Here is a 55,291-nt window from a genome sequence, read left to right as displayed (position 1 = left end):
GCCTGGCCCCGGTCTACGTGATCAGCGGTGACGAACCACTGCTGTGCCAGGAAGCCGCCGACGCCATCCGCGCCGCCACCCGCGCCCAGGGTTTCAGCGAGCGCGAGGTGTTCCACGCCGAAGCCAACTTCGACTGGGGCCTGCTCTACGAAGCCGGCGCCAGCCTGTCGCTGTTCGCCGAGAAGCGCGTGATCGAGCTGCGCATCGCCAACGGCAAGCCCGGCGACAAGGGCACCGCGGCCATCCTCGAATACCTCGGCCGGCCGCCGGAAGACACCCTGTTGCTGATCAGCCTGCCCAAACTCGACGGCAGCACGCAGAAGACCAAGTGGGCCAAGGCCCTGATCGAGGGGCCCAACAGCCAGTTCCTGCAGATCTGGCCGGTGGAGGCCAGTCAGCTGCCGCAGTGGATTCGCCAGCGCCTGGCCCAGGCCGGCATGAGTGCCACCCAGGAAGCCCTGGAACTGATCGCCGCGCGGGTGGAAGGCAACCTGCTGGCCGCCGCCCAGGAAATCGAGAAACTCAAGCTGCTCGCCGACGGCAACCAGATCGACATCGCCACCGTGCAGGCCGCAGTGGCCGACAGCGCCCGCTACGACGTGTTCGGCCTGATCGAGGCGGTGCTCGGCGGCGATGCCGCCCATGCCCTGCGCATGCTCGAAGGGCTGCGCGGCGAGGGCCAGGAAGCGCTGTTCATCCTGGTCATGCTGGCCCGCGAACTGCGCCAGCTGGCCGGCCTGGCCCAGCAGATCGGCCAGGGCGTGCCTCAGGACAAAGCCTTCGCCGCCGCCCGCCCGCCGATCTGGGACAAGCGCCGCCCGCTGGTCAGCAAGGCCCTGCAACGCCACTCGGCGGCGCGCTGGAACCAACTGCTGATCGATGCCCAGCGCATCGACGCCCAGGTCAAGGGCCAGGCCCCCGGCGACGCCTGGAGCAGCCTGGGCCGCCTGGTGCTGCTGATGGCCGGCCAGCGCCTGCCCCTCAGCGAATAAGCCGGGCCTTTCTCGGCCACGCAACATCAGCCACCTACTGGACATTTTTTGACCAACGGCGCATCCTCCGCGCGCTCGCATCCCGCGGGCCTCAACGAGGACATGCCATGGCCAAGAATGCCAAGCGGCCGAACAAGGCCAAATCCCTAGTCGCCCAACCCCTGTTCCGCTGCCGCCAGGAACAGGCGAAGAAAGGCAAAGGCAGCTACCGCCGCGAAGCCTCCCAGCAAAACTGGGAGGCTTCGTGCTTTAGGGCGGCGTGAAATGTTAAGGTCGCGCCTTGTTCGCCAAGACCCGAGATTCGCGCAATGCCCCATGTCGCCAATGGCCGCCGGTACTTCCTGTTCATCGCCGCCACCCTCCTCGGCGCCTGCGCCGAAACCCCGCCCCAGGCCAGCCAGACACCGCTAGCCAGCCCAGCCTCCCAGGTTGCGAGCGCCCCCGCCGCGCCGGTCGCCACCGCAGTAGAACCGACCCCGGCGCTCAGCTTTGCCGACTGGCAGCAGAACTTTCGCGACAAGGCCCTGCGGGCCGGCATCCAGGCCGGGCTGTTCGACCAGGCCTTCAGCGGCATAAGCCCCGACATGAGCGTGGTCCGCGCCGACCGCAGCCAGCCCGAATTCACCCGCCCGGTGTGGGAATACATCGAAGGTGCCACCTCGCCGATCCGTCTGCGCAAGGGCCAGGCCCTGCTCGCCGAACGCGCAGACACCCTGGCCGCCATCGAGCAGCGCTATGGCGTCGATCGCGAGACCCTGGTGGCGATCTGGGGCATGGAAAGCAGCTTCGGCCAGTTCATGGGCGAGCAGTCGGTGATCCGCTCGCTGGCCACCCTGGCCTACGAGGGGCGGCGCCCGCAGTTCGCCGAAGAGCAACTGCTGGCGGCCCTGCAGATCCTGCAGAGCGGCGATATCCAGCCCGGGCGCATGCTCGGTTCCTGGGCCGGGGCCATGGGCCAGACCCAGTTCATCCCCACCACCTACCTGACCCACGCCGTGGACTTCGACGGCGACGGCCGCCGCGACATCTGGAACTCCAGCGCCGATGCCCTGGCCTCGGCCGCCCACTACCTGCAGGCCTCCGGCTGGCAGTTCGGCCAGCCCTGGGGCATGGAAGTCGCCCTGCCCAGTGGCTTCGACTATGCCCTGGCCGACGAAGCCGTGCGCATGCCGGTGAGCGCCTGGATCGAACGCGGCGCCAAGGTGCCCGCCGTGGCGGTGCGACCCGACGCCCAGGCCTACCTGCTGCTGCCCGCCGGCCATCGCGGCCCGGCCTTCCTGGTGCTGGAGAACTTCCGCGCCATCCTCAGGTACAACAACTCCTCGTCCTATGCCCTGGCCGTGGCTCTGCTCGGCCAGCGCTTCAATGGCAGAGGGCAGATCCTTGCCGACTGGCCGCGCAGCGACCGCCCGCTGGGCCGCAGCGAGCGTATCGAGCTGCAGGAAGGTCTTGCAGCCAAAGGCTACAACCCGGGACCGGCGGACGGCATCATCGGCGCCAACACGCGCAAGGCGATTCGCGCCTTCCAGCAGAGCCAGGGCCTGCCGGCCGACGGCTACCCGACGCCGGCGCTGCTGCAGCGCTTGCGCTAACCAGCGCGCCGAAATCCGCAGGGGGCGCCGCACCAGAATCCCGCACGGGCCCGTGGTGCGCGCAGCGCACCCTACGCCATCGGCATCCAGCCACAGGCCAGCTGGACAGCTCGCGCTGGCTAGTCAGCAGCCGGCATGGCCCACAGATGGGCCGCCACCAACGCACGCCAGGGCGAGAATGGCGCCAGCCAGTCGCGAGTGAAGGGCTGACTGAGTTTGTCCGCGCTGCCGAGCAGGCGCTGCAGCTGGCGACGCACTGCCGCGTCGCCATGCAGCGAGCCATCCAGGCGGGCGAAGCCACGCAGCAGGGCGTAATCCACCGTCCACGGACCGATGCCACGCAGAGCCAGCAAACGCTCGGCGATGGCCTCGGCCGGCTCATCGGCCAGCCACTCATCCAGCGGCAGATTGCCGGCCACTATCTGGCGGCTGAGCAGGAGCAGGGCCTGGGTCTTGGCCTGGGAGAAACCGGCGGCGCGCAACTGCGCTTCCTCCAGGCCGGCCACCGCCTGGGCATCCGGATAGCAGAGCAGGCCGCTGGAGTGGCGTCGGCCGGCCAGCTGGATCAGCTTTCGGCGCAGGGAAATCGCCACCGTCAGGCTGATCTGTTGGCCGCTGATGGCCCAGCTCAACGCCTCGAAGGGGGTGCTCGACTGCGGCACGCGCAGGCCCGGAGTGGCGGCGAGCAGCACACCTAGCTGCGGATGCCGGCGGTAGAGCCGCTCGAACTGCTCGACCGGCTGGGTCAGACCCAGCATATGCTCGACCAGGGCCCGCAGCTGCATGGAATCACCGAGCGCCGCCCCATCGACATCCAGCGTCACCCTGGCGCGCCCCTGCCGGAAGCGAATCGCCAGCAGGGCCGACCGCCCCTGCCAGAGGATGCCCTTGTCCAGGCCATCGTCCGCGACCCGTTCGGCCACGGCCTGCGTATCACGCCGATGAAAGGCCAGCAGATCGGCCTGGCGATAGTCGGCAGGCAGGGGCAGTTCGAGTACGGTTCGCGACATAGAGCGCTCGCAGAGGGCGTCAGGCCAGGCATTGGCCCGAGATTACACGGTGGAAACAGACCTGGCCTTGCGCCGACAGGCGCCGGCAGCCGCCTGAGGTCGTCTATGTTAGACTGCGCATCGGCCAAAAGCCCGCTACCGAAGCCTCCTACCGGAGCCGAGATCTCGATGTCCGACACAGCCCCGCCCAAGCCCGTATCCAGCGGCGAAAAATTCCGCAATTCCCAAGGGATCACTGCGATCAAGGATGGCCAGAAGCGTCGCGCTTCGGCCGAGCCGCAGACCGTCGAACCCAAGCCGAGCTGGCTGCGGGTCAAGGTGCCGAGCGGCAGCCGCTTCGAGGCGGTCAAGCGCAACGTCGGCGAGCATCGCCTGAGCACCGTCTGCCAGGAATCCCACTGCCCGAACATGGGCGAATGCTGGTCCAACGGCACCGCCACCATCATGCTGATGGGCTCGGTCTGCACCCGTGCCTGCCGCTTCTGTGCGGTCGACACCGGCAACCCGAATGGCTGGCTGGACCAGGAAGAGCCGCAGAACACCGCCAAGTCGGTGGAGCTGATGGCCCTGCGCTACATCGTCCTGACCTCGGTGGACCGCGATGATCTGCCCGATGGCGGCGCCGCTCACTACGCGGCCTGCGTGCAAGCGATCAAGGCCAATACGCCGCAGGTGGTGGTGGAGGCCCTGACGCCGGACTTCGATGGCGATCACGAGGCCATCGCCCGTGTGGTGGACTCCGGCCTGGAGGTCTTCGCGCAGAACGTCGAGACGGTCAAGCGCCTGACCCATGAGGTGCGTGATCCCCGCGCCGGTTACGAGAAGACCTTGGGCGTGCTGGAGCACGCCAAGCGCCACCGCCCCACGATCATTACCAAGACCAGCCTGATGCTGGGCCTGGGCGAGACCGACGAAGAAGTCCTGGAAACCATGGATGACCTGCGTGCCATCGGCGTGGACATCCTCACCCTCGGCCAATACCTGCAACCCACCCGCAACCACCTGCCGGTCAAGCGCTGGGTCAGCCCCGAGGAGTTCAACCGCTTGCGCGACATCGGTCTGGAAAAAGGCTTCATGGAAGTCGCCGCCGGCCCACTGGTACGCTCCAGCTACCGTGCCGACCGGGTGTTCGAGAAGAACAACCTGGGCCTGGCCGCACCTGTCCAGGTGCCCGGCCAGCCGCAGAACGACAGCCTGATTCCGACGCTCAACCTGAACTGATAGCGGACACCGGGAGGTCGCGGGCTATCGCCTCGACCTTCAGCACGCGTCAGGCAACGTACCCCAGGCGCTCGCGCAGGGCGCGCTCCAGACGTTGCGCCACCTCGTCGAGCGCGGGCGGGGTGTCGAGCAGGTCCCGGAGCTGAACCATCTGCAAGCCGGCATAACCGCAAGGGTTGATGCGCCGGAACGGCGACATGTCCATATCGACATTCAGTGCCAGGCCATGGAACGAGCAGCCATTGCGCACCCGCAGGCCCAGCGAAGCGATCTTCTCACCCTTGACGTAGACACCCGGGGCATCGGCCTTCGGCGCCGCCTCGACGCCATAGCTGGCCAGCACATCGACCAGCGCTCGCTCCATGGCGGTGACCAGCTCGCGCACCCCCAAGCCCTGGCGCCGCAGATTCAGCATCAGGTAGGCCACCAGTTGGCCGGGGCCGTGGTAAGTGACCTGACCACCGCGCTCGACCTGCACCACCGGAATATCGCCAGGGGCCAACAGATGCTCCGGCTTGCCGGCCTGCCCCTGGGTGAATACCTGCGGGTGCTGCAGCAGCCAGATTTCGTCGGGGGTCGACGCATCGCGCTCGGCGGTGAAGCTGCGCATGGCTTCCAGGGTCGGCAGGTACTCCACCAACCCCAGGTGACGCACGACGAGCGCTGCCACTAGAGCACCATGTGTACGCGGCCGGTGGCTTTGAGGTCGACGTGGATCGCCTGCAGCTGCTCCACCCCGGTGGCGGTGATCAGCACCTGCACGGAGAGGAAGCGGCCGTTGCGGCTGTCGCGCACCACCAGACTGGTGGCGTCGAAGCCCGGCGCATGGCGCTGCATCACTTCGATCACCAGGTCGGTGAAGCCGTCGCCCGCTTCGCCGATCACCTTGATCGGGTAGCGCTCGCAGGGGAATTCGATTTTCGGGGCTTGGATATCGGTATCGGTCATGGCTTCGGCAGGCTTTTGGCCTGTAGGCAAGAGCAGGCCCCAGGTACGGGGCCTTGCACGGATGGGGCACGCGACGGTGCATGCCCTCTTAATAAGCCCGGCCGAGGATTTTTCAAGGCCTGCTGGCAGTTTGCGGACGCCCGGTAGGGGCGTCCATGCGACCTCAGTTGAACAGGCCGTAGAAGAACAAGCGGATGCCATCCCACAGGCGGCGGAAGAAGCCACCCTCTTCGACCGCTTCGAGGGCGATCAGATTGGCGCTGTGTACCACCTTGTCACCCAGCTTGACCTCGACCTTGCCGATCACGTCGCCCTGCTTGAGCGGCGCCACCAGCTGCGGCTCGACGGTCATGCTGGCCTGCAGCTGCTTGATCTGGCCCTTGGGCAGGGTCATGGTCAGGTCTTCGGCCAGGCCGGCCTTGACCTGGCGCGTGGCGCCCTTCCAGACCTGGGCCTGGCTCAGCTCCTGGCCCTTCTTGTAGAAGGTCTGGGTCTCGAAGAAGCGGAAGCCGTAGGTCAGCAGCTTCTGGGTTTCCGCGGCGCGGGCCGACTCGCTGACGGTGCCGAACACCGCGGTGATCATCCGCGCGCCGTCACGCACGGCAGAAGCCACCAGGCAGTAGCCGGCTTCCTCGGTGTGGCCGGTTTTCAGGCCGTCGACGGTCTTGTCGCGGTACAGCAGCAGGTTGCGGTTGCCCTGCTTGATGTTGTTCCAGAAGAAGTCCTTCTGCGAGTAGATCGCGTAGTGCTCGGCGTCCTCGTTGATGATCGCGCGCGCCAGGATGGCCATGTCGTGGGCACTGGAGTAGTGCTCCGGGTGCGGCAGGCCGGTGGCGTTCATGAAGTGCGAGTTCTTCATGCCCAGGCGCTCGGCGGTCTCGTTCATCATGTCGGCGAAGGCATCCTCGCTGCCAGCGATGTACTCGGCCAGGGCGATGCTGGCGTCGTTGCCGGACTGGATGATGATGCCGTGCAGCAGGTCGTCCACCTTCACCTGGCTGTTCAGCGGCAGGAACATGGTGGAACCACCGGATGCCGCGCCACCGGTACGCCAGGCGTGCTCGCTGACGGGTACCAGGTCGTCCTCGCCGATCTTGCCCTTGCGGATCTCTAGGGTGGCGATGTAGGCGGTCATCAGCTTGGTCAGGCTGGCCGGCGGCAGGCGCTGGTCACTGTTGTTCTCCACCAGGACATTGCCGCTGGCGCCATCCATCAGCACATAGGACTTGGCCGCCAGCTGCGGCGGCGACGGGATCGCCTGGTCCTGGGCGGCCTGGGTGAGCGGCGCGCCGAGCAGCAGGGTGAACAGGGAAAGGCATCGGGCAAAGCGGGAGATATTCATCCGTCTCTCTGAAATAGCTATTCAACAATGGCACAGGCAACGCCAGGGCTGCCTGCATTCACCGCCTGCCCGCAACGGCGGGCGGCGGACGAAGAAGGTTCAGTCGGCCCGTACCAGGGTCGGCTGACCGAGGTTGGCCAGGCGCACGCTGTCCTGCAGCTGCTGCGCCTCACCCGGCGTTCCGATCGGCCCCAGGCGTACCCGGTGCAGAATCTGCTGGTTGCGCACCACCGAGCTGATAAAGGCCTTGGCAGGCACCGTCTCGCTCAGCTTCGCCTTGAGGAGCTCCGCAGCGTCCGGATTGGCGAAGGCGGCCACCTGGAGATACAGGCCAGAGGCTGCGACTGAATCGTTTTTTTTTGCGTCGATCTGCACCGGCAGCACGGCCGCGGCGTGCTGCTGGGCCGGTGGCGTGTACTGCTCGATCGGCTGGCTGACCGGCTGGGCCACGGCCACCGGCTGCGCGGCCGCGGGTTCGGCCATCTTCGGCTGGGCCAGCACCATCGGCACCGGGCGGCCCTGCTGGGCCCACCATTCGTGCGGATCGATACCCTCGACCTTGACCCGCGCGGTGCCGCTTTCGGCATAGCCGAGCTTCTTCGCCGCGGCGAAGGACAGGTCGATGATGCGGTCGGAGTAGAACGGGCCGCGGTCGTTGACCCGCAGGATCACCGTGCGGCCGTTGTCCAGGTTGGTCACCCGCACGTAGCTTGGCAGCGGCAGGGTCTTGTGCGCGGCGGTCATGCCGTACAGGTCATAGGCCTCGCCGTTGGCGGTGGCCTGCCCGTGGAACTTGGTGCCATACCACGACGCGGTACCGGTGGCGTGGTAGCGCCGGGCATCGTTGATCGGGTAGTAGGTCTTGCCCAGCACCGTGTAGGGGTTGGCCTTGAGGCGGCCGTAATGCGGCATCGGCACCGCATCGGGGATGCGCGACACGTCGACATCCCACCAGGGCGCGCCGTCGCGGTGCGGGCGGTTGTAGTCGCCCGGCCCCGACACCTGGCCGCCGGCGGGCACCGGCGGGGTCGGCTTGCTGGTGGTGCAGCTGGCCAGGGCCAGCCCCAGGACGGCGAAGGCCAGGCTGCGGCGGGCGAACGGCAGAACGCGCCTCATCGGCCGCTCCGCTTGGCCAGCAGCGCCTCGGACAGCTGATGCACGGCCATGGCATACATGCTGCTGCGGTTGTAGCGGGTGATCACGTAGAAGTTGGGCAGGCCCATCCAGTATTCCTCACCCTCGGCGCCGTCGAAGCGAAAGGCGGTGACCGGGATATCGTCGCGCAGCACGTCGGCGCTGGTCCAGCCGAGGGCACGCAGCTCGCCGACGTTCTTCAGCGGGTCGAGGCCGACGGTCAGGCCGCTGTCGGCCTGCTCGCCCTTGACCTGGGCGCGGCTGACCACCGGCTCGCCGCTGACCCAGCCATGGCGCTTGAAGTAACTGGCAACGCTGCCGATCGCATCCACCGGATTGCTCCAGATATTGATGTGGTTGTCGCCGTCGAAGTCCACCGCATAGGCGCGGAAGCTGCTCGGCATGAATTGCGGCAGGCCCATGGCCCCGGCGTAGGAGCCCTTCAGGGTCAGCGGGTCGACCTGCTCCTCGCGGCTCAGCAGCAGCAGCTCCTTGAGCTGCTGGCAGAAGAACTGCGCGCGCGGCGGATAATCGAAGCACAGTGTGGACAACGCATCGAGGCCGCGCCAGCTGCCGGTGTTGCCGCCGTAGAAGGTTTCCACGCCGATGATCGCCACGATCACCTGGGCCGGCACCCCGTACTCCTGCTCGGCGCGGGCCAGGGCCTCGGCGTTCTGGTTCCAGAAGTCCACGCCCTTGCTGATCCGCGCATCGGTGATGAAGATCGGCCGGTAGTCCTTCCACGGCTTGACCTTCTCCGCCGGGCGCGAGATGGCGTCGAGAATCGCCTGCTTGCGCTCGGCCTCGCGGAACAGGGCCACCAGCTGCTCGCCGGCAAAGCCGTGGTCGCGGGTCATCTCGGCGATGAACTCGGCCACCTGCGGCGAACCGTCGTAGTCGCCGGCCAGCGCCGTGCCGCTCAGACCGAAGGCTGCGGCCAGGCCGATCCAATGAGTGCTGCGCATCAGCCAGCCGCGCCATGCCTGTTTCAAATTATTCACTCTTATCAAACCTGTGCGATCCATTTGCGATGGGTCTGGATCGCCATCAAAACCCCAAAACCTGACAACAGCGTCACCAAATGGGTTCCGCCGTAACTGATGAAGGGCAGTGGCACCCCCACCACCGGCAGCAGCCCGCTGACCATGCCGATGTTAACGAATACGTAGACGAAGAAGGTCATCGTCAGGCTACCGGCCAGCAACTTGCCGAACAGAGTCTGCGCCTGCGCGGTGATCATCAGGCCGCGCCCGATCAGCAGCAGGTAGACCAGCAGCAGGATACACACTCCGACCAGGCCGAACTCTTCGCTCAGGACGGCAATGATAAAGTCCGTGTGGCTTTCCGGCAAAAAATCCAGATGCGACTGGGTGCCGAGCAGCCAGCCCTTGCCCAGCACGCCGCCGGAACCGATGGCCGCCTTGGACTGGATGATGTTCCAGCCGGTGCCCAGCGGGTCGCTTTCCGGGTCGAGGAAGGTCAGCACGCGCTGCTTCTGGTATTCGCGCAGGGCGAAGAACCACATGCCCACGGCGATCGGCACGATGGCCGCCAGCGCACCGAGAATCCAGCGCCACTGCAGGCCGGCCATGAACAGCACGAAGCCCCCGGAAGCCAGGATCAGCAGGCCGGTGCCGAGATCCGGCTGCTTCGCGATCAGCACGAAGGGGATGACGATCAGCGCCAGGCTGATGGCGATGTGCTTGAGCTTGGGCGGCAGGTTGTGCCGCGCCAGGTACCAGGCGATGGTCGCCGGCATGATGATCTTCATGAATTCCGAGGGCTGGAAGCGGATCACCCCGGGAATGTTGATCCAGCGCGTGGCCCCCATGGCCGTGTGGCCCATCACCTCCACCACCAGCAGCAGGCCGACCCCGACCACATAGGCCAGTGGCACCCAGCGCGCCATGAAGCGCGGCTCGAACTGGGCGATGACGATCATGCCGACCAGACCCAGGCCGAAGGAGCTGGCCTGCTTGATCAGCAGATCCCAGTTCTTGCCGCTGGCCGAATACAGCACGAACAGGCTGCCGGCGGCCAAGACCAGGAGGATCAGCAGCAGCCAGCCGTCGATATGCAGGCGCTGCAGCAGGGTGGCGCGGCGCTTGAACACGTCTTCCTGGGACAGGGTGCGGTCGAAGTTACTGTTCATCGGCTGACGCTCGCGGATTCGACGACCGGCTCCGGGGCACGGAACTCCGGCTTGAGCTGGCCGTCTTCGCCGAGCAGCCAGGCATCCATCACCTGCTTGACCACCGGTGCGGCCACGCCGGAGCCGGACTCGCCGTTCTCCACCATCACCGCCACGGCGATCTTCGGGTCGTTGGCCGGGGCGAAGGCGACGAACAGGGCGTGGTCGCGATGACGCTCGGCCACCTTGGAACGGTCGTATTTCTCGCCCTGCTTGATCGCCACCACCTGCGCCGTGCCGCTCTTGCCGGCGATCCGGTAGAGCGCCGAGTCGCCGACCTTGCGCGCGGTGCCGCGCGGACCGTGCATCACCTGCTCCATGCCGAAGCGGCCGTAGTCCCAGAACTTGGGGTCGCGCAGGACGATATCGGCCGGGGTCTCCACGGCATCGATGACCTCCTCGTCCATCAGCTGCTGCGAGGTCTTGCCCTCGGCCGTGCGCAACAGGTGCGGGCGAATCCACTTGCCGCGGGTGGCCATCAGGGTCACCGCCTGGGCCAGTTGCAGCGGTGTGGTCTGCATGTAGCCCTGGCCGATGCCGAGGATCAGCGTCTCGCCCGGGTACCAGGGCTGGCGGTAGCGCGCACGCTTCCACTCGCGCGACGGCATCAGCCCGGGCGCCTCTTCGAACATGTCCAGGGAGACCTTCTGCCCCAGGCCGAAGCGGCTCATGTAGTCGTGCATGCGGTCCACGCCCATCTTGTGCGCCAGGTCGTAAAAATAGGTGTCATTGGAGCGCATGATGGCGTATTCCAGGTTCACCGCACCGTCGCCGCTACGGTTCCAGTTGCGGTATTTGTGGCTGTGGCCGGGCAACTGGTAGAAGCCGGGGTCGTACACCCGGGTCTGCGGGGTGACCACGCCGGCATCCAGGCCGGATACCGCGACCATCGGCTTGATCGTCGACCCCGGCGGGTAGAGGCCACGCAGCACGCGGTTGTACAGCGGCCGGTCGATGGAGTCGCGCAGTTCGGCATAGGCCTTGAAGCCGATGCCGGTGACGAAGGGGTTGGGGTCGAAGCTCGGCTGACTGACCATCGCCAGCACCTCGCCGCTGCTCGGCTCGATCGCCACCACCGCGCCGCGGCGCCCGCCCAGGGCCTGCTCGGCGGCCTGCTGCAGCTTCACATCGAGGCTCAGCACCAGATCGGCGCCCGGCTTCGGGTCGGTGCGCTTGAGTACGCGCAACACCCGGCCACGGGCATTGGTCTCGACTTCTTCGTAGCCCACCTCGCCATGCAGCAGGTCCTCGTAGAACCGTTCGATGCCGGTCTTGCCGATATGGTGGGTGCCGCTGTAGTTGACCGGATCGAGCTCTTTCAGCTCTTTCTCGTTGATCCGCCCGACGTAGCCGACCGAGTGGGCGAAGTGCTCCTTCTGCGGGTAGTGACGCACCAGCTGGGCGACCACGTCGACGCCAGGCAGGCGGAACTGGTTGACCGCGATCCGCGCGATCTGCTCCTCGGACAGCTCGAACAGGATCGGTACCGGCTCGAACGGCCGGCGCCCCTGGCGCATGCGCTTCTCGAACAGGGCGCGATCATCCGCCGTCAGCTCCAGCGCCTCGACCACCACATCCAGCACCTGCTGCCAGTCGCCGGCCCGTTCGCGGGTCACGGTGAGACTGAAGCTGGGGCGGTTGTCGGCGATGATCACCCCGTTGCGGTCGAAGATCAGCCCGCGGGTCGGCGGAATCGGCTGCACGTGGATGCGGTTGTTCTCCGCCAGGGTGCTGTGGTGCTCGTACTGGATCACCTGCAGGTAATACAGACGTGCAATCAGCATGCAGGTCAGCAGCAACACGGCCACGGCACCGACCACCACGCGCCGGCGTACCAGACGGGCGTCCTTTTCGTGGTCCTTGAGGCGGATCGGTTGCGGCATCTGCGACTACTTGAGTGGGCGGCGTTTTATGGGGCGCTGGCTACTTGTGATACGGGTGGCCGGACAACAGGGTCCAGGCGCGGTAGATCTGCTCGCCGATCAGGATGCGCACCAGCGGGTGCGGCAGGGTCAGCGGCGACAGCGACCAGCGCTGCTCGCTGCGCGCGCAGACCTCCGGCGCCAGCCCCTCGGGGCCGCCGACCATCAGGTTGACGGTGCGCGCGTCCAGGCGCCAGCGTTCCAGCTCGGCGGCCAGCTGCTCGGTGCTCCATGGCTTGCCATGGACCTCCAGGGTGACGATGCGTTCCCCCGCCTGCACCTTGCCCAGCATGGCCTCGCCTTCCTGGCGGATCATCCGCGCCACGTCGGCATTCTTGCCGCGGGTGGTCAGCGGAATCTCGACCAGGTCGAGGGCCAGCTCCGGCGGCAGACGCTTGGCATATTCCTGCCAGCCATCCTCCACCCAGCGCGGCATGCGCGAACCGACGGCGATCAGCTTGATACGCACGTCAGCGGCTTATTCCGGCTGGTCCAGATGGTGGGCGCGGCTCTGCTCGGCACCCTGCCACAGACGTTCCAGATCATAGAACTGGCGGGTGGCGACCTGCATCACGTGCACCACCACGTCGCCGAGGTCGAGCAGGGCCCACTCGCCGCCGTCCAGGCCTTCGCTGCCGATCGGGCGCACGCCCTGCTCCTTGACCTTGTCCAGCACTTCGTTGGCCATCGACTTGACGTGACGGCTGGAGGTACCGCTGGCGATCACCATGAAGTCGGTGACGCTGGTCTTGCCGCGCACATCGATGGTGGTGATGTCCTGGGCCTTCATGTCTTCCAGGGCCGCGATGGCGACCTTGACCAGTTGTTCGTTTTGCATCGTTACCTCATGAATCGGTTTACCCGCGGTACAGCCCGTGGGTTTGGATATAGGCCAGCACGGCGTCGGGTACCAGAAACCGTACCGAACGCCCCTCTGCCAGCAAATGGCGAATCTGCGTGGCCGACACCGCCAGCGGTGTCTGCCAGACAAAAGCAATCTGTCCGCCCGGCCCGACCAGGCCCTGCGGATCACTCACACTGCGCGCCGCGAGCAAATCGCGCAGCGCTTCCGGCGCCTCGCTGTCGGCATCCGGCCGCTGCAGCACGAGGATATGGCAGTGCTGCAGCAGTTCCTGCCAGCGATGCCAGGTCGGCAACCCGCAGAAGGCATCCCAGCCCAGCAGGAGAAACAGTTGATCGTCCGCCGCCAGCTCACCCCGCAGCGACTCCAGGGTGTCGATCATGTAGGACGGCTTGGCCCGCCGCAGCTCGCGATCGTCCACCGTCAGCCGCGGCTCGCCGATCACCGCCAGCTCGACCATGGCCAGGCGCTGTTCGGCGCTGACCTGCGGCATCTCGCGGTGCGGCGGTCGGGCACTGGGGATCAGCCGCAGCTCGTCCAGCGCCAGCTGCTCGGCCACTTCCAGGGCGCCGCGCAGATGGGCGATGTGCACCGGGTTGAAGGTGCCGCCGAGCAAGCCGATCCGGCGCGCCATCAGGTGCGGATGTGCCCGTCGCCGAACACCACGTACTTCTCGCTGGTCAGGCCTTCCAGGCCGACCGGACCACGGGCGTGCAGCTTGTCGGTGGAGATGCCGATCTCCGCGCCCAGGCCGTACTCGAAGCCGTCGGCGAAACGGGTCGAGGCATTGACCATCACCGAGGCAGAATCCACCTCGGTGAGGAAGCGCCGGGCATCACTGAAGTTCTCGGTGATGATCGCGTCGGTGTGCTGCGAGCCGTACTTATTGATGTGCTCGATGGCCGCATCCAGCGAATCGACGATGCGAATGGCCAGGATCGGCGCGTTGTATTCGGCGAACCAGTCTTCCTCAGTCGCTTCCAGCACGTCGCCGCCGAGCAGGGCACGGGTCGCGGCGTCGCCGCGCAGCTCGACGCCCTTGCCGCGGTAGATGGCGGCCAGCGGCGGCAGCACCTGGTCGGCGATGGCCGCATGCACCAGCAGGGTCTCCATGGCATTGCACGGCGAGTAGCGCTGGGTCTTGGCGTTGTCGGCGACACGGATGGCCTTGTCCAGGTCGGCGGCGACGTCGATATAGACGTGGCAGACGCCGTCCAGGTGCTTGATCACCGGCACCTTGGCGTCGCGACTGATGCGTTCGATCAGGCCCTTGCCGCCGCGCGGCACGATGACATCGACGAACTCCGGCATGCTGATCAGCGCGCCGACGGCGGCGCGGTCGGTGGTTTCCACCACCTGCACGGCACTGGCCGGCAGGCCGGCTTCGCCCAGGCCGAGCTGAATGCAGCGGGCAATCGCCTGGTTGGAATGAATCGCCTCTGAGCCGCCGCGCAGGATGGTGGCGTTGCCCGACTTCAGGCACAGGCTGGCGGCGTCGATGGTCACGTTCGGCCGCGACTCGTAGATGATGCCGATCACGCCCAGCGGTACGCGCATCTTGCCCACCTGGATACCGGACGGCATGTAACGCATGCCCTGGATCTCGCCGATCGGGTCCGGCAGGGTGGCGACCTGGCGCAGGCCTTCGATCATGCTGTCGATCACGGCCGGGGTCAGCGCCAGGCGGTCGACCATGGCCGGCTCCAGGCCACTGGCACGGGCGGCGGCCAGGTCCAGTTCATTGGCGGAGGTCAGTTCGCCGCGCGCGGCGTCGAGGGCATTGGCGGCGGCCTGCAGGGCGCGATTCTTCTGCGCGGTGCTGGCGCGGGCGAGCACCCGCGAGGCATCGCGCGCGGCGCGGCCCAGGCGGGTCATGTAGTCGAGCACGGACTCGGTCATGGTCTCGGAATGTCTGGCAGTTGGAAAAAGGGGCTGATTATAGCGATAGCGCGACCCCAAGCCCAGCGGCGTCGGGCGGATGGTCACTGGAGCCGGCAGTCGAAGGCGGAACTTGTTGTTATGATCGCGCCCGCATTCCACCTGCAAGCGCCGCCCATGTCCGCTATCGACTCGCCACTGCCCTGGCCGGAAGCCCGCCCGCTGCCCGCCGCGTTCTTCGACCGCGACGCGCAGACCGTCGCCTGCGACCTGCTGGGCAAGGTCATCCGCCATTGCCACCAGGGCCACTGGCTGGCCGCGCGAATCATCGAGACCGAGGCCTACTACGCCGCCGAGAAGGGCAGCCATGCCTCGCTCGGCTACACCGAGAAGCGCCGCGCGCTGTTTCTCGATGGTGGGCACATCTACATGTACTACGCCCGCGGCGGCGACTCGCTGAACTTCAGCGCCCAGGGCCCGGGCAATGCCGTACTGATCAAGTCCGCCGCACCCTGGCTCGACCCGCGCTGCGCGCCCGACGCCCTGGCGCGCATGCAGGCCAACAACCCCGCCGCCGACGGCAGCCCGCGCCCGGCACACAAGCTGTGCGCCGGGCAGACCCTGCTGTGCCGCAGCCTCGGCCTGAAAGTGCCGGACTGGGACGCCCGCTGCTTCGACCCGCTGCGCCTGTTCGTCGAGGATGTCGGCGAAATGCCCGGCCAGATCATTCAGACTACCCGCCTGGGCATCCCCAGCGGGCGCGACGAACACCTGCTCTACCGCTTCGTCGACGCCGCCTTCGCCCGCCAGTGCACACGCAACCCGCTGCGCCGCGGCCAGCGCGAAGGCCAGGATTATCACGTGCTACCACCACAGGAGCTGTACCCATGAGCCAATGGTTCGACACCATGACTCTCTGGCTGGAGACCAACCCGGAATGGTTGGGCCTGACCATCTTCATCATCGCCTGCCTGGAGTGCCTGGCCGTGGCCGGCATCCTGATTCCCGGCACCGTGGTGCTGTTCACCCTGGCCATGCTCGCCGGCAGCGGCGCCCTGAGCCTGTGGGAGACCCTGCTGCTGGCCTACACCGGCGGCCTGCTCGGCGACGCGATTTCCTATGGCCTGGGCCGGCGCTTCCACCAGGGCATCCGCCGCCTGCCGGTGCTGCGCGACCACCCCGAATGGCTGGGCGGCGCGGAGAACTACTTCAAGCGCTATGGCGTCGCCAGCCTGCTGGTCGGCCGCTACATCGGCCCGCTGCGGCCGATGCTGCCGCTGGTGGCCGGCATGCTCGACATGCCGTTCGTGCGTTTCGTCCTGGTCAGCATGCTGGCCGCCGCCGGCTGGGCGGTGGCCTACATGCTGCCGGGCTGGGCCACCGGCGCCGCCCTGCGCCTGCCGCTGCCGGAGGGTTTCTGGAGCGCCGCCGGCATCGTCGCCGCGGCCATCGCCCTGATGCTGCTGGTGGTGATGCAGAGCAGCCTGCGCGAACAGCGCTGGGCCACTGGCGTGGCGGCCGGCTGCAGCGGCGCCCTGCTGGCTGCCCTGCTACTGGGCGTGCCGTACCTGAGCACCCTGGACCAGGGCCTGATGGCTCTGGTTCAGGAGCAGCGCAGCAGCACCCTGGACAGCCTCGCCCTGCTGATCACCGGCCTCGGCAACTTCGCCACCCAGGCCGCGGCCGGCGCGCTGCTGACCGCCCTGCTGCTGCTCAGCCGGCGCTTCGACGCCGCCTTGCTGGTGGCCGGCTGCATGCTGTTCACCGCCCTGGCCAACACCGGCCTCAAGTACCTGTTCGCCCGTGCCCGCCCGGATGTGCTGCTGCAGCCGCTGGACACCTTCAGCCTGCCCAGCGGGCACAGCTCGGCGGCCTTCGCCTTCTTCCTCGCCCTGGGCCTCCTCGCCGGGCGCGGCACCCCGGCGCGCACGCGCCTGACCTGGCTGCTGCTGGCCAGCCTGCCGGCCCTGGCGATCGCCCTGTCGCGGGTCTACCTGGGGGTGCACTGGCCCACTGACATCCTCGCCGGCGCCCTGCTGGCCGGCAGCGTCTGCGCCGCCTGGCTGGCCTTCCTGCAGCGGCGCCAGACCCTGGCGCCGCTGAGCCCGCGCGTGTGGCTGCTGATCCTGCCGGCGAGCCTGGCCCTGCTCGGCGCCGTCAGCGCCTGGGCCCTGCCGGAAGCGCTGCAGCAGTATCGCTATTGAGGCGCCTCTGGCGGAGCCTGCACACCTAGACTGAGTTGCGCACAGCGAAGCCCAAGTCAAGCCGATCTCGTTGGGCTTCGGCACTACGCACCTCAACCCAACCTACGCGATCATCTCGCCCTGCAGGCGGTCGAGCAGGTGCTGGATCTGCGCCAGGCGCTGCGCCGGATCGGCCTCGCGCAGCGCCTGCAGCTTCTCCTCGACGCTGAACGGCAGCAGGTAGGCCAGCTGATTGGCCAGGGCCTGCTGCCCGGCGACCGCGCCGCCCATGCCCAGCCCGGCAACCAGCGGGTGCTCGACCAGAGCATTGAGCAGCGCGGCCAGGTCGGCATGCTCGGCCCGCAGCGGCGCGTCCGCCTGCTCATCCTGCCAGCGCACCTCGGCCAGGGTCAGCTGGTCGGCCTGCACCATGCTGCGCTCGACCAGGAAACGCCGGCCACCCTCGACCCGGATGCCCAGCAGGCCGTTGGGGCGCTGCTGAAAATCGCGAATCAGCGCCTCGCAGCCGACCTCGGCATGCCGCCCGGCGGCCGCGCCGACCTCCTGCCCCTCCAGGATGCCGACCACGCCGAAGCCTTCGCCGCGGCGCATGCAGGCGCTGACCATATCCAGGTAGCGCGCCTCGAAAATCTGCAGATCGAGCAGGCAACCGGGAAACAGCACGGTGTTGAGCGGGAACAGCGGGAAGTTCATGCAACCCTCCTCAGGCGATCAGGGCGACAACCAGCGGCAGGGCAATGGCCGTGACCACCCCCATCAGGCTCATGGCCAGGGCGGCGAAGGCCCCGCTCTCTTCACTTTCCTGCAGCGCCCGCGCCGTGCCCACCGCATGGGCGGTGAGGCCGAGGGCCATGCCCTGCGCCGCCGGATGGTGCACGCCGATCAGGCGCAGCAGCTCCGGCCCGCAGATCGCCCCGAGCACCCCGGTGATCAGCACGAATACCGCGGCCAGCGCCGCCACGCCGCCGATCTGCTCGGCCACCAGCATGGCGATCGGCGAGGTCACCGACTTCGGCGCCAGGGTCATCAGCATCATGTGGTCGGCGCCGAACAGCCAGGCCAGCGCCACCCCCAGTACGGTGGCGAACACGCCGGCCAGCGCCAGGGTGATCAGCACCGGCCAGAACAGCTGGCGGATGCGCCGCAGGTTGAGATACAGGGGCACGGCCAGGGCCACGGTGGTCGGCCCGAGCAGCACGCTGAGGAGGAAGGTGCTGTTGCGGTATTCGGCGTAGCTCAGGCCGCACAGCAGCAGCACGCCGATCAGTATGGTCATGGACAGCAGCACCGGCTGCAGGAACACCCAGCGGGTCCTTTCATAGGCGGCCAGGGACAGCTGATAAGCCGCCAGGGTGATGCCGACGCCGAACAGCGGATGATGGATCACCGCCTGCACGGCGGCCTGCCAGTCGAGGCTCATGACCGCTCCTCGCGCCGATTCTGCCGCTCGATCAGCTTCTGCATCAGCCAGCCGGCGAACAGCAGCGACAGCAGCAACGAAAGGCCCAGCGCCCCGGCCAGCGCCCAGAAATCGGCGGCGATCTGTTCGGCATAGACCATCACCCCCACCGCCGGCGGCACCAGCAGCAGCGGCAGGTAGCGCAGCAGGCCGGCCGCCGCCTCGCTCAGCGGCTCGCCCACTTCGCCACGCAGCAGCAGAAACACGAACAGCAGCAGCAGGCCGATGATCGGCCCCGGCAGCATGCCGAGAAACAGGGAATTGAGGGCGGTGCCGAGCAACTGGAACAGCACCAGCCAGGTCAGGCCGCGTAGCAGCATGGGAGTCTCCGGCGGGTTTGCGGCGCCCATTATAGGCATGCCGAAGGGGACGCCATAAACCGCGACTTTCGGCTTGACCCGCCCGCCGACTCATGCTGATCTAGGACCAGCAAGGTTCACCACCAAAAACAATAAACTTCTTGCATCCTCAAGGAGGATCTATGCCGTTTGTACCCGTATCACAACTCAAAGACTACGTAGGCAAAGAGCTCGGACGCTCGCAATGGCTGACCATCGATCAGAACCGCATCAACCAGTTCGCCGAATGCACCGGCGATCACCAGTTCATCCACGTCGACCCGGTCAAGGCCAAGCACACACCCTTCGGCGGCACCATCGCCCACGGCTTTCTCTCCCTGTCGCTGATCCCGATGCTGATGGAAAGCCTGATGATCATGCCCGAGGGCCTGAAGATGGCGGTCAACTATGGCCTCGACAGCGTGCGCTTCATCCAGCCGGTCAAGGTCGACTCGCGCGTGCGCCTGGCACTGAGCATCGTCGAGGTCACCGAGAAACGCCCCGGCCAGTGGCTGATCAAGGCCCAGGCCAGCCTGGAGATCGAGGGCGAGGAAAAACCCGCCTATATCGCCGAGCCGCTGACCCTGTGCTTCGTCTGACCTTTGACCTACTGCGCTCGGCGATGCGGCGTTGAAAGCAAGCTCGGAATGCTCATTTACAGACGAAAACTCCGCCTCCTCGCCTGCTTTCGCCTTGCCTCACCTTCGCTCGTAACGGTCAAAATCTAAATTGCAACGGGGCGCGCAAGCGCCCCGTTTGCATTGGAGCGGCAGCAACCCTGCGGCATACTCGGAGCATGCCCCGACCCGGATGTCCACCATGCCCCGCCTTCTCGCGCCACTGACCCTTGCCCTGCTGCTCACCGCCTGCGGCGACGGCGAGCCGCTGCTGCCGCCCGACGCGGTGCTGCCCGACGGCGGCCGCTATCGCGGCGAGGTGGTCGACGGCCTGCTGCAGGGCGAGGGGCGCATCGACTATGCCAACGGCAGCTGGTACGCCGGCAATTTCAAGGACGGCCAGAGCGATGGCCAGGGCGAATGGCAAGGGGCCGGCGGCGAACACTATGTCGGCCAGTTCCGCCAGGGCCTGTTCGATGGCCAGGGCAGCCTCACCTACAGCGACGGCAGCACCTACCGGGGCGGCTTCAAACAAGGCCGCCTGCATGGCGAAGGCCACCTGCAGCAGGGCGAAGTGAGCTACCGCGGCGAGTTCCGCGACGACCGCTACCATGGCCTGGGCAGCCTCGAATGGCCAGGCGGCAATCGCTACCAAGGCCGCTTCGTGCGCGGTGAGCTGAATGGCCCCGGCACCCGCAGCGAGAACGGCAATCAGTACAGCGGCACCTTCGACAACGGCGTGCTGCATGGCCAGGGCAGCTACACGGGCGCCGAGGGCGAACACTACAGCGGCGGCTTCCGTAACGACCTGTTCCACGGCAAGGGGCGCTTCCAGAACGCCGAGGGCGATGCCTGGCTGGGCAACTTCGTGGACGGCTCGCTGGAGGGCAAGGGCGAATTCAGCGGCGCCGATGGCCGCCATTACCTCGGCGACTTCCGCCAGTGGCGCTTCCACGGCCAGGGCGAGCTGACCCTGGCCGACGGTAGCGTCTACCGCGGCCAGTTCGCCAACAACGACTATGCCGGCGACGGCACCCTGGCGCTCGCCGACGGCAGCCGGCGCAGCGGCACCTGGCAAGGCGGCCAGCTGATCCGCGACAGCCACGGCGCGACCCAGCCCGACGCGCTGGAGCTGGGCCTGCTGGCACAGGGCCGACTGCTCGAGCAGGCCATCGCCGCCGTGCCCGCCTCGACCCCGGCCACCGAGCTGTACAGCCTGACCCTGGCCGGCGACGGCAAGCAGAGCGTGTTCCTGCGCGAGGCCGACTACGTCAGCCAGCTGCTCGGCGAGCGCTTCAACGCCCGCGGCGGCATCCGCCTGAGCAACCACCGCGACCACCTGGCCGACCGCCCGCTGGCCACCCGCGAGAGCCTGACCCGCGCCGTGCGCGCCCTGGCCGAACGCAGCGGCCCGGAAGACCTGGTGTTCATCTACCTGACCAGCCACGGTTCGCCCGACCACCAGCTGAGCCTGGACCAGCCGCGCCTGCAGCTGGACGACCTGCCGGCCGACGAACTGGCCGCCCTGCTGCAGCCCCTGCGCGAGCGGCACAAGGTGGTGGTGATCTCGGCCTGCTACTCCGGCGGCTTCATTGCGCCACTCAAGGACGGTAAGACCCTGGTGATGACGGCCACCCGCGCCGACCGGGTGTCGTTCGGCTGCGCCGAGGAAAACGACTTCACCTACTTCGGCCGCGCCCTGTTCGCCGAGGCCTTCGCCGAGACCGACGACCTGCAGCGAGCCTTCGAGCTGGCCAAGGCGAAGGTCGCCGAGCGCGAGCAGGCCGAAGAGTTCGAGCCATCGGAACCGCAGCTATGGGCGCCGCCCGCCGTGCTCGCCCACTGGAAGGCGATGCGCGCCAGCCAGGCCCGGCTGGCCCTGGAGAACGCCAGCGCAAATAAAGAGCAGTAAAGCGGCATAGCACGCACACAGGGATGAGCAAAAACTTCTAAGCTGGCAGTATCAGCGGAGTAACCAGCATGTACCTGACGCCCCAGCACATCCTGCTCGCCGGAGCCACCGGCCTCACCGGCGAGCACCTGCTCGACCGCCTGCTCAGCGAGCCGACCATCTGCCGCGTGCTGGCGCCCAGCCGCCGCCCGCTGGCCGAGCACCCGCACCTGGACAACCCGGTGGGCGAGCTGCTCGAGCTGCTGCCGCAGCTGCAGGGCCGGGTCGACGTGGCCTTCTGCTGCCTGGGCAGCACCATCAAGCAGGCCGGCTCGCAGGAGGCCTTCCGCGCCGTCGACCGCGACCTGGTCGTGGCCTTCGCCCGGCGCGCCCGCGAACTCGGCGCGCGCCACCTGCTGGTGATCAGCGCCCTGGGCGCCGACGCCGGCTCCACGGTGTTCTACAACCGCATCAAGGGCGAAATGGAGCAGGCGCTGATCGCCCAGGACTGGCCGCAACTGACCCTGGCGCGGCCGTCGCTGCTGCTCGGCACCCGCGCCGAGTTTCGCCTCGGCGAACAGCTGGCCGCCCCCTTCCTGCGCTGGCTGCCCGGCAAGTACCGCGGCATTGAGGCCGCCGTGCTGGCCCGCGCGCTGTGGCGCCTGGCCCTGGAAGAGGGCCGCGGCGTACGCATCGTCGAGTCCGACGAGCTGCGCCGGCTCGGCCGCTAGCGCAGCCGAACGCGAGCGACCACCAGTCCGCCGCGCTGTTCACACCCCGTCCGGCGCTTTAAACTCGGCCTCCCCGGCATGTTCGCGGCTCGCTGCCGCGACCTGCCCGCCGTGGCGCACGCGCCACAGCCCACCCACTGCCAGACACCGGAGAACACATGCGCGAAGTCGTGATTGTTGCTGCCACCCGTACCGCCATCGGCGCCTTCCAGGGCGCGCTCAGCGCGATTCCCGCCGTCGAGCTGGGCGCCACGGTCATCCGTAGCCTGCTGGCACAGAGCGGCGTCAGCGCCGAACTGATCGACGAAGTGATCCTCGGCCAGGTGCTCACCGCCGGTGCCGGGCAGAACCCGGCGCGGCAGAGCGTGATCAAGGCCGGGCTGCCGCAGAGCGTGCCGGCCTTCACCATCAACAAGGTCTGCGGCTCGGGCCTCAAGGCCGTGCAGCTGGGCTACCAGGCCATCGCCTGCGGCGACGCCGAGGTGATCATCGCCGGCGGCCAGGAAAACATGAGCCTGTCGCCCTATGTCCTGCCGCAAGCCCGCACCGGCCTGCGCATGGGCCACGGCAAGGTCGTCGACACCATGATCCAGGACGGCCTGTGGGATGCCTTCAACGACTACCACATGGGCATCACCGCGGAGAACCTGGCCGCCAAATACCAGATCAGCCGCGAGCAGCAGGACGCCTTCTCCGCCACCTCGCAGCAGCGCGCCAGTGCCGCCATCGAGGCCGGGCGTTTCGACGGCGAGATCACCCCGGTGCTGATCCCCCAGCGCAAGGGTGAGCCAGTGGCTTTCGCCCGCGACGAACAACCGCGCGCCGGCACCACCGCCGAAGCCCTGGGCAAGCTCAAGCCGGCCTTCCAGAAGGACGGCAGCGTCACCGCCGGCAACGCCTCCTCGCTCAACGACGGCGCCGCCGCCGTGCTGCTGATGAGCGCCGCGAAAGCCGCCGAACTGAAGCTGCCGGTGCTGGCGCGCATCGCCGCCGCCGCCGGCTCCGGGGTCGACCCGGCGATCATGGGCATCGGCCCGGTGTCCGCCACCCGCCGCGCCCTGGGCAAGGCCGGCTGGAGCGTCGCGGACCTGGATCTGGTCGAAGCCAACGAAGCCTTTGCCGCCCAGGCCCTGGCGGTGGCCAAGGAGCTGGGCTGGAGCCTGGACAAGGTCAACGTCAACGGCGGCGCCATCGCCCTCGGCCACCCGATCGGCGCCTCCGGCTGCCGCGTGCTGGTCAGCCTGCTGCACGAGATGCAGCGCCGCGACGCCAAGAAAGGCCTGGCCACCCTGTGCATCGGTGGCGGTCAGGGCGTGGCCCTGGCGGTCGAGCGCGCTTAAGCGGCAGTCGACACACTTGCGCGCTCAGGCGCGCAAGGCTTTGCGTAGGGTGCGCAGCCCCACACCGGCTTGCCGGTGCGCACGGCGCACCCTACACAATAAACAGAAAGATCGCTGCGCCGGCGCAATGCCGGCGCGGCTTCAATTGCCACCCGTGACGCTGAGCCCGATACCCAACTCGGCAGCCACGGCCATCGGCAGCAGCAGGGTGTCCAGCAGGGCACTGACCGGCAGGTCGAGCCCGGCATATTTCGGCGCCTCGGCACCGAAGCGATCCAGCGGGCAGCAACCACCGTGCAGCACATACCAGTCCAGGCGCGTCCCCGAGTAGATGATCGGCGCCCCCGGCTTGGCCGCATCCAGGGTGCGTACGCTGGCGCAGCCGGACAGCAGCCCGGCCAGCAGCGCCAGGCTCAATCCCGAGAATTTAATCATCGCTGCCCAGATGGTGCTCGCCCCAACGCGGCAGCATGTCCTGGGGGATGTTCAGCAGGTTGAGGATGCGCGCAACGACGAAGTCGACCAGGTCGTCGACAGTCTGCGGCTGGTGGTAGAAGCCGGGCGAGGCCGGCAGGATGACCGCGCCGAGGTTGGACAGCTTGAGCATGTTCTCCAGGTGGATGCTGGAGTACGGCGCCTCGCGCGGTACCAGGATCAGCTGGCGGCGCTCCTTCAGGGCCACGTCGGCGGCGCGCTCGATCAGGTTGTTGCAGGCCCCCGTGGCGATGGCCGAGAGGGTGCCGGTGCTGCAGGGAACCACCACCATGGCCGCCGGCGCGCCGGAACCGGAAGCCACCGGGGCCATCCAGTCTTCCTTGCCGTACACGCGGATCTGCCCGGACGCGGCGCCGGTGTACTCGCTGAGGAACGCCTGCATGGCCTGGGGTTTGGCCGGCAGGGTCACGTCGGTCTCGGTGGCCATCACCAGCTGCGCGGCCCTGGAGATCAGGAAGTGCACTTCGCGCTCTTCCTGCACCAGGCAGTCGAGCAGGCGCAGGCCGTACTGGGCGCCGGAAGCGCCAGTCATGGCTAGGGTGATGCGTTCCGGACCGGACATAAATTCACTCTCACTGCTGTTGCGCTTGGTTATGCCGCGTTGAAAACCTGCTCAAAATGCTCATTTACTCGCAGTAAACTGCGCTTTCTCGCAGGTTTTCGCCTTGCCTAACCTGCGCTCACGCCGCACTCAGAGCGAACTTTTCGCCTTCTATTCTTCCAAGGCCTTGGCCAGCTTGCCATGCAGGCCGCCGAAGCCGCCGTTGCTCATCACCACCACCTGGGTGCCCGGCGCGGCGTGGGCCTTGACCCCGGCGATGATCGCCTCCAGCGAGTCGCAGACCTCGGTCGGCACGCTGGACGACGCCACCGTGGCGGCCAGGTCCCAGCCCAGGTTGGCCGGCGCGTACCAGTAGACCCGATCGGCCTGCGCCACGGAGGCCGGCAGGCCGTCGCGGTGAGCGCCGAGTTTCATCGAGTTGGAACGCGGTTCGATCACCGCGATCAGCGGCGCATCGCCGATCTGCTTGCGCAGGCCGTCCAGCGTGGTGGCGATCGCCGTCGGGTGATGGGCGAAGTCGTCATAGATGGTCACGCCGTTGACCTCGGCAACCTTCTCCATGCGCCGCTTGACACTCTTGAAGCCGGACAGGCCGGCAATGCCCAGTTCCGGCACTACGCCAACATGCCGCGCCGCAGCCAGGGTGGCCAGGGCGTTGGCGACGTTGTGCTGGCCCGTCAGCGCCCACTCGACCACGCCCATCAGGGCCTCGTCGAACCACACCTCGAAGCGCGAGCCGTCGGCGCTGAGCAGCCTGGCCTGCCACTGGCCGCCGTCGCCGGTGGTCTGCACCGGGGTCCAGCAGCCCATGCCGATGACCCGCTGCAGGGCCTGCTCACTGGCCGGATGGATGATCAGCCCCTCGCCCGGCACGGTGCGCACCAGGTGGTGGAACTGTCGCTCGATGGCCGCCAGGTCCGGGAAGATGTCCGCGTGATCGAATTCCAGGTTGTTCAGGATCGCCGTGCGCGGGCGGTAGTGGACGAACTTGCTGCGCTTGTCGAAGAAGGCGCTGTCGTACTCGTCGGCCTCGACCACGAAGAACGGCGTGCCGCCCAGGCGCGCGGACACCCCGAAGTTCTGCGGCACGCCGCCGATCAGGAAGCCCGGGGCCATGCCGGCATGCTCCAGCACCCAGGCCAGCATGCTGCTGGTGGTGGTCTTGCCGTGGGTGCCGGCGGCAGCCAGCACCCAGCGCCCCTGCAGCACATGGTCGGCCAGCCACTGCGGACCGGACACGTAAGGCAGGCCCTGATTCAGCACATACTCCACCGCCGGGTTGCCGCGGCTCAGGGCGTTGCCGACCACCACCAGGTCCGGCGCCGGCTGCAGGTGGGCAGGCTCATAGCCTTGCATCAGCTCGATGCCCTGGGCCTCGAGCTGGGTACTCATCGGCGGGTAGACGTTGGCATCGGAACCGGTGACGCGATGGCCCAGCTCCTTGGCCAGAACCGCCAGGGAACCCATGAAAGTGCCGCAGATACCGAGAATGTGAATATGCATCGATGACCTCGAAAAACGGGCCGCGCCAGCCCGGAAAAATCTCGCGCAGGTTAGCACAGCGGCTCTGCCGCTGGCCCGGGCAGTCATAGACCCGTGGCAGGCGAAATGATCCCGCGCCCCCGGATAAAAGTGCCGAGTCCGTTGCACTCAATATGGCCAGGTGCCCGGCACCAGGCAAAAACCAAGAGCGCCGCCGGCGGCACGATCAGCGCTTGATCGACGCAGATGAAATCAAACGCTTGCTTGGATTGCGCTTTCCAGTCGCATTAGGCAGGATCAAGCCTGACCACTGGCACAGCATCTGCATTGCCAGCCACGCCACTCCATAACCGCCGAGGCCCGCTATGCGCATCGTCCAAGCCACCCTGGAGCATCTGGACCTGCTGACCCCGCTGTTCATCAAGTACCGTGAGTTCTATGGCGAGCTGCCGCTGCCGGACTCGTCGCGCAAGTTCCTGGAGAACCGCCTCAAGCGCAAGGAATCGGTGATCTACCTGGCCCTGGCCGACGACGAGGACAAGGCGCTCGGCTACTGCCAGCTGTTCCCCAGCTTCTCCTCGCTGTCGCTCAAGCGCGTGTGGATCCTCAACGACATCTTCGTCGCCGAGGACGCACGGCGCATGCTGGTCGCCGACCGCCTGCTGCAGACCGCCAAGCAGATGGCCAAGAGCACCAATGCGGTGCGCATGCGCGTGGCCTCCAGCGTCAACTTCGAGACCGCGCACAAGACCTACGAATCGATCGGTTTCCGCGAGGACACCGAATTCAAGAACTTCGTCCTGCCCCTCGACCAGGACTGAACGCCCCGACCGCGACGGCACCCCCCCGGTGCGCCGTCGCCCCTCCCCTGCGCCAACCTGGCGCGCCCCGCCGCCGCTTCCTGCCCGTATAATCGTCGGCTTTCAGCGCACGCCCGTGAGCCCCATGGAATTCAACCCGATCGCCCCGTTACTGCGCCTCGATGCCGAACTGGAGTCGCCGGCCAACCCCTGCGGCACCCGGATCTACACCACTCTGTTCGGGGTCGGCAGCCAGTGCGCCCCGGGCCACTGCTGCGGCCACCGGCACAGCAGCCGGCACGCGGTCTGAGCATGGGCCTGCTGCGTCGCTGGTGGCGCCGGCGCCTGCTGCGCCGCCACCCGCTCGCCGACGGCGACTGGCAGGCCGTGCTGCGGCAGCTGCCGCTGCTCGACGGCCTCGACCCGCAGGAACTGCAACGCCTGCGCGAACGCTGCGTGCTGTTCCTGCATGACAAGCACCTCACCGCCCTGCCCGGCGTCGACCTCGACCCGCACGGGCGTCTGCTGCTCGCCGCCCAGGCCCAGCTGCCGCTGCTGCACCTGGCCGAACTCGACTGGTACCAAGGCTTCCACGAGATCGTCCTGTACCCCGACGACTTCGTCAGCCCGCAGCGCCACCGCGACGCCAGCGGCGTGGTCCACGAATGGGAGGCCGAGCACAGCGGCGAAGCCTGGCACCGCGGCCCGGTGATCCTGGCCTGGCCTGGGGTGCAGGCCAGCGGCGGCTGGGACGGCTACAACCTGGTGATCCATGAGCTGGCGCACAAGCTGGACATGCTCAACGGCGACGCCAACGGCCTGCCGCCGCTGCACAGCCAGATGCGCATCGAGGACTGGGCCACTGCCATGCAGGACGCCTACGCGCGGATGAACGCCATTCTCGACGCCAACCCGCACGCCGAGACGGCCATCGACCCCTATGCCGCGGAAAACCCGGCGGAGTTCTTTGCCGTCACCAGCGAATACTTCTTCAGCGCCCCGGACCTGCTGGCAGCCGCCTTCCCCGCCGTCTACGCCCAGCTCCGCGCCTTCTACCGCCAGGACCCTCTGCAACGTCTACAACGCCTGCAGGCAGAACATCCGGATTACCGGGACACGACCAAAGGCTGAGCAGGAGGGCGTAGTAACGCCCGCCGAATGTGCCTATAATCCGCCCACTTTTTTGGCCCAACCCTGGGGTGTCCACCATGAGCTACAGCAAAGTCCCGGCCGGCAAAGACGTGCCGAACGACATCTACGTCGCCATCGAGATTCCGGCCAACCACGCGCCGATCAAATACGAAATCGATCACGACACCGACTGCCTGTTCGTCGACCGTTTCATGGCGACCCCGATGTTCTACCCGGCCAACTATGGCTTCATCCCGCACACCCTGGCCGACGACGGCGACCCCCTCGACGTGCTGGTCGTGACCCCCTATCCGGTCGCCCCGGGCTCGGTCATCCGCTGCCGTCCGGTGGGTGTGCTGAACATGACCGACGAAGCCGGCGGCGACGCCAAGCTGATCGCCGTGCCGCACGACAAGCTGAGCCAGCTGTACGTCGACATCAAGGAATACACCGACCTGCCGGCCCTGCTGCTGGAGCAGATCAAGCACTTCTTCGAGAACTACAAGGATCTCGAGAAGGGCAAGTGGGTCAAGGTCGAAGGCTGGGGCAATGCCGACGCAGCCCGCGAAGCAATTCTGAAGGCGGTTGCGGCTTACCAAAAATAAGCCAAACCCACCCCCGAAAGGCCGGCCACAAGCCGGCCTTTTTATTGTCTGCAAAAATCTCCTGACGCCTCACGCCCCGGCAATCACGGCAGACGCGGCCACCCCACATTGGCCGTCCGGTTTTCAGGCTGCCCCAGGCTTGCCAGTCAGCCCCTCCAGCACTTGAGCCGATTCACGCCCGGCAACGGCTCGCTGTCGCCACTGCGCAGGCGTCATGCCGGTCCAGCGCTTGAATGCCCGCCAGAAAATGCTCGGCTCGGCAAATCCCAGGCTGTGGCCGATATCGGCCAACCCCAGGTCGCCCGAGGAAACCGCCAGCAGCGCGGCATCACGACGGGCCTGATCCAGGAGCGTGGAGAAATCGAGATGGTCTTGCTGCAGGCGCCGCGCCAGGGTTTTCGGGCTGAGGCCCAGTGCCTGGGCGGCCATGGCTCGAGTCGGGGGCTGGCCGGGCAACCTTGAACGGATCCACGCGCTCAGCTCTTGAGCCAGGTCGTCGGGCTTCGACAGGGCGGCCAGGCGCGCCGACACATATTGACGGTGCAGGTTGACCAGCGGCGCCTCGGCCTGGGCCAGGGGCGTGTCCAACGCGGCATTGTCGATCAGGATGCCGCTGAACGCCTGGTCGAACTCGACCGGGCAGCGAAACACGCAGTGATAGTCGTCGAGCGGCCCAAGAGGCGACTGACTGAACTGCACCTTGAGCGGCAGCAGCTGATTGCCCGTCAGTCTGTGACCCAGGGCGACCACCGCGGCCAACACCGCTTCAATCTGATGCGGGCTGAACGGCAATTGCCCCTGACAGGGGTGGTAAATCAGCCAGGTGGCGTTGTTGCCTGGAATCATTTGCACTCGGCCGCCGTCACTGATTAGCCGCTGGTAGCGCTGCACCAGCGCTATCGACTCCCGTAGCGATGGCGCCGACTGCAGAAGATAACTCACCACGTTGAAGCTGGCGGGGCCTACCTGCGAGCCGGCCTTCAGGCCGAAACCGGGATCCCCGGTGAGTCGGGCCGCCGCCCGCCACAGGCGGGTAATGTGATCCACCGGCCAGCGCTCGTGATCAAGCTCATCGGCACAGATCCCCGCCGCCCGCAGCAGCGCCTCCTGGGTGACCCCCAGGCGTTGCGCCGCAGCGAACACGGTGTTGACCCAGCTCATCGAAACGCCGGCCTCTAAAGTCAATGCGACTGTCCTCCAAAGTCAACCGACTCGGAGAATATGCGGATAAGGTTTTCCGCTACAAGACAGCCTTGCTAGGGGAGCACATCAGTGATGAGCCAAACGCTGCAGTCCGATCTGGTCGTGGTGGGAGGCGGGCTCGCCGGTATCGTCACCGCTCTGGAAGCCCTGCGCGCGGGCAAGCGCGTCACCCTGGTCGACCGTGACTCGCCGGAACGCTTGGGTGGTCTGGCGCTGTGGGCTTTTGGCGGCATGGCGCTGGTGGATACGCCACTGCAAGCGCGGATGAACATCCCGGACAGCCCGCAAATAGCGCTGCGCGACTGGCTGCGCTTTGGCGAGCTGGCGCCGGACGACGCTTACCCCCTGCAGTGGGCAAGGTACTACGTGGAGCACTCCCGTCGAGAGGTCTATGACTGGCTGAGCGCAGAAGGCGTGAAGTTTCTGCCGGCAGTGAACTGGGTCGAGCGCGGCCTGAATGGCGATGGCAACAGCCTGCCGCGCTACCACGTCATCTGGGGCACGGCGCGTGAAATGACCCGCCGCCTGATCGCGGCGCTGCAGGTCGCCGGTAGCGGTGGCCGACTGAACCTGCTGCATCGAGTCCGCGTGACCGGGCTGGACTATCAAGCCGGCAAGATATCCGGGGTTATCGGGCAGCACGAGGACGGCCCCCGCGAAATCCGCCTGCAGGCTCCCGTGGTCGTGCTGGCCATGGGCGGCATCAACGGCAGCCACGCCGAGACCCGCGCCAACTGGCCCACGGACAGGCCGATGCCACAGGCCATGCTCAACGGAGCCCATCCCTACGCCGACGGCAAGCTGCATCATTTGGTGGCCGACACCCTCGGCGGGCGGATCACTCACGCGGGCGAGATGTGGAATTACGCGGCCGGGTTCCCGCACCCCTATCCACACTTCGCCGGCCATGGCTTGTCCGCCATCCCCTGCAAATCGGCGCTGTGGCTGGACCACAGCGGCCGGCGCATTGGCCCGCAACCCCTGGTCACCGGCTTCGATACCCACTGGCTGTGCCAGCGCGTAGCCGAGCAAGAAAAGCCCTGGACCTGGCAACTGCTGAACTGGCGCATCGCCGCCAAGGAATTTGCCATCTCCGGCGCGGAACACAATCAGCGCATCCGCGACAAACAGCTGCCAGGCTTTCTCTGGGAAACCCTTACCGGCAACCACCGCCTGGTGCGCCAGATGCAACGCGAAAGCCGGTACTTCCTGGTCGACGACAGCCTCGCCGGGCTGGCCGCGAAGATGAACGCCCTGACCTGCTCGCTGGACATCGACCCGGCGGTGCTGCAGGCCACGGCGGACGCCTTCGACGCCAACTTCCGTGGCGGCAAGCGGCTGCAAAACGACGAGCAGATCCGGCGCATTCTGCACGCCCGGCAATGGGGCCCCGACCGCCTGCGCACCTGCAAACCGGCCCCCCTGCAGATGCCGGGCGCCGGCCCGTTGATCGCCATCCAGACGCAACTGATCTCGCGCAAAAGCCTCGGCGGCCTGCGCACCGACCTGCAAAGCCGCGTCCTCGATCAAAGCGACCGTCCGCTCGAAGGCCTGTATTGCGTTGGCGAAGCCGCCGGATTCGGCGGCGGCGGCGCCAACGGCAAACGCTCGCTCGAAGGCACCTTCCTGCCAGCCTGCATTCTCACCGCGCGCGCCGCAGCACGCTCGATAAACGCCGGCTGATCTCTACCAACAATAAGGAGCCCACACATGCCCAACGGTGCCCAAGCCTTGATGAAGACGCTGGTCGATGGCGGAATCGAAGTCTGCTTCAGCAACCCCGGAACCAGCGAGATGCACTTCGTCGCCGCACTCGACAGCGAGCCGCGCATGCGCGCCGTGCTCGCCCTGTTCGAAGGGGTGGCCACCGGTGCCGCCGACGGTTATGCCCGCATGGCCGACAAACCGGCCGCCACCTTGCTGCATTTGGGCTGCGGCCTCGGCAACGGCCTGGCCAACCTGCACAATGCGCGCAAGGGCAAGGTCCCGGTGGTCAACATCGTCGGCGACCATGCCACCTACCATGTCAAATACGACGCCCAGCTGCAGTCCGATATCGAAACGGTCGCCCGCAACGTGTCGCCGAACTTCGTGCGAACCCCCGCTCGCACCGAAGACCTGTGCCGCGACGCGGCCGAAGCCATTCGTGTCGCCCGCGGCTACCCGGGGCAGGTCGCCACGCTGATCCTGCCGGCCGACGTGTCGTGGGGCGAGGGCGGCGTGCCTTGCCAAGTCCCGGCCGCGGAACAGCCGCCCGTGGCCGGCGATGACACGGTGGCCGCCCTGGCCCAGGTCATCCGTTCGGGCCGCAACGTGGCTCTGCTGCTGGGCGGCCGCGCGCTGCGCGAAGCCGACCTGCTCGCGGCGGGGCGCATTGCCGCGCATAGCGGCGTCAAACTGCTGGCCGAGGTTTTCCCGACTCGCATGGAGCGGGGCGCAGGGCTGCCCGCGGTCGAGCGCATCGCCTACATGGCCGAAATGGCTGGGGTTCAGTTGGCAGAGATCGAGGAGCTCATCCTGGTGGATGCCAAGGCGCCCGTTTCCTTCTTCGCCTACCCGGGCAAGAAAAGCTATCTGGTGCCCGACACGTGCCGGGTACACACCCTGGCCGGCGCGGATCAGGACACCACGGCCAGCCTGGAAAAACTGGTCGCCGCCCTGGGTGCCGGCGCGACACCGGCAGAGCTGCAGCCGGCGCAGCGCCCGTCCAGACCGCGGGGCAAGCTGACGGCGGCGAAGGTCTGCAAGGCCGTCGGTCACACCCTGCAGGAAGGCACGATTCTGATCGATGAGGCCATCACCTCGGGCCTCATGTTGAACCTGATGACCAGCGGCGCCCCCCGCCACGACCTGCTCACCCTCACCGGCGGCGCCATCGGCCAAGGCTTGCCGAACGCCATCGGCGCCGCCATCGCCTGCCCCGCACGCCCGGTTCTGGCACTGATCGGCGACGGCACCGCGATGTATACCATCCAGTCGCTCTGGACCATGGCCCGCGAGCAGCTCAACGTCACCTCGATCATTTTCAACAATGCCTCGTATTCCGTGCTCAATGTCGAACTGGAACGGGTCGGCGCCGCGGGGGCCGGGCCCAAGGCCAGGTCGCAACTCGACTTGCGCGGCCCAGTGCTGAACTTTGCCCAGCTCGCCCAGGGCATGGGCGTGCATGGCGTTCGGGTGAGCACCGCCGAGGAGCTGCTCAAGGCACTGGAGTACGCCCAGTCGCACCCCGGCCCGCACCTGATTGAAGCGCTGGTCCCGGAGTCGCTCAGCGGCGCCAAACGCAAGCTGTTGCCGTACTTGCTGCGCGCCCTGCCCAGCCTGCCCCAGCCGGTCGCCAGTGCCCTGAAGCGCAAACTGGCACCCTGATCAGCCGACCGCGCCGTGCAACTCGCCCAGGGGCAGCACGGTGACGCTGACTTCCGGGTCGTGGCTGCCGCCGCCGAGGATCACCCCGCGCAGCGGCGACACGTCGGCGAAGTCGCGACCCCAGCCGAGGGTGATGTGCTCCAGCGCCGGCAGCAGGTTGTTGGTCGGGTCGAAGTCCACCCAGCCCTGGCGCGGGCAGTACACCGAGACCCAGGCGTGCGAGGCGTCGGCGCCGATCAGCCGCGGCTGGCCGGGCGGCGGCTGGGTCAGCAGGTAGCCGCTGACGTAGCGCGCCGCCAGGCCGCGCGAGCGCAGACAGGCGAGCATCAGGTGGGCGAAGTCCTGGCACACCCCGCGGCGCGCCTCCAGCACCTTGAGCAACGGGGTCGCCACCTGGGTGGCGGCGGCATCGAAGGTGAATTCGGCGAAGATCTTCTGCATCAGCGCGGCCGCCGCCAGCAGCAGCGGCCGCCCGGGCACGAAGCAGTCGGCGGCGTACTCGCCGAACACCTGCTTGAGGTGCACATAGGGCGACTCGAAGCGGTAGCGGGTCGCTTCCAGCAGTGCCGGGGCGAGCGGCTGGCCGCTGTAGCCGAGGGCGGCGCAGGCCTGCTCCCAGGGCGGCGAGTCGGCCAGAGCGAAACGCGGCCGGGCCAGCACCTCGACGCGCAGGCGCGCGCAGACCTTCAGCTCGTCGTGGGGGCGCTCGAAGGCCAGGCGGGTCAGCGGATTGCCGTACACATCGAGGCCATCCTGGCGCTTGCTCGGCTGCGGGCTGACCAGCAGCTGGCGCTCCGTGCAGCGCTGCCACGCGCAGTCTCTCGGCCACAGATGCGCCAGCTGCTGGGCCAGGGACACCGGCGCCGAGTAGCGGTAATGGGTGTCGTGGAGGATCTGGTAGTGGGCGCTGCTCGGGCTCATGAGGACTGGGTCCGCTGGCTGGCGTCGACATGCACGAAGAAGCGCAGGCCGAGCTGGTCGGAAACCTGGCCGGCGCCGGCGACTATCTGCAGCAGCAGGTCGGCCAAACCGCCGAGCACCGCGCGAATGCCGGCGCTGCCGAACAGCGGGTTCTCCAGACTGGCCAGGTTGAAGGCAGCGAGCTGCTGCTCCAGCTCGCCCAGGCGGCTGACGGCGACGAATTCGAAACGCTCGTCCAGCCCCGCCAGGGCCCGCACCAGCATGCGCAACTGGAACAGCACGGCGTGCGGGTTCTGCTCGTCGAGCAGAAGCAGGTCGAGCACCGGGATCAGCTGCGCGCTGGCCAGGTAGCGGGTGCGGTAGGTGATGCTGCTGTTGCCCAGCTCCAGCAGCCACTCCAGCGCCGACTGGTCGTGCACCGCGCGGCTGCGGAGGAACTCGGCGATGCTCTCGGCGAGGAACTGCAGGCGCTCGATGCAACGGCCGAGCATGAGGAAGCGCCAGCCGTCGTCGCGGGTCATGTCGTCGAGGGCGAAGCCGGACAGCGCCGCCAGCGACATCAGCAGGCGGTTGAGAAATTCCAGCAGCTCGCCCAGATCGGCCTGCTGCGCCTCCAGGGCCTGGGCCTCGCGCTGCAGTTCGATCAGCGCCTGCCAGTTCTCCCGCGACAGCTTGCCGCGCACGCTGCCGGCGGCCCACTGCAAACGCTGCAGGTTGGCACGCAGGCTGGCCGGCCAGTCTGCGCCGAGCACGGCCTGCAGCAGGCGCTCCTCCAGCGAGCCTTCGCTGGCATCGGGCAGCAGGCCGAGGCTCTCGCCCAGGGCCAGGGCGGTCTGCAGGGCCTGCGGATCGTCGTCATCGTCGACGTAACGGGCCAGCATGATCCGCAGCAGGCGGGCGCCATCCTCGCAGCGCGAGCTGTAGCGGCCGAACCAGAACAGGTTTTCCACCACCCTTGACGGCAGGTAGGGGTCGCTGCGCACCAGGTCGGCCACGCCCAGCGGCCGTAGCCACTGCCAGGGCTCGCCGCCGGCATGCCGCTCGCCGAGCACCCAGGTGTCCTTGCTCGCCCCGCCGCGCTGCATCGACACCACTTCGGCGTCGGCCTCGGCCGCCACCCGGGTCAGGCCGCCGGGCAGCACCCGGTAGCCGTCGGCGCTGGCCACGGCGAACACGCGCATGCCGATCGCGCGCGGCGCCAGCCTGCCCTCCTCGGCCTGCCACACCGGCGCCTGCGACAGCTGCGCCAGGGCCTGGGCCACGTAGGCATAGGGCCGCGCCTTGAGGCGTTCGGCCAGGGCGGCGCGCTGCACCTGATCCAGATCGCGCCCCAGTACCGGGGCGAAGCTCTGCGAGGGGAAGCTGGGGCGCACCAGCAGCTCGTCGAGCTTTTCCAGGGCCTCGTCCAGCACCGGCGGCTCGCCGCACCACCAGCTGGCGATGGACGGCAGCAGCAGTTCCTCGCCCAGCAGCTGCTCGCTGATCGCCGGCAGGAAGCCGGGCAGCCCGGGCGACTCCAGCACGCCGCTGCCCAGGGCATTGGCCACCAGCACATTGCCCTGGCGCACCGCTTCGAGCAGGCCGGGCACGCCGAGGGCCGAGTCGGTGCGCAGCTCCAGCGGGTCGCAGAAGTCGTCGTCCAGCCGGCGCAGCAGCGCATGCACGCGGCGCAGGCCGGCCAGGGTCTTTAGGTAGACACAGGCGTCGCGCACGGTCAGGTCGCTGCCTTCGACCAGCGGGTAGCCGAGCTGGCGGGCCAGGTATAAATGTTCGAAATAGCTTTCGTTGAAGCGCCCCGGGGTCAGCAGCACCACCAGCGGCGTTTCACCACCGGCTACCGGCGCCTGGCGCGCCAGTGTGTCCTGCAGGGTGCGGAAGAAGCCGGCCAGGTACTGCACGCGCAGGTCGCGGTACAGCTCGGGAAAGGCGCGCGAGACGATCTGCCGGTTCTCCAGGGCATAGCCGGCGCCGGAGGGCGCCTGGGTGCGGTCGGCGGTGACCCACCAGCGCCCGTCCGGCGCCCGCGCCAGGTCCACCGCGTACAGGTGCAGGAAGGTGCCGCCCGGCGGCTGCACACCCTGGCACGGCCAGAGGAAGTTGTTGTGGCCGAACACCAGCTCGGCCGGCAGCAGGCCCTCGGCGATCAGCTGCTGCGGGCCGTACAGGTCGGCCAGCACGCCGTTCAGCAGGGTCGCGCGCTGGGCCACGCCGGCGGCGATGGTCTGCCACTCCTCGGCGGGGATCACGTTGGGCAGCAGGTCCAGCTCCCACGGGCGGTCGGCACCGTCCGGGGCGGCGTAGACGTTGTAGGTCACGCCGTTTTCCTGGATCTGCCGGCTCAGCAGGGCCTGGCGCTGCTGCAGCTGCGCCGGGCTGCTGCGCTGCAACTGCTCGAACAGCCGGCGCCAGTGCGGGCGCACCTGGCCCGCCGCGTCGAGCAGTTCGTGGTAGGCGCCGTCGGGCGACGGGTAATCGGCAAGCAGGTCAGGCATGGTTGGCTCAATCAGTGACGCAGGAGCCGCACGCGGGCTCCTGCAGCCGCTCCGGACGGGATCAGCTGCGGCGCAGGTCCAGGGTCATCGGCAGTTCATTATTGTTGACCGGCGGCCGCGGCGACAGCGGGCCCGGCGTGTGGCCGTGGCGGAAGAAGCGCGCCAGGCGCCGGCTCTCGGCCTCGTAGGCATTCACCGGCAGGCTGTCGTAGTTGCGCCCGCCGGGATGGGCGACATGGTACTGGCAGCCGCCCAGCGAGCGCTGCATCCAGCTATCGACCAGGTCGAACACCAGCGGCGCGTGCACGCCGATGGTCGGCTGCAGGCAGTTCGGTGGCTGCCAGGCGCGGTAGCGCACGCCGCCAACGAACTCGCCGACCTTGCCGGTGGCACGCAGCGGCACCGGCACGCCGTTGCAGGTCAGCACATAGCGGTCCGGCGCCAGGCCATCGAGGCGCACCTGCAGGCGCTCCAGCGAGGAATCCACGTAGCGCACGGTGCCGCCCGGCGCGCCCTCCTCGCCCAGCACATGCCAGGGCTCCAGGGCCTGGCGCAGTTCCAGCTCGATGCCCTTGACCTGGTAGTCGCCGACCTTGGGAAAGCGGAACTCGAAGTGCGGCGCGAACCACTCGGCGCGCACCGGATAACCGAAGGCATTCAGCTCGTGCAGCACATCGTGGAAGTCCTGCTCGACGAAGTGCGGCAACAGGAAGCGGTCGTGCAGCTCGGTACCCCAGCGCGCCAGCCGGGCCGGGCGGTAGGGTTCGACCCAGAAGCGCGCGAGCAGGCCGCGCAGCAGCACCTGCTGGGCCAGGCTCATGCGCGCATGGGGCGGCATCTCGAAGGCACGCAGTTCGAGCAGGCCGAGGCGCCCGGAGCTAGAGTCCGGCGAGTACAGCTTGTCGATGCAGAACTCGGCGCGGTGGGTGTTGCCGCTGACATCCACCAGCAGGTTGCGCAGCAGGCGGTCGACCAGCCAGGGCGGGCAGTCGCGTCCCGGCTCGGGTATCTGGGCGAAGGCGATCTCCAGCTCGTAGAGGGCATCGTTGCGCGCCTCGTCGACGCGCGGCGCCTGGGAGGTCGGGCCGATAAACAGGCCGCTGAACAGGTAGGACAGCGACGGGTGGTTGTGCCAGTAGCTGATCAGGCTGCGCAGCAGGTCCGGCCGGCGCAGGAACGGCGAGTCCGCCGGGGTGGCGCCACCGAGGACGAAGTGGTTGCCGCCGCCGGTGCCGGTGTGGCGGCCGTCGAGCATAAATTTCTCGCTGGACAGGCGGGTCTGCCGCGCCGCCTCGTAGAGAAACTCGGTGCGTTCGACCAGCTCGTACCAGCTGGCCGCCGGATGGATATTCACCTCGATCACACCGGGGTCCGGGGTGATGCGGAAATAGCTCAGGCGTGGATCGCTGGGCGGCTCGTAGCCTTCCAGCAGCACCGGGCAGCGCAGCTCGGCGGCGGTGGCCTCGATGGCGGCGACCAGCTCCAGGTAATGCTCCAGCTCGGCCAGCGGCGGCATAAACAGGTACAGCCGGCCATCGCGCGGTTCGGCACACAGCGCGGTACGCACCACCTCCCGTGCCGACTCGAACGGCTCCGGCGCTCGCTGCGCCTGGATCTTCTGCCGGCTGTTGGGGAACAGCGGCTGATGCAGCGCTTGCTGGATCTGCTGGCGGCGCGGCAGCGGGGCGAGCGTCTGGTTGGGATCCTGCGGCTGCACGTAGGGGTAGTCGAACTCGCTGACCCAGGGCTGCGAGTCCAGCGGCAGGCGGTAGCCCAGCGGCGAGTCGCCGGGAATCAGCCGGCAGTGTTCATCACGGAGGAACCAGGGGCCGCTGTGCCAATGCGCACCGTCCTCGCTGCGCGCCAGCGGCAGGATATGCCCGACCACTTCGCCGACACCGCGGCTGAATACCTTGCGCAGGCGCTCGCGCTCCAGCGGGTCGGCCAGGCGCGGGTCGTCCGGGGTGACGTTGGCCGGCAGGCGGCGCTCACGCCACAGGTAATAGAGCCAATCCTCGTAGGCTGGGAAGACGTGCTCGGCGCAGAGGCCCAGGTGCCCGGCGAGCGTGGCCAGGAAGCGCCCGGCCAGGCGCGCGTCGGCACCGTAGTAGCGGCTCTCGTCGGCATACAGCGCCGCATCCTGCCAGATCGGTTCGCCGTCCTTGCGCCAGTAGCAGTTGAGCGACCAGCGCGGCAGCTGCTCGCCCGGGTACCACTTGCCCTGGCCGAAGTGCACCAGGGCCTTGGGCGCGTAATGCTGGCGCAGGCGGTGGAACAGCTCGCCGGCCAGGCGCCGCTTGTTCGGCCCCTGGGCGGCGGTGTTCCACTCCTCGTCGTCGGGAAAGTCGAGGGCGACGAAGGTCGGCTCGCCGCCCATGGTCAGGCGCACGTCATGGGCGTCGAGGTCGGCATCGATCTGCGCGCCGACCTCGACGATCGCCTGCCACTGTTCCTCGCTGTACGGTTTGGTGACCCGCGGCGCCTCCCAGATGCGTTCGACGTGCATCTCGTGTTCAAACTCGCACTCGCATTCGTCCACCGCCCCGCTGATCGGCGCCGCCGAGGACGGCTCCGGGCTGCAGGCCAGGGGAATGTGGCCTTCGCCGGCGAACAGCCCGGAAGTCGGATCGAGGCCGATCCAGCCGGCGCCGGGCAGGTACACCTCGCACCAGGCGTGCAGGTCGGTGAAGTCCACTTCGCTGCCACTGGGGCCGTCGAGGGCCTTCACGTCGGCAGTGAGCTGGATCAGGTAGCCGGAGACGAAGCGCGCGGCCAGGCCCAGATGACGCAGCAGCTGCACCAGCAACCAGGCCGAGTCGCGGCAGGAGCCGGAGGCCTTCTCCAGGGTCTGCTCGGGGCTCTGCACGCCCGGTTCCAGGCGGATCAGGTAGCCGATATCGGTGGCCAGTTTCTGGTTCAGCGCCACCAGGAAATCCACGCTGGCGGTGGGCTTGCGCTCGATCCCGGCCAGGTAGTCGGCGAACAGCGCGCCGGCCGGCAGCTTGACCAGGTAGGGCGCCAGCTCGCGCTGCTCGCCGGCGGTGTAGGCAAAGGGAATCTGCTCGGCGTAGGGCTCGAGGAAGAAGTCGAAGGGGTTGAACACCGCCATCTCGGCGACCAGGTCGACGGCGATCTTCAGTTCGTCGGTCTTGTCCGGGAACACCAGGCGCGCCAGGTAGTTGCCCTGGGGGTCCTGCTGCCAGTTGATGAAGTGCTCGCCCGGCTCGACGCTCAGGGCGTAGGACAGAACGCGCGTGCGGCTGTGCGGCGCCGGACGCAGGCGGACGATCTGCGGGCCGAGGTTGACCGGCCGATCGTAGCGGTAGTGGGTGACGTGGTGCAGTGCGACATGAATCGACACGGCGGGTCTCCTGCAAGCCAGGGCGATACCTGGAAGGGGCAAGAGTTGTGCCATCCGTCCGATTGACCCGGATCAACGAGCGCCGGCGCAGAGCCTGCAATATGCGCCACTACAACAAGAGACCGGGAGTAGTACATGACCTTCATGCCATGGACCGAAGAGCTGCAGGTGGGGATCCGCGAGATCGACGAGCAGCACCGCTGGCTGGTGGACCAGACCAATGCCCTGCACGACGCCCTGCAGGGCTCGGCGCGGGCGGAGCACGTCGGCGAACTGCTGGAAGGGCTGATGGATTACGTGATGAACCACTTCATCGTCGAAGAAAACCTGTTCATCCGCCTCAAATACCCGCAGACCGACGCGCACCAGGCCCAGCACAACCTGTTCAGCGGCCAGGTGATGTCCCTGCTGGGCCGCCACGATGCCGGCGAGGAGGTGGGGGTCGAGGCGCTGGTGCTGCTCAAGGACTGGCTGATCCACCATATCCTCAAGGTCGACAAGGCCTATGTGGAGTACTTCCGGGCCCACGGCCTGGCCTGAGAGCCGGCCGACAATCTGCTGGGCATCGCGCCATAGCGCATTAAAACGGGCCTCGCGGGATCGCAGACAGATACCGAACACCCGGCGCCACGCACCATAAGGGCGCAGCGCCGGGCGCAACGACGCCTCAGCGCGGTGCGACGGGGCGCTTGAGCGGCTTCTTCTTGCCCTTCTTCTCGTCGGCGCGTTCCTTGGCCGCAGCCTTGTTGCGCGCCAGCGCGGCGGCCTTGGCCTCCTCGCGCTTGTCCCACGGCTTGCCGCCATCGCTGGCGCGCGGCGGCAGGCCGCTGTGCTGGGTGAGCAGGGCCTTGCCGACCTTCTTGCTGCCGGCCGGGGTGGAGTTCTTGCGGCGCGCGCTCTGGTAGCTGTCGGTGGCCGGCTGGTAGGCCGGGATCAGGTGCTGCTTGCCGTTGCCGATCAGGTCGCTGCGGCCCATGCGCTCCAGCGCCTCGCGCAGCATCGGCCAGCCTTTCGGATCGTGGTAGCGCAGGAAGGCCTTGTGCAGGCGACGCTGGGCCTCGCTCTTGACGATCTCCACGCCATCGCTCTTGTAGGTGACCTTGCGCAGCGGGTTCTTGCCCGAGTGGTACATGGCGGTGGCGGTGGCCATCGGCGACGGGTAGAAGGCCTGCACCTGGTCGGCGCGGAAGTCATTGCGCTTGAGCCACAGGGCGAGGTTCATCATGTCCTCGTCCGTCGTACCAGGATGGGCAGCGATAAAGTACGGGATCAGGTACTGCTCCTTGCCCGCCTCCTTCGAGTACTTCTCGAACATGCGCTTGAACTTGTCGTAGCTGCCGATGCCCGGCTTCATCATCTTGGTCAGCGGGCCTTCCTCGGTGTGCTCCGGGGCAATCTTCAGGTAACCGCCGACGTGATGGGTGACCAGCTCCTTGACGTACTCCGGCGACTCCACGGCGAGGTCATAGCGCAGACCGGAGGCGATCAGGATCTTCTTCACCCCGGGCAGGGCGCGGGCCTTGCGGTACAGCTCGATCAAGGAGCTGTGGTCGGTATTCAGGTTCTCGCAGATGCCGGGGAACACGCAGGACGGCTTGCGGCAGTGGCGCTCGATCTCCGGGTCCTTGCAGGCCAGGCGATACATGTTGGCGGTCGGCCCGCCGAGGTCGGAAACCACGCCGGTGAAGCCCGGCACCTTCTTCATCTCCTCGATCTCGGACAGGATCGACTCGTGGGAGCGGCTCTGGATGATCCGCCCCTCGTGCTCGGTGATCGAGCAGAAGGTGCAGCCGCCGAAGCAGCCACGCATGATGTTGACCGAGAAGCGGATCATCTCGTAGGCCGGGATCTTCGCCTTGCCGTAGGCCGGGTGCGGCACCCGCGCGTAGGGCATGCCGAACACGTAGTCCATCTCTTCGGTGGTCATCGGGATGGGCGGCGGGTTGAACCACACGTCCACCTCGCCGTGGCGCTGCACCAGGGCGCGGGCGTTGCCCGGGTTGGTTTCCAGGTGCAGCACGCGGTTGGCGTGGGCATACAGCACGGCATCGCCGCGCACCTTCTCGAAGGACGGCAGGCGGATCACCGTCTTGTCGCGCTCCAGGCGCGGGTGCGGCAGCAGCTGCACCACCTTGGCCTCGTTGGGGTCTTCGAGCGCGCCCTTTTCCTGCTCGATGGCGCAGGCGGCGGTGTCCTGGGTGTTGACGTAGGGGTTGATGATCTTGTCGATCTTGCCCGGCCGGTCGATACGGGTGGAGTCGACTTCCAGCCAGCCCTCGGGAGTGTCGCGGCGGATGAAGGCGGTGCCACGAATATCGTTGATCGTCTCGATCTTCTCGCCGGCGGCGATGCGCTGGGCCACCTCGACGATGGCGCGCTCGGCGTTGCCGTACAGCAGGATGTCGGCGCAGGCGTCGATCAGGATCGAGTGGCGGACCTTGTCCTGCCAGTAGTCATAGTGGGCGATGCGGCGCAAGGATGCCTCGATGCCGCCGAGGACGATCGGCACGTGCCTGTAGGCTTCCTTGCAGCGCTGGCTGTAGACCAGGCTGGCGCGGTCCGGGCGGGCGCCGGCCAGGCCACCGGGGGTATAGGCGTCGTCCGAGCGGATCTTCTTGTCCGCGGTGTAGCGGTTGATCATCGAGTCCATGTTGCCGGCGGCGACGCCGAAGAACAGGTTGGGCTCGCCGAGCTTCATGAAGTCGTCTTTCGACTGCCAGTTGGGCTGGGCGATGATGCCGACGCGAAAGCCCTGGGCTTCCAGCAGGCGACCGATGATGGCCATGCCGAAGGACGGATGGTCCACATAGGCGTCGCCGGTGACGATGATGATGTCGCAGGAATCCCAGCCGAGTTGATCCATCTCTTCCCGGCTCATCGGCAGGAAGGGTGCGGGCCCGAAACATTCGGCCCAGTACTTCGGATAGTCGAACAACGGCTTGGCGGCGTGCATCGGGATGACCAGCAGGGATTTTCAGGGGCGCGGAATATAGCACAAAAAATGTACAGAGTCCGACCCCCGCGCTCAGTCAAAGCCTGCACGCGCCAGCCCGCGGGCGCCGCGCGGTTTTGTGATCACGAACACCTTGTGCCTATACTCCGGAAAAAGACTTTCACTGCCTGCCCCAGGGCCGGCTCAAGGAGCGGAAACGGTGCGACGCACAGTCTTGCAAGTCCTGCTGTGGACGTGCGTTGCCAGCCTTTGCGGCAGGCTGATGGCCGCTCCGATCGTGCTGCAAAGCGGCAGCAGCGGGCAGACGCTGAACCCGCACATCGAACTGCTGGAGGATGTCGGCGGCCGGCTGAGCATCGACGACCTGACCACCCCTGCCGTGCAGCAGCGCTTCGTGCCCGCCGCCGGACGCGCCAGCGTCGGCCAGAGCGGCAACCCCTGGTGGATCAAGGTCAGCCTGCAGCGCGCCAGCACCGCCCCGGCCCAGTGGTGGCTGGAAGTCGGCGCGGTCACCCAGCTGGACACCCAGCTCTACCTGCCCGCCGGCGAACTGGGCTGGAGCCGCCGCCAGGCCGGCGAACGGGTCAGTTTCGCCGCGGGGCGCGACCATCCTTACCGACGCACGCTGTTCAAGCTGCCGGAACTGGGCGAGGCGCCGCTGACCTTCTACCTGCGCAGCTACGACCCGGCCGGCAACTCCTTCCCGCTGCGGGCCTGGCAGCTCGACGACCTGAGCAGCCTGGCCACCGAGGAGAACCTCGCCCTGGGCCTGGTCTACGGCATCATCCTGGCGCTGCTGCTGTACAACCTGTTCATCTTCTTCAGCCTGCGCGACGCCGCCTACTTCTGGTATGTGCTGACCACCGCCGGCGCCCTGCTGATGATCCTCAGCATGAGCGGCCACGGCTTCCAGTACCTGTGGCCGGAGCATCCCGTGCCCTTCTGGCTGGACCGCGTCACCCTGCCCTCGCTCTGGGGCTTCTGCGCCTGCCGCTTTACCCAGACCCTGCTGCAGACCCGCAGCCATGTGCGCTGGGCCCACCACCTGCTGAGCTTCGCCTGCGCCTGCTACGTGATCGCCGTTGGCCTTGAAGCCCTCGGCCAGCGCAATCTGGCCGCCTGGATCATCGCCCTGCTGTCGCTGACCAGCATCCCGGCGGCCCTCGGCGCGGCCCTGCTGCGCTGGCGCCAGGGCTATTACCCGGCCCTGCTCTATTTGCTCGGCTACGGCCTGATCCTCGGCAGCATCAGCCTGGCCCTGATGCGCGCCACCGGCCTGGTGCAGCCGGCCACCTGGAACGCCTACGTGTTCCCGCTCTCGGTGGCGGCCGAGTCGATCCTGTTCTCCTTCGCCCTGGCCTACCGCATCCAGATGCTCAAGCAGGAAAAGGCCCAGGCCCTGGTACAGGCCGACCGCGAGAAGACCGCGCGCCTGGCGCAGATGCAGGCCAGCGCCGACGAGCTGCAGGCCGCGGTCGACCTGCGCACCGCCGAACTGGCCGAGGCCAACCAGCGCCTCTGTCAGCGCGAGCAGGAGCTGCAGCACGCGGCCTTCCATGACCCGCTGACCGAGCTGCCGAACCGCCGCTACCTGATCGAACGGGTCGAGACCGCCCTGGCCGACGCCCAGCGCCGCCAGGAGACGGTGGCCCTGATGCTGGTCGACCTGGACCACTTCAAGCCGATCAACGACAGCTACGGCCACGACGCCGGCGACCTGATGCTGCGCAGCATCGGCCATCGCCTGCGCGAGCATGTGCGCACCAACGACATGGTCGCGCGCCTGGGTGGCGACGAGTTCGCCGTACTGATCTGCGGGCCGCAGGCGCAGGCCCAGGCCGAGGAAATCGCCGCCCGCCTGCTCGAGGAGCTGGCCAAGCCGGTGCTCTACGGCGCCAGCCGGCTGGCGGTGACCATCAGCATCGGCGCGGCGCTCTATCCGCAGCACGCCGTGCAGTTCGCCGGGCTCTACAAGTCCGCCGACGAGGCCCTGTACCGCGCCAAGCAGCAGGGCCGCTCGGGCTTCGTCATGCAGAGCGACAGCCTGAGCCCCCAGGCCTGCCTGCAGCTGGACGTGCTCAAGATCGCCAGCGGCCTCGGCGAAGCGCCGCAGAGCAAGGGCTGATCAGCCACGGTAGCGCCGCGGCACCCGCGCGGTAACCTTGGTCAGCAGCTCGTAGCCGATGGTGCCGGCGGCCTGGGCCACCTCGTCGATCGGCAGCTGCGCGCCCCACAACTGCACCGCGGCACCGACCTGCACGTCGGGCAGGTCGGTGAGATCCACCGCCAGCATATCCATCGACACCCGCCCGACCAGCGCCGCACGCCGGCCCTCGACCAGCAGCGGGGTGCCGCTGGGCGCGTGGCGCGGATAACCGTCGGCATAGCCGCAGCTGACCGTGCCGATGCGCGACGGCCGTGTGGCGACCCAGCTGGCGCCGTAACCGACGCTCTCGCCCGGCGCCACCTCGCGCACGGCGATCAGCTCGGCATCCAGGCTCATCACCGGCTTGAGGCCCAGCTCGGCGGCGCTCAGCTCGGCAAACGGCGAGGAACCGTAGAGCATGATGCCGGGGCGCAGCCAGTCCATGTGCGCCGCCGGAATGGTCAGCAGGGCCGCCGAGTTGGCCAGGCTGCGCTGGTCGAAATCCAGGTCGAGCAGGCCGAGGAAGGCCTCCACCTGCTGCTCGATCAGCGGATGACCGCGCTCGTCGGCACAGGCGAAGTGGCTGATCAGGTTCAGCTCGGCCACCTGCGCCGCGCCGCGCAGGCACCCGTGCACTTCGCGCAGCCGCGCCGGCGTCATGCCCAGGCGGTGCATGCCGCTATCGAGCTTGAGCCAGACGTTCAGCGGGCGCGGCAGCTGGGCGGCGAGCAGCGCGGCGAGCTGCTCCTCGCCCTGCACCACCAGGTCCAGGCGCAGCTGCGCGGCCATCGGCAGCTCCTCGGCGGCGAAGCAGCCCTCCAGCAGCAGGATGCGCGCCTCGCCCTGCATGGCCCGCACCTCGGCGGCCTCCTCCAGGCTGGCCACGGCAAAGCCGTCGGCCTCGCCATGCAGGGCGGTGACCACCTCGCGCACGCCGTGCCCGTAGGCATTGGCCTTGACCACCGCGAATGCCTGGCGCCCCGGCGCACAGCGCTTGGCCACCGCGTAGTTATAGGCAATGGCTGACAGATCGATGGTGGCAACTAGAGGACGCATGACAGGGCTCCACGGCAAGCTAAAGCCAAGCATCTTAACCCGCAGTTCCCGAGCTGTAAGCGCCAGCTAGTCCAGCCAAACCCACGCACCTGCAGTACTGCGCTTAGCGACTCAAATTTAATCGCATCGAGGCAAAAGCTACTGACAATAAGCTGTCAGTAGCACTCCCCTAGAGTGGGTTCCACAGGCTAAAACGCGCCGTCAGATACTGCCGTTGCCTGTCGCACCTGACCTTCAAGGAGAGAGAAAATGAATGCGATCAATTGGTTCGAACTATTTGTCAGCAACTTCGAGCGTGCCCGTGGCTTCTATGAGCGCGCCCTGGCAACGCCGCTGGAGGTAATGGAAGGCGTGGGCGGCCGCATGGCACTGTTCCCCCACGCACAGGAAAGCGGTGTCGGTGGTTGCCTGAGCGAGTCAGCCGAGCAACAGAGTGGTATTGGCGGCACCCGAATCTACCTGAACGTCGAGGGACAACTGGATGCCGTAGTGAACCGGGTGCCCTCGGCAGGGGGCGTGATCATCCACAGCAAGATGTCCATCGCGCCGCATGGCTTTATCGCTGTGATAAAAGACAGCGAAGGTAATGAAGTGGGCCTGCACAGCATGTCCTGAACCCAGCATCCGGGCGGGCATCAGCACGCCCGGCAATCCAGAACGAGAGCACCTGAGGCAACATGAGGCGCGCCGACCGTCTATTTCAGATCGTGCAGTTTCTGCGCAGCCGTCGCCTGACCACCGCCCAGTGGCTGGCCGAGCACCTGCAAGTATCGGTGCGCACTATTTATCGCGACATCCAGGACCTCTCCCTTTCCGGAGTTCCCTTGGAAGGTGAAGCCGGTGTCGGCTACGTGCTGCGCCAACCGATGGATTTGCCACCCTTGATGTTCGAGCGCGAGGAGATAGAAGCGTTGCTTGTGGGCGCGCGCATGGTCAAAGCCTGGGCGGATCCACAACTGCAGCGGGCTGCCGAATCGGCACTGGCGAAGATCCACAGCGTGCTACCCAACGAGCTGCGCGATGAGCTCAATCGCAACCAGCTGTTTGCCCCCGAAACCAATCCGTATCCGGTGCACTGGCTCGGCCAGCTGCGCCAGGCCATTCGCCAGCGTCACAAGCTGCTGATCAATTACCGCGATGAGCGCGGAGAAACCAGCCTACGGTGCATCTGGCCGCTAGGGCTGTTCTTCTGGGGGCAAACCTGGACCTTGTGCAGCTGGTGTGAGCTACGCAACGACTTTCGCAACTTCCGCATCGACCGAGTGGAGCAGCTGCAGGACCGCGCGGAAACCTTTGCACAGGTTGAAGGCCAACGCCTGGAGGACTACCTCAAACCGTATCTGGGTGAGCAGGCTAATGCACCGCTGTACAAGAGCTGAACGCCTGAAGATCGCGACTTAGAGAAAGCAGATTACTCGTCGTCGAACTGGTAGCTGCCCGGCGCCAGGTTCTCGAAACGCGAGTACTTGCCGAGGAAGGCCAGGCGCGCGGTACCCAGCGGGCCGTTACGCTGCTTGCCGATGATGACTTCGGCGACGCCCTTGTACTCGGTCTCCGGGTGGTAGACCTCGTCGCGGTAGACGAACAGGATGATGTCGGCGTCCTGCTCGATCGCCCCGGATTCGCGCAGGTCGGAGTTGATCGGGCGCTTGTTGGGGCGCTGTTCCAGGCCGCGGTTGAGCTGCGACAGGGCGATCACCGGGCAGTTGAATTCCTTGGCCAGGCCCTTGAGCGAGCGGGAGATCTCGGAGATCTCGTTGACCCGGTTGTCGCCGCTGGAGCCGGGAATCTGCATCAGCTGCAGGTAGTCGACCATGATCAGGCCGATCTCACCGTGCTCGCGAGCCAGGCGCCGGGTACGCGCACGCATTTCCGAGGGGCTGATGCCGGCCGTGTCGTCGATGAACAGCTTGCGGTCGTTGAGCAGGTTGACCGCACTGGTCAGGCGCGGCCAGTCGTCGTCGTCCAGGCGGCCGGAGCGCACCTTGGTCTGGTCGATGCGCCCCAGCGAGGCGAGCATACGAATGACGATGGACTCCGAGGGCATTTCCAGCGAGTAGACCAGGATCGCCTTGTCGCTGCGCATCAGGGCGTTTTCCACCAGGTTCATGGCGAAGGTGGTCTTACCCATGGACGGACGGCCGGCGACGATGATCATGTCGGCCGGCTGCAGGCCGCTGGTCAGGTTGTCCAGGTCGGTGAAGCCGGTGGACAGGCCGGTGATCGCGTCGCCGGCGTTGAACAGGCTGTCGATGCGGTCGATGGCCTTGACCAGAATGTCGTTGATGCCCACCGGGCCACCGGTCTTCGGCCGCGCCTCGGCGATCTGGAAGATCAGGCGCTCGGCCTCGTCGAGGATTTCCTCGCCGGTGCGGCCTTGCGGGGCATAGGCGCTGTCGGCGATCTCCGAGCTGATGCCGATCAGCTGGCGCAGGGTGGCGCGCTCGCGAATGATCTGCGCATAGGCCTTGATGTTGGCCACCGACGGGGTGTTCTTGGCCAGCTCGCCGAGGTAGGCCAGGCCGCCAACCTGCGACAGCTGGCCTTCCTTGTCCAGCTGCTCGGACAGGGTCACCACGTCGAACGGCGAGTTGCGCTCGGCCAACTTGTAGATGGCGCGAAAAATCAGGCGGTGGTCATGCCGGTAGAAATCGCCGTCGGAGACCTGGTCGAGCACCCGCTCCCAAGCGTTGTTGTCCAGCATCAGGCCGCCCAGCACGGCCTGTTCGGCCTCGATGGAATGCGGCGGCACCTTGAGTGCGGCGGTTTCCAGGTCGTACTGCTGGGGGACGCTGATGTCGTTCATGGCACCTGAGATTCCAAAGCGCGGAGGCTTTTACAAACGCATGTTTTGCAAAAGGCTCTATCTGAAAAAACAACGGGCACGACACCGCTAATGCAATGTCGCGCCCGATTGTCAGCAGGCCGGCGCCGGAGCGCAAGCCCGCAAGTCGGCTGACTTAGGCAGCTACGACCACAACCTTGACGGTTGCTTCAACGTCGGTGTGCAGGTGCACAGCTACGTCGAATTCGCCGATGTGGCGAATGGTGCCGTTCGGCAGACGCACTTCAGACTTGGCCACTTCAACGCCGGAGGCGGTCAGGGCGTCAGCGATGTCGTGGGTACCGATCGAGCCGAACAGCTTGCCTTCGTCGCCAGCGCTGGCAGTGATGGTCACTTCCAGTTCGGCCAGTTGGGCAGCGCGAGCTTCGGCAGAAGCCTTCTTCTCGGCAGCAGCTTTTTCCAGCTCGGCGCGACGCGCTTCGAACGCAGCAACGTTCTCGGCGGTAGCGGCAGTGGCCTTGCCTTGCGGCAGCAGGTAGTTACGGCCGTAACCGGCTTTAACGTTGACCTTATCGCCCAGGTTGCCCAGGTTGGCGATTTTTTCCAGCAGGATAACTTCCATTTGGGTCTTACCTCTTAACTTTTAACCTTCACCGTTCGCGGGGCCGGCGCCATTGTTGCGCGCTTGGCGACCACGAAAATCGATCAGACTGTCGACGATGGCCATGGCCACCAGCAACGGATAAACCAGCTGCATGAACAGCAGCAGCGAGACGTACAGGCCCACCAGCCAGAACCGGGAAAGTCCCAGTCCGTGCAGCAGCGCCAAGCCGGCAAACGCCAGCGGGACGCTGCACAACGGCGTCAGCATGGCCAGCTCCACTCCGAGATTCGGACCGAGGAGCATGGCCGCGAGCAAGCCGAAGGCCAGCACCGGCGGCAGTCGCAGAACGCGAAACTCGCGCCCGAAACCACCGGGGTTGTACAACGCTGCCTGCCAGTAACGCCCAAGCATCAGGCACAGCAGACTGACGATCTGCAGCAATGCGGCCATCAAACCGGTGAGTACCGGGGCAATCAGCGACTCCAGGCGCGCTCGCTCGTCTACCGGCAACTGCTGGTAGACCCCATCGAGCATCTGCGGCATCAGCTTATTCAGCTCCGCCGCCAAACCTGCGATGGGTTCGCGGAACACCGCCCCCAGAACCACACTGAACACCAGACCCAGCGCCAGGCTGCCAAGCAGCACGCGAACCCAGGACTGACCGGCGCGCAACATCAACGCCAGCCCCAGCGAACCGAGCAGCACCAGCAGGGTGCGCGGTTCACCGAAATACCACCAGACCAATGCCGGCAGCATCGCCCAGGCCAGGATGCCGATGGCATCCCCCAGACCCCGCCGCAGCAGCACCAGGCAGCTGGCGGCGGCACTCAACCAGAACAACAGCGGCAACGCCGCGGAACCGACCACCACCAGGGTGGCCTGCATGCGGCCGCGCATGATGAACTCAGCCAAGGCGCGCATGCGGTTTATCCCTTACTACTTAGTCGACGATCCGTTATCAACGGCCGTGGCTGTCGGTGTAGGGCAGCAGGGCCAGGAAGCGGGCGCGCTTGATAGCGGTAGCCAGCTGACGCTGATAACGAGCCTTGGTACCGGTGATACGGCTAGGAACGATTTTGCCGGTTTCCGAGATGTAGGCTTTCAGGGTGTTGAGATCTTTGAAATCGATCTCTTTCACGTCTTCAGCGGTGAAACGGCAGAATTTACGACGACGGAAGAAACGTGCCATGAGATTGGCTCCTCAATAGATCCGTGGATTACTCGTCAGCGTTGTCGCTGTCGCTGCTATCGCTGTCATCGCCTTCGGCGGAGTCAGCGTTCTCAGGACGGTCACGACGCTCACGGCGCTCGCTGCGGTTTTCTTCGGCCTTGAGCATCTCGGACTGGCCGGTAACGGCTTCGTCGCGACGGATGACCAGGTTACGGATCACGGCATCGTTGTAACGGAAGTTGTCTTCCAGCTCGGCCAGGGCCTTGCCGCTGCACTCTACGTTCAGCATGACGTAGTGGGCCTTGTGGACGTTGTTGATGGCGTAAGCCAGCTGACGACGACCCCAGTCTTCCAGACGATGCACTTTGCCGCCGTCTTCTTCGATCAGCTTGGTGTAACGCTCAACCATGCCGCCGACTTGCTCGCTCTGGTCCGGGTGAACCAGAAAGATGATTTCGTAATGACGCATAAATGCTCCTTACGGGTTGTAGCCTGCCACTGGATGCGGTCAGGCAAGGAGTGAATATCACTTGTTGGTCTTGCCGGGCGGAGGGCGCGCAAACGCCTGCCGTCACGGCAAGGGGCGACATTCTAGAGAAGCCCCCCGCCAGGCGCAAGGCAGACTGGCGATTATTTGTACAGCCCGATCTGACTCGGAAGAACTCCACCCAACGCAAACCGGCGCCTCACGGCGCCGGCTTTCTGGGCACGGAACGCACGGCAAACTAGCGCTTGGCCTGGCGCTGGCGCACCGCCTCGAACAGGCAGACGCCGGTGGCGACCGACACGTTGAGGCTGCTGACGCTGCCGGACATCGGCAGCTTGACCAGGTAATCGCAGTGATCGCGAGTCAGACGGCGCATACCCTTGCCTTCCGCGCCCATGATCAGCACGGTCGGCCCGGTCAGGTCCTGCTGGTACAGCTCCTGCTCGGCCTCGCCGGCGGTGCCGACCAGCCACAGGCCGCGCTGCTGGAGCTTTTCCAGGGTGCGCGCCAGGTTGGTCACGGCGACCAGCGGAATCACTTCGGCAGCCCCGCAGGCGACCTTGCGCACGGTGGCGTTGAGGGTTGCCGACTTGTCCTTGGGCACTATCACCGCCAGCGCGCCGGCGGCATCGGCGGTACGCAGGCAGGCGCCGAGGTTGTGCGGATCGGTCACGCCGTCCAGCACCAGCAGCAGCGGCGGCCCTTCGCGACGGTCGAGCAGCTCTTCGAGCATGGCCTCGCCCCACACCTGACTGGGACTGACTTCCGCCACCACGCCCTGGTGCACGCCCTCGGCCCACTCGTCGAGCTCGCGACGATCCTTGTGCCCGACCGCCACGCGATTCTGCCCGGCCAACTCGACCAGGGTCTGCACCCGCGGGTCATGCCGGCTTTCCGCCAGCCACAGCTGCTTGACCCGTTTCGGATGGTGACGCAGCAGCGCTTCCACGGCATGCACGCCGTAGACCTTCTCCAGCTGACTCATGACTTGGCCTTGCGTTTGCGCGGCTTGCCGGCCGTGCTCGGCGCATCGGCTTTCGGCGCACCCTTGCGATGGCTGGAAGCCGGCTTCTTCGCCGCCCCGTCGCCACCGCGACCGCCCGCCGGCTTGCTGCCAGCCTTGGCCCCGGAGAGCAGGGCCTTCTTCAGGTCGCGGCTCTTCTGCACATCGGTATTGCCGACACCGGCCGACTCGCTCTTGCCACGCCGGGAGCCGCGCTCGGCAGGCGCCTTATCGGCACCCTCGCCGCGCACACCACTGCGCTTGCGCCCGACCGGCGCATTGACCGCCCCCTCGGACAGCTCGAAGTCGATCTTGCGCTCGTCGAGATCGACGCGCATGACCTTGACCTGCACGCTATCGCCGAGGCGGAAGCTGCGCCCGCTGCGCTCGCCGGCCAGGCGGTGATGCACGGGATCGAAGTGGTAGTAGTCGCCCGGCAGCGCGGTGACATGCACCAGGCCTTCGACATAGATGTCCTTCAGCTCGACGAACAGGCCGAAACCGGTCACCGCCGTGATCACGCCCTCGAAGATCTCGCCGACGCGGTCCTTCATGAACTCGCACTTGAGCCAGTTGACCACGTCACGGGTGGCCTCGTCGGCGCGCCGCTCGGTCATTGAGCACTGCTCGCCGAGCTGCTCCAGGGCCGGCTCGTCGTACGGGTAGATGCGCGCACGCGGCATGCTGGTCGCACCAGCGCGGCGCACATGCGGGGTATCCAGCTTGGAACGCACCACGCTGCGAATGGCGCGATGCACCAGCAGGTCCGGATAGCGACGGATCGGCGAGGTGAAGTGGGTGTAGGCCTCGTAGTTCAGGCCGAAGTGGCCGTTATTGTCGGCGCTGTACACCGCCTGGCTCAGCGAGCGCAGCATCACGGTCTGGATCAGGTGGAAGTCCGGACGCCCCTGGATGCTGGCCAGCAGCTTCTGGTAATCCTTCGGCGACGGCCCTTCCTTGCCCTTGTGCAGGGCCAGGCCCAGCTCGGTGAGGAAAGCCTTGAGCTTCTCCAGACGCTCCGGCGGCGGACCGTCGTGCACGCGATACAGCGAGGGAATCTCATGCTTCTGCATGAACTGCGCGGTGGCGACGTTGGCCGCCAGCATGCATTCCTCGATCAACTTGTGCGCGTCGTTGCGCTGGGTCGGGCGGATCTCCGCGATCTTGCGCCCGGCACCGAAGATGATGCGGGTTTCCTGGGTCTCGAAATCGATGGCACCGCGCTCGTGACGGGCGGCCAGCAGCACCTGGTACAGGGAATACAGCTGCTTGAGGTGCGGCAGGACTTCCTTGTACTCCGTGCGCAGGGCCTTGCCCTCGCCGCTTTTCGGCTGCTCCAGCATGGCGCTGACCTTGTTGTAGGTCAGGCGCGCATGGGAGTGGATCACCGCCTCATAGAACTGATAGTCGACCAGCTTGCCGGCCTTGGACATGGTCATTTCGCAGACCATGGCCAGACGATCGACATGCGGATTCAGCGAGCACAGGCCGTTGGACAGCTCCTCCGGCAGCATCGGCACGACCCGCTCGGGGAAGTACACCGAGTTGCCGCGCTTGGTCGCTTCTTCATCCAGCGCCGAGCCGACCTTGACGTAGTGCGACACGTCGGCGATGGCGACATAGAGCTTCCAGCCGCCAGAAAACAGCTTCCAGCGACTGCTGTTCTTCTCGCAGTACACGGCATCGTCGAAGTCGCGGGCATCTTCGCCGTCGATGGTGACGAATGGCAGGTGGCGCAGGTCGATGCGCTTCTCCTTGTCCGCCTCTTCCACCTCGGGCTTGAGCTTGTGCGCCTCCTTGATCACCGCCTCCGGCCAGACATGCGGGATGTCGTAACTGCGCAGCGCCACATCGATTTCCATGCCCGGCGCCATGTAGTCGCCAACCACTTCGACGATATCGCCCTGCGGCTGGAAGCGCGCAGTCGGCCAGTGGGTGATCTTGATCGCGACGAACTGGCCGATCCTGGCATTGCCATGGCGACCCGGAGTGACCAGCACTTCCTGCTGGATCTTCGGGTTGTCGGATTCGACATAGCCGATACCGGCCTCTTCGAAGTAGCGGCCGACGATGGTCTCGTGGGCACGCTCGATCACCTCGACGATCGCGCCTTCGCGACGACCGCGGCGATCCAGCCCGGAAACCCGTGCCAGGGCACGATCGCCGTCGAACACCAGGCGCATCTGCGAAGGACTGAGGAACAGATCGTCGCTGCCGTCGTCCGGCACCAGGAAGCCGAAGCCGTCGCGGTGACCGCTGACGCGCCCGCGGATCAGGTCGAGCTTGTCCACCGGCGCATAGGTACCGCGGCGGGTATAGATAAGCTGGCCATCTCGCTCCATGGCGCGCAAACGGCGGCGCAGGGCTTCCAGCTGCTCATCGGTGGTCAGCCCAAACTCTTCCACCAGCTCCTCGCGGGCAGCGGGCGAACCGCGCTCGGACAGGTGCTGCAGGATCAGTTCACGACTGGGGATGGGGTTTTCGTATTTTTCCGCCTCGCGAGCGGCCTCGGGATCGAGAGTTTGCCAATCGGCCATTAAATGAAATTACCTTTACGCATATATAGAGGTGTGTGCCATGTGCCTATTGAAGCGCGAAATAGCCTCGGGGGTCAGCTTTTCAATCGACAATAATTTTTTTGCGATCAGGGGTTTACAAGGAAAAACCTCACCCGTATTATTCGCGCCCACAACGTTGCTGAGACGTTGTACCACGGAAACGCTGAGCAATCATCGTTTCTTGTGCCCAGGTGGCGGAATTGGTAGACGCACTAGGTTCAGGTCCTAGCGGTGGCAACACCGTGGAAGTTCGAGTCTTCTCCTGGGCACCACTCTTCAGAGATCAAGCCGCTGGCTTGGTTTCGCTGTAAGCGGAGCAGCAATGTCCGAATCGGGAAACCGGTTGAACGCTGCAAAAAGTCGGTGAGCAATCATCGCAATGTGCCCAGGTGGCGGAATTGGTAGACGCACTAGGTTCAGGTCCTAGCGGTGGCA

51 protein-coding genes and 2 tRNA genes (2 of these 53 only partly in view) are annotated in these 55,291 nt (G+C 66.9%); 22 read left to right on the top strand and 31 right to left on the bottom strand.

All coding sequences use genetic code 11. The features are described 5' to 3' along the window. The 3 genes from holA to F3I16_RS05300 all read left to right on the top strand — a co-directional run. A protein-coding gene (gene holA / locus F3I16_RS05310; RefSeq protein ID WP_160492661.1) for a DNA polymerase III subunit delta crosses the window boundary here: on the top strand, window positions 1–992 show its 3' portion. The gene continues 43 nt to the left of window position 1, outside the view; 992 of the gene's 1,035 nt are visible here — the last part of the coding sequence; its start codon lies beyond the left edge, outside the window; the stop codon is at window positions 990–992. 107 nt (window positions 993–1,099) lie between these two features. Further along, entirely contained in the window at window positions 1,100–1,255 is a 156-nt protein-coding gene (arfA, locus tag F3I16_RS05305; RefSeq protein ID WP_160492660.1) for an alternative ribosome rescue factor ArfA, read from the top strand. Between the two features lie 45 nt (window positions 1,256–1,300). Next, a complete protein-coding gene (locus tag F3I16_RS05300) occupies window positions 1,301–2,584 on the top strand; it encodes a lytic murein transglycosylase (RefSeq protein WP_160492659.1) in 1,284 nt (427 codons plus the stop codon). Window positions 2,585–2,703: 119 nt separating this feature from the next. Here the strand turns inward: F3I16_RS05300 and F3I16_RS05295 are convergent, their stop codons facing one another. Further along, window positions 2,704–3,594 carry a DNA-3-methyladenine glycosylase gene (locus F3I16_RS05295; RefSeq protein ID WP_160492658.1) on the bottom strand — a complete coding sequence of 297 codons (891 nt, stop codon included), beginning with the start codon at window positions 3,592–3,594 and terminating at the stop codon, window positions 2,704–2,706. Window positions 3,595–3,762: 168 nt separating this feature from the next. On the opposite strand from F3I16_RS05295, the gene lipA reads away from it, so the two are divergent. Then, the gene (gene lipA / locus F3I16_RS05290; protein ID WP_160492657.1) at window positions 3,763–4,815 is read left to right on the top strand and encodes a lipoyl synthase; all 1,053 of its coding nucleotides are present in this window, start codon (window positions 3,763–3,765) and stop codon (window positions 4,813–4,815) included. A gap of 49 nt (window positions 4,816–4,864) precedes the next feature. Here lipA and lipB read toward each other — a convergent pair whose 3' ends face one another. The 11 genes from lipB to F3I16_RS05235 all read right to left on the bottom strand — a co-directional run bounded on the left by lipB (window position 4,865) and on the right by F3I16_RS05235 (window position 15,113). Beyond that, window positions 4,865–5,485: a lipoyl(octanoyl) transferase LipB gene (gene lipB / locus F3I16_RS05285; protein WP_160492656.1), complete on the bottom strand. Its 621-nt coding sequence runs from the start codon at window positions 5,483–5,485 to the stop codon at window positions 4,865–4,867. Next, window positions 5,485–5,763, bottom strand: coding sequence for a DUF493 domain-containing protein (locus F3I16_RS05280; protein ID WP_160492655.1), 279 nt, complete (start codon window positions 5,761–5,763; stop codon window positions 5,485–5,487). The genes lipB and F3I16_RS05280 overlap by 1 nt, the downstream gene beginning before the upstream one ends. Window positions 5,764–5,926: 163 nt before the next feature. After that, window positions 5,927–7,105, bottom strand: a complete 1,179-nt coding sequence (locus F3I16_RS05275; protein ID WP_160492654.1) for a D-alanyl-D-alanine carboxypeptidase family protein — start codon at window positions 7,103–7,105, stop codon at window positions 5,927–5,929. Window positions 7,106–7,204: 99 nt separating this feature from the next. Beyond that, window positions 7,205–8,221, bottom strand: a complete 1,017-nt coding sequence (locus F3I16_RS05270) for a septal ring lytic transglycosylase RlpA family protein (protein WP_160492653.1) — start codon at window positions 8,219–8,221, stop codon at window positions 7,205–7,207. Further along, window positions 8,218–9,264: a lytic murein transglycosylase B gene (gene mltB / locus F3I16_RS05265; protein ID WP_372239595.1), complete on the bottom strand. Its 1,047-nt coding sequence runs from the start codon at window positions 9,262–9,264 to the stop codon at window positions 8,218–8,220. The genes F3I16_RS05270 and mltB overlap by 4 nt, the downstream gene beginning before the upstream one ends. After that, window positions 9,246–10,391, bottom strand: coding sequence for a rod shape-determining protein RodA (rodA, locus tag F3I16_RS05260; RefSeq protein ID WP_160492651.1), 1,146 nt, complete (start codon window positions 10,389–10,391; stop codon window positions 9,246–9,248). Before rodA ends, mltB begins: the two co-directional genes overlap by 19 nt. Next, on the bottom strand, window positions 10,388–12,313 hold the full coding sequence (gene mrdA, locus F3I16_RS05255) for a penicillin-binding protein 2 (RefSeq protein WP_160492650.1): 1,926 nt from the start codon (window positions 12,311–12,313) through the stop codon (window positions 10,388–10,390). The genes rodA and mrdA overlap by 4 nt, the downstream gene beginning before the upstream one ends. A 40-nt stretch (window positions 12,314–12,353) precedes the next feature. After that, window positions 12,354–12,821 carry a 23S rRNA (pseudouridine(1915)-N(3))-methyltransferase RlmH gene (gene rlmH, locus F3I16_RS05250; protein ID WP_160492649.1) on the bottom strand — a complete coding sequence of 156 codons (468 nt, stop codon included), beginning with the start codon at window positions 12,819–12,821 and terminating at the stop codon, window positions 12,354–12,356. A gap of 9 nt (window positions 12,822–12,830) precedes the next feature. After that, the gene (gene rsfS / locus F3I16_RS05245) at window positions 12,831–13,190 is read right to left on the bottom strand and encodes a ribosome silencing factor (protein WP_160492648.1); all 360 of its coding nucleotides are present in this window, start codon (window positions 13,188–13,190) and stop codon (window positions 12,831–12,833) included. A gap of 19 nt (window positions 13,191–13,209) precedes the next feature. Continuing rightward, window positions 13,210–13,848: a nicotinate-nucleotide adenylyltransferase gene (gene nadD, locus F3I16_RS05240; RefSeq protein WP_160492647.1), complete on the bottom strand. Its 639-nt coding sequence runs from the start codon at window positions 13,846–13,848 to the stop codon at window positions 13,210–13,212. Continuing rightward, window positions 13,848–15,113: a glutamate-5-semialdehyde dehydrogenase gene (locus tag F3I16_RS05235; protein WP_160492646.1), complete on the bottom strand. Its 1,266-nt coding sequence runs from the start codon at window positions 15,111–15,113 to the stop codon at window positions 13,848–13,850. Before F3I16_RS05235 ends, nadD begins: the two co-directional genes overlap by 1 nt. Before the next feature lie 156 nt (window positions 15,114–15,269). On the opposite strand from F3I16_RS05235, the gene F3I16_RS05230 reads away from it, so the two are divergent. Both F3I16_RS05230 and F3I16_RS05225 read left to right on the top strand, forming a co-directional pair. After that, the gene (locus F3I16_RS05230; RefSeq protein WP_160492645.1) at window positions 15,270–15,983 is read left to right on the top strand and encodes a DNA-3-methyladenine glycosylase; all 714 of its coding nucleotides are present in this window, start codon (window positions 15,270–15,272) and stop codon (window positions 15,981–15,983) included. Then, complete coding sequence (locus tag F3I16_RS05225; RefSeq protein ID WP_160492644.1) at window positions 15,980–17,296, top strand: bifunctional DedA family/phosphatase PAP2 family protein; 1,317 nt, start codon at window positions 15,980–15,982, stop codon at window positions 17,294–17,296. Before F3I16_RS05230 ends, F3I16_RS05225 begins: the two co-directional genes overlap by 4 nt. Before the next feature lie 102 nt (window positions 17,297–17,398). Here the strand turns inward: F3I16_RS05225 and F3I16_RS05220 are convergent, their stop codons facing one another. Genes F3I16_RS05220 through F3I16_RS05210 form a run of 3 tightly spaced genes read right to left on the bottom strand, consistent with a single transcriptional unit; the run spans window position 17,399 to window position 19,075 of the window. Next, on the bottom strand, window positions 17,399–17,989 hold the full coding sequence (locus tag F3I16_RS05220) for an LON peptidase substrate-binding domain-containing protein (RefSeq protein WP_160492643.1): 591 nt from the start codon (window positions 17,987–17,989) through the stop codon (window positions 17,399–17,401). A 10-nt stretch (window positions 17,990–17,999) separates the two neighbouring features. Next, window positions 18,000–18,716, bottom strand: a complete 717-nt coding sequence (locus tag F3I16_RS05215) for an LrgB family protein (protein WP_160492642.1) — start codon at window positions 18,714–18,716, stop codon at window positions 18,000–18,002. Then, on the bottom strand, window positions 18,713–19,075 hold the full coding sequence (locus F3I16_RS05210; RefSeq protein WP_160492641.1) for a CidA/LrgA family protein: 363 nt from the start codon (window positions 19,073–19,075) through the stop codon (window positions 18,713–18,715). The genes F3I16_RS05215 and F3I16_RS05210 overlap by 4 nt, the downstream gene beginning before the upstream one ends. A gap of 161 nt (window positions 19,076–19,236) precedes the next feature. Between F3I16_RS05210 and F3I16_RS05205 the strand changes: the two genes are divergently transcribed. The 4 genes from F3I16_RS05205 to F3I16_RS05190 all read left to right on the top strand — a co-directional run bounded on the left by F3I16_RS05205 (window position 19,237) and on the right by F3I16_RS05190 (window position 23,672). Next, window positions 19,237–19,692: a MaoC family dehydratase gene (locus F3I16_RS05205; protein ID WP_160492640.1), complete on the top strand. Its 456-nt coding sequence runs from the start codon at window positions 19,237–19,239 to the stop codon at window positions 19,690–19,692. 211 nt (window positions 19,693–19,903) lie between these two features. Further along, a complete protein-coding gene (locus F3I16_RS05200) occupies window positions 19,904–21,622 on the top strand; it encodes a C13 family peptidase (protein ID WP_160492639.1) in 1,719 nt (572 codons plus the stop codon). Between the two features lie 68 nt (window positions 21,623–21,690). Next, complete coding sequence (locus tag F3I16_RS05195; RefSeq protein WP_160492638.1) at window positions 21,691–22,332, top strand: NAD(P)H-binding protein; 642 nt, start codon at window positions 21,691–21,693, stop codon at window positions 22,330–22,332. A 158-nt stretch (window positions 22,333–22,490) separates the two neighbouring features. After that, window positions 22,491–23,672 (top strand): acetyl-CoA C-acetyltransferase, encoded by a 1,182-nt coding sequence (locus tag F3I16_RS05190; RefSeq protein ID WP_160492637.1) that lies wholly within the window; start codon window positions 22,491–22,493, stop codon window positions 23,670–23,672. Between the two features lie 141 nt (window positions 23,673–23,813). Here F3I16_RS05190 and F3I16_RS05185 read toward each other — a convergent pair whose 3' ends face one another. The 3 genes from F3I16_RS05185 to mpl all read right to left on the bottom strand — a co-directional run bounded on the left by F3I16_RS05185 (window position 23,814) and on the right by mpl (window position 26,232). Then, window positions 23,814–24,107 carry a YceK/YidQ family lipoprotein gene (locus F3I16_RS05185; protein WP_160492636.1) on the bottom strand — a complete coding sequence of 98 codons (294 nt, stop codon included), beginning with the start codon at window positions 24,105–24,107 and terminating at the stop codon, window positions 23,814–23,816. Continuing rightward, complete coding sequence (gene ubiX / locus F3I16_RS05180; RefSeq protein ID WP_160492635.1) at window positions 24,100–24,729, bottom strand: flavin prenyltransferase UbiX; 630 nt, start codon at window positions 24,727–24,729, stop codon at window positions 24,100–24,102. Before ubiX ends, F3I16_RS05185 begins: the two co-directional genes overlap by 8 nt. 150 nt (window positions 24,730–24,879) lie before the next feature. Next, window positions 24,880–26,232 carry a UDP-N-acetylmuramate:L-alanyl-gamma-D-glutamyl-meso-diaminopimelate ligase gene (gene mpl, locus F3I16_RS05175; RefSeq protein ID WP_160492634.1) on the bottom strand — a complete coding sequence of 451 codons (1,353 nt, stop codon included), beginning with the start codon at window positions 26,230–26,232 and terminating at the stop codon, window positions 24,880–24,882. A 344-nt stretch (window positions 26,233–26,576) separates the two neighbouring features. Here mpl and F3I16_RS05170 point away from each other — a divergent pair, with 344 nt between their 5' ends. From F3I16_RS05170 to ppa, 4 genes are all read left to right on the top strand, one after another. After that, window positions 26,577–27,032, top strand: a complete 456-nt coding sequence (locus tag F3I16_RS05170) for a GNAT family N-acetyltransferase (protein ID WP_160082637.1) — start codon at window positions 26,577–26,579, stop codon at window positions 27,030–27,032. 124 nt (window positions 27,033–27,156) lie between these two features. Continuing rightward, the gene (locus F3I16_RS05165; RefSeq protein WP_160492633.1) at window positions 27,157–27,321 is read left to right on the top strand and encodes a hypothetical protein; all 165 of its coding nucleotides are present in this window, start codon (window positions 27,157–27,159) and stop codon (window positions 27,319–27,321) included. A gap of 2 nt (window positions 27,322–27,323) precedes the next feature. Continuing rightward, window positions 27,324–28,142 (top strand): zinc-dependent peptidase, encoded by an 819-nt coding sequence (locus F3I16_RS05160; RefSeq protein ID WP_160492632.1) that lies wholly within the window; start codon window positions 27,324–27,326, stop codon window positions 28,140–28,142. 77 nt (window positions 28,143–28,219) lie between these two features. Then, on the top strand, window positions 28,220–28,747 hold the full coding sequence (gene ppa / locus F3I16_RS05155; RefSeq protein ID WP_160082643.1) for an inorganic diphosphatase: 528 nt from the start codon (window positions 28,220–28,222) through the stop codon (window positions 28,745–28,747). Window positions 28,748–28,870: 123 nt separating this feature from the next. Here ppa and F3I16_RS05150 read toward each other — a convergent pair whose 3' ends face one another. Next, window positions 28,871–29,908 carry an AraC family transcriptional regulator gene (locus F3I16_RS05150; RefSeq protein ID WP_256670069.1) on the bottom strand — a complete coding sequence of 346 codons (1,038 nt, stop codon included), beginning with the start codon at window positions 29,906–29,908 and terminating at the stop codon, window positions 28,871–28,873. 114 nt (window positions 29,909–30,022) lie between these two features. Between F3I16_RS05150 and F3I16_RS05145 the strand changes: the two genes are divergently transcribed. Further along, the gene (locus F3I16_RS05145; protein ID WP_160492630.1) at window positions 30,023–31,633 is read left to right on the top strand and encodes an FAD-dependent oxidoreductase; all 1,611 of its coding nucleotides are present in this window, start codon (window positions 30,023–30,025) and stop codon (window positions 31,631–31,633) included. A gap of 27 nt (window positions 31,634–31,660) precedes the next feature. Continuing rightward, window positions 31,661–33,319: an acetolactate synthase large subunit gene (locus tag F3I16_RS05140; RefSeq protein WP_160492629.1), complete on the top strand. Its 1,659-nt coding sequence runs from the start codon at window positions 31,661–31,663 to the stop codon at window positions 33,317–33,319. On the opposite strand, the gene F3I16_RS05135 is transcribed toward F3I16_RS05140, so the two are convergent. The 3 genes from F3I16_RS05135 to F3I16_RS05125 all read right to left on the bottom strand — a co-directional run bounded on the left by F3I16_RS05135 (window position 33,320) and on the right by F3I16_RS05125 (window position 40,093). Continuing rightward, window positions 33,320–34,240 (bottom strand): transglutaminase family protein, encoded by a 921-nt coding sequence (locus tag F3I16_RS05135; protein ID WP_160492628.1) that lies wholly within the window; start codon window positions 34,238–34,240, stop codon window positions 33,320–33,322. Next, window positions 34,237–36,732, bottom strand: a complete 2,496-nt coding sequence (locus F3I16_RS05130; RefSeq protein WP_160492627.1) for a circularly permuted type 2 ATP-grasp protein — start codon at window positions 36,730–36,732, stop codon at window positions 34,237–34,239. The genes F3I16_RS05135 and F3I16_RS05130 overlap by 4 nt, the downstream gene beginning before the upstream one ends. Window positions 36,733–36,793: 61 nt before the next feature. After that, window positions 36,794–40,093: a transglutaminase family protein gene (locus F3I16_RS05125; RefSeq protein WP_160492626.1), complete on the bottom strand. Its 3,300-nt coding sequence runs from the start codon at window positions 40,091–40,093 to the stop codon at window positions 36,794–36,796. Between the two features lie 135 nt (window positions 40,094–40,228). Between F3I16_RS05125 and F3I16_RS05120 the strand changes: the two genes are divergently transcribed. Further along, entirely contained in the window at window positions 40,229–40,633 is a 405-nt protein-coding gene (locus tag F3I16_RS05120; protein ID WP_160492625.1) for a bacteriohemerythrin, read from the top strand. A 127-nt stretch (window positions 40,634–40,760) separates the two neighbouring features. On the opposite strand, the gene F3I16_RS05115 is transcribed toward F3I16_RS05120, so the two are convergent. Beyond that, entirely contained in the window at window positions 40,761–43,046 is a 2,286-nt protein-coding gene (locus F3I16_RS05115) for a YgiQ family radical SAM protein (protein WP_160492624.1), read from the bottom strand. 262 nt (window positions 43,047–43,308) lie between these two features. Here F3I16_RS05115 and F3I16_RS05110 point away from each other — a divergent pair, with 262 nt between their 5' ends. Further along, the gene (locus tag F3I16_RS05110; protein ID WP_160492623.1) at window positions 43,309–45,171 is read left to right on the top strand and encodes a diguanylate cyclase; all 1,863 of its coding nucleotides are present in this window, start codon (window positions 43,309–43,311) and stop codon (window positions 45,169–45,171) included. Here the strand turns inward: F3I16_RS05110 and alr are convergent, their stop codons facing one another. Continuing rightward, on the bottom strand, window positions 45,172–46,248 hold the full coding sequence (alr, locus tag F3I16_RS05105; protein WP_160492622.1) for an alanine racemase: 1,077 nt from the start codon (window positions 46,246–46,248) through the stop codon (window positions 45,172–45,174). A 249-nt stretch (window positions 46,249–46,497) separates the two neighbouring features. On the opposite strand from alr, the gene F3I16_RS05100 reads away from it, so the two are divergent. Both F3I16_RS05100 and F3I16_RS05095 read left to right on the top strand, forming a co-directional pair. Next, window positions 46,498–46,863, top strand: coding sequence for a VOC family protein (locus tag F3I16_RS05100; RefSeq protein WP_160492621.1), 366 nt, complete (start codon window positions 46,498–46,500; stop codon window positions 46,861–46,863). A gap of 62 nt (window positions 46,864–46,925) precedes the next feature. Beyond that, entirely contained in the window at window positions 46,926–47,627 is a 702-nt protein-coding gene (locus F3I16_RS05095) for a YafY family protein (protein WP_160492620.1), read from the top strand. A 32-nt stretch (window positions 47,628–47,659) separates the two neighbouring features. Here F3I16_RS05095 and dnaB read toward each other — a convergent pair whose 3' ends face one another. The 7 genes from dnaB to rnr all read right to left on the bottom strand — a co-directional run bounded on the left by dnaB (window position 47,660) and on the right by rnr (window position 54,835). Next, on the bottom strand, window positions 47,660–49,054 hold the full coding sequence (gene dnaB, locus F3I16_RS05090; protein ID WP_160082673.1) for a replicative DNA helicase: 1,395 nt from the start codon (window positions 49,052–49,054) through the stop codon (window positions 47,660–47,662). Window positions 49,055–49,208: 154 nt separating this feature from the next. Then, entirely contained in the window at window positions 49,209–49,655 is a 447-nt protein-coding gene (rplI, locus tag F3I16_RS05085; RefSeq protein WP_160489324.1) for a 50S ribosomal protein L9, read from the bottom strand. A 21-nt stretch (window positions 49,656–49,676) separates the two neighbouring features. Further along, complete coding sequence (locus tag F3I16_RS05080) at window positions 49,677–50,558, bottom strand: hypothetical protein (protein WP_160492619.1); 882 nt, start codon at window positions 50,556–50,558, stop codon at window positions 49,677–49,679. Window positions 50,559–50,595: 37 nt separating this feature from the next. Continuing rightward, window positions 50,596–50,826 carry a 30S ribosomal protein S18 gene (gene rpsR / locus F3I16_RS05075; RefSeq protein WP_003246847.1) on the bottom strand — a complete coding sequence of 77 codons (231 nt, stop codon included), beginning with the start codon at window positions 50,824–50,826 and terminating at the stop codon, window positions 50,596–50,598. Window positions 50,827–50,854: 28 nt separating this feature from the next. Beyond that, window positions 50,855–51,277 (bottom strand): 30S ribosomal protein S6, encoded by a 423-nt coding sequence (gene rpsF / locus F3I16_RS05070; protein WP_160082679.1) that lies wholly within the window; start codon window positions 51,275–51,277, stop codon window positions 50,855–50,857. Between the two features lie 256 nt (window positions 51,278–51,533). Continuing rightward, on the bottom strand, window positions 51,534–52,280 hold the full coding sequence (rlmB, locus tag F3I16_RS05065; protein WP_160489326.1) for a 23S rRNA (guanosine(2251)-2'-O)-methyltransferase RlmB: 747 nt from the start codon (window positions 52,278–52,280) through the stop codon (window positions 51,534–51,536). Next, the gene (rnr, locus tag F3I16_RS05060; protein ID WP_160492618.1) at window positions 52,277–54,835 is read right to left on the bottom strand and encodes a ribonuclease R; all 2,559 of its coding nucleotides are present in this window, start codon (window positions 54,833–54,835) and stop codon (window positions 52,277–52,279) included. The genes rlmB and rnr overlap by 4 nt, the downstream gene beginning before the upstream one ends. 206 nt (window positions 54,836–55,041) lie before the next feature. Between rnr and F3I16_RS05055 the strand changes: the two genes are divergently transcribed. Together F3I16_RS05055 and F3I16_RS21050 are read left to right on the top strand one after the other, a co-directional pair. Continuing rightward, window positions 55,042–55,128, top strand: a tRNA-Leu gene (locus tag F3I16_RS05055). Window positions 55,129–55,239: 111 nt separating this feature from the next. After that, window positions 55,240–55,291 (top strand) — tRNA-Leu (locus tag F3I16_RS21050) (it continues 135 nt past the right edge of the window).

This window comes from Pseudomonas sp. L-22-4S-12, assembly GCF_009799935.1.
GTDB lineage: Bacteria > Pseudomonadota > Gammaproteobacteria > Pseudomonadales > Pseudomonadaceae > Aquipseudomonas.
The sequence above is the reverse complement of the archived record's forward strand: the minus strand, read 5'-3'. Positions and strand labels throughout refer to the sequence as shown.

Bases quoted from the DNA above. Each gene is read 5' to 3' on its own strand.
- ubiX (WP_160492635.1), bottom strand. From the start codon at position 24,729: ATGTCCGGTCCGGAACGCATCACCCTAGCCATGACTGGCGCTTCCGGC.
- nadD (WP_160492647.1), bottom strand. From the start codon at position 13,848: ATGGCGCGCCGGATCGGCTTGCTCGGCGGCACCTTCAACCCGGTGCAC.
- rsfS (WP_160492648.1), bottom strand. From the start codon at position 13,190: ATGCAAAACGAACAACTGGTCAAGGTCGCCATCGCGGCCCTGGAAGAC.
- F3I16_RS05195 (WP_160492638.1), top strand. From the start codon at position 21,691: ATGTACCTGACGCCCCAGCACATCCTGCTCGCCGGAGCCACCGGCCTC.
- F3I16_RS05140 (WP_160492629.1), top strand. From the start codon at position 31,661: ATGCCCAACGGTGCCCAAGCCTTGATGAAGACGCTGGTCGATGGCGGA.
- F3I16_RS05275 (WP_160492654.1), bottom strand. From the start codon at position 7,105: ATGAATATCTCCCGCTTTGCCCGATGCCTTTCCCTGTTCACCCTGCTG.
- F3I16_RS05120 (WP_160492625.1), top strand. From the start codon at position 40,229: ATGACCTTCATGCCATGGACCGAAGAGCTGCAGGTGGGGATCCGCGAG.
- F3I16_RS05295 (WP_160492658.1), bottom strand. From the start codon at position 3,594: ATGTCGCGAACCGTACTCGAACTGCCCCTGCCTGCCGACTATCGCCAG.
- F3I16_RS05150 (WP_256670069.1), bottom strand. From the start codon at position 29,908: ATGAGCTGGGTCAACACCGTGTTCGCTGCGGCGCAACGCCTGGGGGTC.
- dnaB (WP_160082673.1), bottom strand. From the start codon at position 49,054: ATGAACGACATCAGCGTCCCCCAGCAGTACGACCTGGAAACCGCCGCA.
- mltB (WP_372239595.1), bottom strand. From the start codon at position 9,264: ATGGATCGCACAGGTTTGATAAGAGTGAATAATTTGAAACAGGCATGG.
- F3I16_RS05185 (WP_160492636.1), bottom strand. From the start codon at position 24,107: ATGATTAAATTCTCGGGATTGAGCCTGGCGCTGCTGGCCGGGCTGCTG.
- F3I16_RS05100 (WP_160492621.1), top strand. From the start codon at position 46,498: ATGAATGCGATCAATTGGTTCGAACTATTTGTCAGCAACTTCGAGCGT.
- F3I16_RS05130 (WP_160492627.1), bottom strand. From the start codon at position 36,732: ATGCCTGACCTGCTTGCCGATTACCCGTCGCCCGACGGCGCCTACCAC.
- mrdA (WP_160492650.1), bottom strand. From the start codon at position 12,313: ATGCCGCAACCGATCCGCCTCAAGGACCACGAAAAGGACGCCCGTCTG.
- F3I16_RS05280 (WP_160492655.1), bottom strand. From the start codon at position 5,763: ATGACCGATACCGATATCCAAGCCCCGAAAATCGAATTCCCCTGCGAG.
- F3I16_RS05170 (WP_160082637.1), top strand. From the start codon at position 26,577: ATGCGCATCGTCCAAGCCACCCTGGAGCATCTGGACCTGCTGACCCCG.
- rpsF (WP_160082679.1), bottom strand. From the start codon at position 51,277: ATGCGTCATTACGAAATCATCTTTCTGGTTCACCCGGACCAGAGCGAG.
- F3I16_RS05235 (WP_160492646.1), bottom strand. From the start codon at position 15,113: ATGACCGAGTCCGTGCTCGACTACATGACCCGCCTGGGCCGCGCCGCG.
- F3I16_RS05110 (WP_160492623.1), top strand. From the start codon at position 43,309: ATGGCCGCTCCGATCGTGCTGCAAAGCGGCAGCAGCGGGCAGACGCTG.
- F3I16_RS05200 (WP_160492639.1), top strand. From the start codon at position 19,904: ATGTCCACCATGCCCCGCCTTCTCGCGCCACTGACCCTTGCCCTGCTG.
- arfA (WP_160492660.1), top strand. From the start codon at position 1,100: ATGGCCAAGAATGCCAAGCGGCCGAACAAGGCCAAATCCCTAGTCGCC.
- F3I16_RS05095 (WP_160492620.1), top strand. From the start codon at position 46,926: ATGAGGCGCGCCGACCGTCTATTTCAGATCGTGCAGTTTCTGCGCAGC.
- F3I16_RS05080 (WP_160492619.1), bottom strand. From the start codon at position 50,558: ATGCGCGCCTTGGCTGAGTTCATCATGCGCGGCCGCATGCAGGCCACC.
- F3I16_RS05210 (WP_160492641.1), bottom strand. From the start codon at position 19,075: ATGCTGCTACGCGGCCTGACCTGGCTGGTGCTGTTCCAGTTGCTCGGC.
- rodA (WP_160492651.1), bottom strand. From the start codon at position 10,391: ATGAACAGTAACTTCGACCGCACCCTGTCCCAGGAAGACGTGTTCAAG.
- F3I16_RS05135 (WP_160492628.1), bottom strand. From the start codon at position 34,240: ATGAGCCCGAGCAGCGCCCACTACCAGATCCTCCACGACACCCATTAC.
- ppa (WP_160082643.1), top strand. From the start codon at position 28,220: ATGAGCTACAGCAAAGTCCCGGCCGGCAAAGACGTGCCGAACGACATC.
- F3I16_RS05270 (WP_160492653.1), bottom strand. From the start codon at position 8,221: ATGAGGCGCGTTCTGCCGTTCGCCCGCCGCAGCCTGGCCTTCGCCGTC.
- lipA (WP_160492657.1), top strand. From the start codon at position 3,763: ATGTCCGACACAGCCCCGCCCAAGCCCGTATCCAGCGGCGAAAAATTC.
- F3I16_RS05190 (WP_160492637.1), top strand. From the start codon at position 22,491: ATGCGCGAAGTCGTGATTGTTGCTGCCACCCGTACCGCCATCGGCGCC.
- F3I16_RS05165 (WP_160492633.1), top strand. From the start codon at position 27,157: ATGGAATTCAACCCGATCGCCCCGTTACTGCGCCTCGATGCCGAACTG.
- rplI (WP_160489324.1), bottom strand. From the start codon at position 49,655: ATGGAAGTTATCCTGCTGGAAAAAATCGCCAACCTGGGCAACCTGGGC.
- F3I16_RS05115 (WP_160492624.1), bottom strand. From the start codon at position 43,046: ATGCACGCCGCCAAGCCGTTGTTCGACTATCCGAAGTACTGGGCCGAA.
- rlmB (WP_160489326.1), bottom strand. From the start codon at position 52,280: ATGAGTCAGCTGGAGAAGGTCTACGGCGTGCATGCCGTGGAAGCGCTG.
- F3I16_RS05215 (WP_160492642.1), bottom strand. From the start codon at position 18,716: ATGAGCCTCGACTGGCAGGCCGCCGTGCAGGCGGTGATCCATCATCCG.
- alr (WP_160492622.1), bottom strand. From the start codon at position 46,248: ATGCGTCCTCTAGTTGCCACCATCGATCTGTCAGCCATTGCCTATAAC.
- F3I16_RS05160 (WP_160492632.1), top strand. From the start codon at position 27,324: ATGGGCCTGCTGCGTCGCTGGTGGCGCCGGCGCCTGCTGCGCCGCCAC.
- F3I16_RS05205 (WP_160492640.1), top strand. From the start codon at position 19,237: ATGCCGTTTGTACCCGTATCACAACTCAAAGACTACGTAGGCAAAGAG.
- F3I16_RS05145 (WP_160492630.1), top strand. From the start codon at position 30,023: ATGAGCCAAACGCTGCAGTCCGATCTGGTCGTGGTGGGAGGCGGGCTC.
- rnr (WP_160492618.1), bottom strand. From the start codon at position 54,835: ATGGCCGATTGGCAAACTCTCGATCCCGAGGCCGCTCGCGAGGCGGAA.
- mpl (WP_160492634.1), bottom strand. From the start codon at position 26,232: ATGCATATTCACATTCTCGGTATCTGCGGCACTTTCATGGGTTCCCTG.
- F3I16_RS05220 (WP_160492643.1), bottom strand. From the start codon at position 17,989: ATGAACTTCCCGCTGTTCCCGCTCAACACCGTGCTGTTTCCCGGTTGC.
- rpsR (WP_003246847.1), bottom strand. From the start codon at position 50,826: ATGGCACGTTTCTTCCGTCGTCGTAAATTCTGCCGTTTCACCGCTGAA.
- F3I16_RS05230 (WP_160492645.1), top strand. From the start codon at position 15,270: ATGTCCGCTATCGACTCGCCACTGCCCTGGCCGGAAGCCCGCCCGCTG.
- F3I16_RS05225 (WP_160492644.1), top strand. From the start codon at position 15,980: ATGAGCCAATGGTTCGACACCATGACTCTCTGGCTGGAGACCAACCCG.
- F3I16_RS05300 (WP_160492659.1), top strand. From the start codon at position 1,301: ATGCCCCATGTCGCCAATGGCCGCCGGTACTTCCTGTTCATCGCCGCC.